The organism is Dryocola clanedunensis, from assembly GCF_038405435.1.
GTDB classification, from domain to species: Bacteria; Pseudomonadota; Gammaproteobacteria; order Enterobacterales; family Enterobacteriaceae; genus Dryocola; species Dryocola clanedunensis_A.
The window spans coordinates 215602-271935 of the sequence record NZ_JBBYHZ010000001.1; the positions used below are offsets into that span (position 1 = coordinate 215602).

Annotated in this window: 57 protein-coding genes, 1 tRNA gene, 1 other RNA gene and 3 pseudogenes (2 of these 62 cut by a window edge); 29 read left to right on the forward strand and 33 right to left on the reverse strand. The window is 54.3% G+C overall.

Annotated features, from left to right (window positions below; translation table 11 throughout):
- Positions 1-476: the start of an acetyl-CoA C-acetyltransferase gene (locus tag AAE045_RS00960; RefSeq protein ID WP_455546089.1), read on the reverse strand. The gene continues 706 nt to the left of window position 1, outside the view; the window shows 476 of its 1182 coding nt (coding positions 1-476); it begins with the start codon at positions 474-476; the stop codon falls past the left edge of the window.
- Between the two features lie 224 nt (positions 477-700).
- Between AAE045_RS00960 and AAE045_RS00965 the strand changes: the two genes are divergently transcribed.
- A complete protein-coding gene (locus AAE045_RS00965) occupies positions 701-1066 on the forward strand; it encodes a DUF4440 domain-containing protein (RefSeq protein ID WP_455546090.1) in 366 nt (121 codons plus the stop codon).
- 35 nt (positions 1067-1101) lie between these two features.
- On the opposite strand, the gene AAE045_RS00970 is transcribed toward AAE045_RS00965, so the two are convergent.
- Positions 1102-2109 (reverse strand): diguanylate cyclase domain-containing protein, encoded by a 1008-nt coding sequence (locus tag AAE045_RS00970; RefSeq protein ID WP_455546091.1) that lies wholly within the window; start codon positions 2107-2109, stop codon positions 1102-1104.
- A gap of 228 nt (positions 2110-2337) precedes the next feature.
- On the reverse strand, positions 2338-2865 hold the full coding sequence (gene cui / locus AAE045_RS00975) for a colicin immunity protein Cui (RefSeq protein ID WP_455546092.1): 528 nt from the start codon (positions 2863-2865) through the stop codon (positions 2338-2340).
- A 485-nt stretch (positions 2866-3350) separates the two neighbouring features.
- Between cui and AAE045_RS00980 the strand changes: the two genes are divergently transcribed.
- Both AAE045_RS00980 and AAE045_RS00985 read left to right on the forward strand, forming a co-directional pair.
- Complete coding sequence (locus AAE045_RS00980) at positions 3351-3608, forward strand: YjhX family toxin (RefSeq protein ID WP_455546093.1); 258 nt, start codon at positions 3351-3353, stop codon at positions 3606-3608.
- A gap of 11 nt (positions 3609-3619) precedes the next feature.
- Positions 3620-4366: an SAM-dependent methyltransferase gene (locus AAE045_RS00985; RefSeq protein ID WP_455546094.1), complete on the forward strand. Its 747-nt coding sequence runs from the start codon at positions 3620-3622 to the stop codon at positions 4364-4366.
- A gap of 64 nt (positions 4367-4430) precedes the next feature.
- On the opposite strand, the gene AAE045_RS00990 is transcribed toward AAE045_RS00985, so the two are convergent.
- Entirely contained in the window at positions 4431-5984 is a 1554-nt protein-coding gene (locus AAE045_RS00990) for a peptide MFS transporter (RefSeq protein ID WP_455546095.1), read from the reverse strand.
- A 462-nt stretch (positions 5985-6446) separates the two neighbouring features.
- Here AAE045_RS00990 and AAE045_RS00995 point away from each other — a divergent pair, with 462 nt between their 5' ends.
- On the forward strand, positions 6447-6776 hold the full coding sequence (locus tag AAE045_RS00995) for an NIPSNAP family protein (protein WP_455546096.1): 330 nt from the start codon (positions 6447-6449) through the stop codon (positions 6774-6776).
- Positions 6777-7069: 293 nt separating this feature from the next.
- On the forward strand, positions 7070-8290 hold the full coding sequence (locus tag AAE045_RS01000; RefSeq protein ID WP_455546097.1) for a multidrug effflux MFS transporter: 1221 nt from the start codon (positions 7070-7072) through the stop codon (positions 8288-8290).
- Between the two features lie 122 nt (positions 8291-8412).
- On the opposite strand, the gene AAE045_RS01005 is transcribed toward AAE045_RS01000, so the two are convergent.
- Positions 8413-9438, reverse strand: a complete 1026-nt coding sequence (locus tag AAE045_RS01005) for an alpha/beta hydrolase (protein WP_455546569.1) — start codon at positions 9436-9438, stop codon at positions 8413-8415.
- A gap of 313 nt (positions 9439-9751) precedes the next feature.
- Here AAE045_RS01005 and AAE045_RS01010 point away from each other — a divergent pair, with 313 nt between their 5' ends.
- The 6 genes from AAE045_RS01010 to AAE045_RS01035 all read left to right on the forward strand — a co-directional run bounded on the left by AAE045_RS01010 (position 9752) and on the right by AAE045_RS01035 (position 14951).
- Complete coding sequence (locus AAE045_RS01010) at positions 9752-10432, forward strand: heavy metal response regulator transcription factor (protein ID WP_021571249.1); 681 nt, start codon at positions 9752-9754, stop codon at positions 10430-10432.
- A gap of 15 nt (positions 10433-10447) precedes the next feature.
- A complete protein-coding gene (locus AAE045_RS01015) occupies positions 10448-11905 on the forward strand; it encodes a heavy metal sensor histidine kinase (protein ID WP_455546098.1) in 1458 nt (485 codons plus the stop codon).
- 64 nt (positions 11906-11969) lie between these two features.
- The gene (locus tag AAE045_RS01020) at positions 11970-12446 is read left to right on the forward strand and encodes a (R)-mandelonitrile lyase (RefSeq protein ID WP_455546099.1); all 477 of its coding nucleotides are present in this window, start codon (positions 11970-11972) and stop codon (positions 12444-12446) included.
- Positions 12424-13185 carry a carboxymuconolactone decarboxylase family protein gene (locus AAE045_RS01025; RefSeq protein WP_050881808.1) on the forward strand — a complete coding sequence of 254 codons (762 nt, stop codon included), beginning with the start codon at positions 12424-12426 and terminating at the stop codon, positions 13183-13185. Before AAE045_RS01020 ends, AAE045_RS01025 begins: the two co-directional genes overlap by 23 nt.
- 9 nt (positions 13186-13194) lie before the next feature.
- Positions 13195-13779 (forward strand): flavodoxin, encoded by a 585-nt coding sequence (locus AAE045_RS01030; RefSeq protein ID WP_455546100.1) that lies wholly within the window; start codon positions 13195-13197, stop codon positions 13777-13779.
- A 107-nt stretch (positions 13780-13886) separates the two neighbouring features.
- On the forward strand, positions 13887-14951 hold the full coding sequence (locus AAE045_RS01035; protein ID WP_455546101.1) for an alpha/beta hydrolase: 1065 nt from the start codon (positions 13887-13889) through the stop codon (positions 14949-14951).
- 96 nt (positions 14952-15047) lie between these two features.
- Here the strand turns inward: AAE045_RS01035 and AAE045_RS01040 are convergent, their stop codons facing one another.
- Positions 15048-15848 carry a M14 family metallopeptidase gene (locus tag AAE045_RS01040; RefSeq protein WP_455546102.1) on the reverse strand — a complete coding sequence of 267 codons (801 nt, stop codon included), beginning with the start codon at positions 15846-15848 and terminating at the stop codon, positions 15048-15050.
- Positions 15849-15940: 92 nt separating this feature from the next.
- Positions 15941-16050 (reverse strand): annotated as a pseudogene (locus AAE045_RS01045) (histidine ABC transporter substrate-binding protein HisJ); the annotation flags it as partial.
- A 95-nt stretch (positions 16051-16145) separates the two neighbouring features.
- Here AAE045_RS01045 and AAE045_RS01050 point away from each other — a divergent pair.
- The 3 genes and pseudogenes from AAE045_RS01050 to AAE045_RS01060 form a co-directional block, all read left to right on the forward strand.
- The gene (locus tag AAE045_RS01050) at positions 16146-16487 is read left to right on the forward strand and encodes a DUF1971 domain-containing protein (RefSeq protein ID WP_455546103.1); all 342 of its coding nucleotides are present in this window, start codon (positions 16146-16148) and stop codon (positions 16485-16487) included.
- A gap of 506 nt (positions 16488-16993) precedes the next feature.
- Complete coding sequence (locus AAE045_RS01055) at positions 16994-17845, forward strand: aldo/keto reductase (protein ID WP_455546104.1); 852 nt, start codon at positions 16994-16996, stop codon at positions 17843-17845.
- Positions 17846-17871: 26 nt separating this feature from the next.
- Positions 17872-17970 (forward strand): annotated as a pseudogene (locus AAE045_RS01060) (aldo/keto reductase); the annotation flags it as partial.
- A 66-nt stretch (positions 17971-18036) separates the two neighbouring features.
- Here AAE045_RS01060 and AAE045_RS01065 read toward each other — a convergent pair.
- Positions 18037-18930 (reverse strand): LysR family transcriptional regulator, encoded by an 894-nt coding sequence (locus AAE045_RS01065; RefSeq protein WP_064356296.1) that lies wholly within the window; start codon positions 18928-18930, stop codon positions 18037-18039.
- A gap of 148 nt (positions 18931-19078) precedes the next feature.
- Between AAE045_RS01065 and AAE045_RS01070 the strand changes: the two genes are divergently transcribed.
- Positions 19079-19870: an SDR family oxidoreductase gene (locus tag AAE045_RS01070; protein ID WP_455546105.1), complete on the forward strand. Its 792-nt coding sequence runs from the start codon at positions 19079-19081 to the stop codon at positions 19868-19870.
- A 124-nt stretch (positions 19871-19994) separates the two neighbouring features.
- Positions 19995-20246 carry a DUF1471 domain-containing protein gene (locus AAE045_RS01075; protein ID WP_455546106.1) on the forward strand — a complete coding sequence of 84 codons (252 nt, stop codon included), beginning with the start codon at positions 19995-19997 and terminating at the stop codon, positions 20244-20246.
- A gap of 62 nt (positions 20247-20308) precedes the next feature.
- Here the strand turns inward: AAE045_RS01075 and AAE045_RS01080 are convergent, their stop codons facing one another.
- The 8 genes from AAE045_RS01080 to xerD form a co-directional block, all read right to left on the reverse strand.
- Complete coding sequence (locus AAE045_RS01080) at positions 20309-20953, reverse strand: LysE family translocator (RefSeq protein WP_455546107.1); 645 nt, start codon at positions 20951-20953, stop codon at positions 20309-20311.
- A 546-nt stretch (positions 20954-21499) separates the two neighbouring features.
- A tRNA-Gly gene (locus AAE045_RS01085) sits at positions 21500-21573 on the reverse strand.
- 92 nt (positions 21574-21665) lie between these two features.
- Complete coding sequence (gene actS / locus AAE045_RS01090; RefSeq protein WP_455425637.1) at positions 21666-22430, reverse strand: amidase activator ActS; 765 nt, start codon at positions 22428-22430, stop codon at positions 21666-21668.
- 63 nt (positions 22431-22493) lie between these two features.
- Complete coding sequence (gene lysS / locus AAE045_RS01095) at positions 22494-24008, reverse strand: lysine--tRNA ligase (protein ID WP_455546108.1); 1515 nt, start codon at positions 24006-24008, stop codon at positions 22494-22496.
- Between the two features lie 9 nt (positions 24009-24017).
- Positions 24018-25116 (reverse strand): peptide chain release factor 2 gene (prfB, locus tag AAE045_RS01100; protein WP_455425639.1). Its coding sequence is split into 2 segments (ribosomal slippage): positions 24018-25040 and positions 25042-25116, totalling 1098 coding nucleotides; the frame shifts between segments, so codons are not numbered across the junction.
- A 116-nt stretch (positions 25117-25232) separates the two neighbouring features.
- The gene (gene recJ / locus AAE045_RS01105; RefSeq protein ID WP_455546109.1) at positions 25233-26966 is read right to left on the reverse strand and encodes a single-stranded-DNA-specific exonuclease RecJ; all 1734 of its coding nucleotides are present in this window, start codon (positions 26964-26966) and stop codon (positions 25233-25235) included.
- A 7-nt stretch (positions 26967-26973) separates the two neighbouring features.
- Positions 26974-27690: a bifunctional protein-disulfide isomerase/oxidoreductase DsbC gene (gene dsbC / locus AAE045_RS01110; protein WP_455546110.1), complete on the reverse strand. Its 717-nt coding sequence runs from the start codon at positions 27688-27690 to the stop codon at positions 26974-26976.
- A gap of 24 nt (positions 27691-27714) precedes the next feature.
- Positions 27715-28611, reverse strand: coding sequence for a site-specific tyrosine recombinase XerD (xerD, locus tag AAE045_RS01115; protein ID WP_455546111.1), 897 nt, complete (start codon positions 28609-28611; stop codon positions 27715-27717).
- Positions 28612-28712: 101 nt separating this feature from the next.
- On the opposite strand from xerD, the gene fldB reads away from it, so the two are divergent.
- Positions 28713-29234, forward strand: coding sequence for a flavodoxin FldB (fldB, locus tag AAE045_RS01120; protein WP_455546112.1), 522 nt, complete (start codon positions 28713-28715; stop codon positions 29232-29234).
- Between the two features lie 5 nt (positions 29235-29239).
- Here the strand turns inward: fldB and AAE045_RS01125 are convergent, their stop codons facing one another.
- Positions 29240-29662 carry a protein YgfX gene (locus AAE045_RS01125; RefSeq protein WP_455546113.1) on the reverse strand — a complete coding sequence of 141 codons (423 nt, stop codon included), beginning with the start codon at positions 29660-29662 and terminating at the stop codon, positions 29240-29242.
- Complete coding sequence (gene sdhE / locus AAE045_RS01130; protein ID WP_455425643.1) at positions 29643-29909, reverse strand: FAD assembly factor SdhE; 267 nt, start codon at positions 29907-29909, stop codon at positions 29643-29645. The genes AAE045_RS01125 and sdhE overlap by 20 nt, the downstream gene beginning before the upstream one ends.
- A 246-nt stretch (positions 29910-30155) precedes the next feature.
- Here sdhE and ygfZ point away from each other — a divergent pair, with 246 nt between their 5' ends.
- Positions 30156-31142: a tRNA-modifying protein YgfZ gene (ygfZ, locus tag AAE045_RS01135; RefSeq protein ID WP_455546114.1), complete on the forward strand. Its 987-nt coding sequence runs from the start codon at positions 30156-30158 to the stop codon at positions 31140-31142.
- 38 nt (positions 31143-31180) lie between these two features.
- Here the strand turns inward: ygfZ and trhA are convergent, their stop codons facing one another.
- Positions 31181-31834: a PAQR family membrane homeostasis protein TrhA gene (gene trhA, locus AAE045_RS01140; protein ID WP_455546115.1), complete on the reverse strand. Its 654-nt coding sequence runs from the start codon at positions 31832-31834 to the stop codon at positions 31181-31183.
- 157 nt (positions 31835-31991) lie between these two features.
- Between trhA and AAE045_RS01145 the strand changes: the two genes are divergently transcribed.
- From AAE045_RS01145 to AAE045_RS01160, 4 genes are all read left to right on the forward strand, one after another.
- Positions 31992-32588: an HD domain-containing protein gene (locus tag AAE045_RS01145; protein WP_455546116.1), complete on the forward strand. Its 597-nt coding sequence runs from the start codon at positions 31992-31994 to the stop codon at positions 32586-32588.
- A gap of 44 nt (positions 32589-32632) precedes the next feature.
- Positions 32633-33361 carry a MurR/RpiR family transcriptional regulator gene (locus AAE045_RS01150; protein WP_455546117.1) on the forward strand — a complete coding sequence of 243 codons (729 nt, stop codon included), beginning with the start codon at positions 32633-32635 and terminating at the stop codon, positions 33359-33361.
- Positions 33362-33526: 165 nt separating this feature from the next.
- Entirely contained in the window at positions 33527-34960 is a 1434-nt protein-coding gene (locus AAE045_RS01155; RefSeq protein ID WP_455546118.1) for a 6-phospho-beta-glucosidase, read from the forward strand.
- A gap of 192 nt (positions 34961-35152) precedes the next feature.
- On the forward strand, positions 35153-36544 hold the full coding sequence (locus AAE045_RS01160; RefSeq protein WP_455546119.1) for a cytochrome-c peroxidase: 1392 nt from the start codon (positions 35153-35155) through the stop codon (positions 36542-36544).
- 43 nt (positions 36545-36587) lie between these two features.
- Here the strand turns inward: AAE045_RS01160 and AAE045_RS01165 are convergent, their stop codons facing one another.
- A complete protein-coding gene (locus AAE045_RS01165) occupies positions 36588-38054 on the reverse strand; it encodes a sensor histidine kinase (protein ID WP_455546120.1) in 1467 nt (488 codons plus the stop codon).
- 3 nt (positions 38055-38057) lie between these two features.
- On the reverse strand, positions 38058-38771 hold the full coding sequence (locus AAE045_RS01170; protein WP_455546121.1) for a response regulator transcription factor: 714 nt from the start codon (positions 38769-38771) through the stop codon (positions 38058-38060).
- A 143-nt stretch (positions 38772-38914) separates the two neighbouring features.
- Here AAE045_RS01170 and AAE045_RS01175 point away from each other — a divergent pair, with 143 nt between their 5' ends.
- From AAE045_RS01175 to AAE045_RS01185, 3 genes are read left to right on the forward strand one after another with little or no spacing between them, the layout of a single operon-like run.
- Positions 38915-39526: a cytochrome b/b6 domain-containing protein gene (locus AAE045_RS01175; protein WP_455546122.1), complete on the forward strand. Its 612-nt coding sequence runs from the start codon at positions 38915-38917 to the stop codon at positions 39524-39526.
- Between the two features lie 10 nt (positions 39527-39536).
- Positions 39537-40298 carry a molybdopterin-dependent oxidoreductase gene (locus tag AAE045_RS01180; protein ID WP_455546123.1) on the forward strand — a complete coding sequence of 254 codons (762 nt, stop codon included), beginning with the start codon at positions 39537-39539 and terminating at the stop codon, positions 40296-40298.
- Positions 40299-40339: 41 nt separating this feature from the next.
- The gene (locus AAE045_RS01185; RefSeq protein WP_455546124.1) at positions 40340-40627 is read left to right on the forward strand and encodes a pentapeptide MXKDX repeat protein; all 288 of its coding nucleotides are present in this window, start codon (positions 40340-40342) and stop codon (positions 40625-40627) included.
- Between the two features lie 62 nt (positions 40628-40689).
- On the opposite strand, the pseudogene AAE045_RS01190 reads toward AAE045_RS01185, so the two are convergent.
- The 8 genes and pseudogenes from AAE045_RS01190 to AAE045_RS01225 all read right to left on the reverse strand — a co-directional run.
- Positions 40690-40845, reverse strand: a pseudogene (locus AAE045_RS01190) (SDR family NAD(P)-dependent oxidoreductase); the annotation flags it as partial.
- 81 nt (positions 40846-40926) lie between these two features.
- A complete protein-coding gene (gene gcvP, locus AAE045_RS01195) occupies positions 40927-43797 on the reverse strand; it encodes an aminomethyl-transferring glycine dehydrogenase (protein WP_455546125.1) in 2871 nt (956 codons plus the stop codon).
- A 124-nt stretch (positions 43798-43921) separates the two neighbouring features.
- Positions 43922-44308: a glycine cleavage system protein GcvH gene (gene gcvH / locus AAE045_RS01200; RefSeq protein WP_455546126.1), complete on the reverse strand. Its 387-nt coding sequence runs from the start codon at positions 44306-44308 to the stop codon at positions 43922-43924.
- A 22-nt stretch (positions 44309-44330) separates the two neighbouring features.
- On the reverse strand, positions 44331-45428 hold the full coding sequence (gene gcvT / locus AAE045_RS01205) for a glycine cleavage system aminomethyltransferase GcvT (protein WP_455546127.1): 1098 nt from the start codon (positions 45426-45428) through the stop codon (positions 44331-44333).
- A gap of 435 nt (positions 45429-45863) precedes the next feature.
- Complete coding sequence (gene ubiI / locus AAE045_RS01210) at positions 45864-47063, reverse strand: FAD-dependent 2-octaprenylphenol hydroxylase (protein ID WP_455546128.1); 1200 nt, start codon at positions 47061-47063, stop codon at positions 45864-45866.
- 12 nt (positions 47064-47075) lie between these two features.
- On the reverse strand, positions 47076-48254 hold the full coding sequence (gene ubiH, locus AAE045_RS01215; protein ID WP_455546129.1) for a 2-octaprenyl-6-methoxyphenyl hydroxylase: 1179 nt from the start codon (positions 48252-48254) through the stop codon (positions 47076-47078).
- Positions 48251-49567 (reverse strand): Xaa-Pro aminopeptidase, encoded by a 1317-nt coding sequence (gene pepP, locus AAE045_RS01220; RefSeq protein WP_455546130.1) that lies wholly within the window; start codon positions 49565-49567, stop codon positions 48251-48253. Before pepP ends, ubiH begins: the two co-directional genes overlap by 4 nt.
- Before the next feature lie 21 nt (positions 49568-49588).
- On the reverse strand, positions 49589-50167 hold the full coding sequence (locus AAE045_RS01225; RefSeq protein WP_455546131.1) for a YecA/YgfB family protein: 579 nt from the start codon (positions 50165-50167) through the stop codon (positions 49589-49591).
- Between the two features lie 168 nt (positions 50168-50335).
- Here AAE045_RS01225 and zapA point away from each other — a divergent pair, with 168 nt between their 5' ends.
- The 3 genes from zapA (at position 50336) to AAE045_RS01240 (ending at position 51528) form a co-directional block, all read left to right on the forward strand.
- Positions 50336-50665, forward strand: a complete 330-nt coding sequence (gene zapA / locus AAE045_RS01230) for a cell division protein ZapA (RefSeq protein ID WP_455425661.1) — start codon at positions 50336-50338, stop codon at positions 50663-50665.
- A gap of 41 nt (positions 50666-50706) precedes the next feature.
- Positions 50707-50890, forward strand: a non-coding RNA gene (ssrS, locus tag AAE045_RS01235) — 6S RNA.
- A 23-nt stretch (positions 50891-50913) separates the two neighbouring features.
- Positions 50914-51528 (forward strand): 5-formyltetrahydrofolate cyclo-ligase, encoded by a 615-nt coding sequence (locus tag AAE045_RS01240; protein ID WP_455546132.1) that lies wholly within the window; start codon positions 50914-50916, stop codon positions 51526-51528.
- A 91-nt stretch (positions 51529-51619) separates the two neighbouring features.
- On the opposite strand, the gene serA is transcribed toward AAE045_RS01240, so the two are convergent.
- Positions 51620-52858 (reverse strand): phosphoglycerate dehydrogenase, encoded by a 1239-nt coding sequence (gene serA, locus AAE045_RS01245; RefSeq protein ID WP_455546133.1) that lies wholly within the window; start codon positions 52856-52858, stop codon positions 51620-51622.
- A 280-nt stretch (positions 52859-53138) separates the two neighbouring features.
- Complete coding sequence (gene rpiA, locus AAE045_RS01250) at positions 53139-53798, reverse strand: ribose-5-phosphate isomerase RpiA (RefSeq protein WP_455546134.1); 660 nt, start codon at positions 53796-53798, stop codon at positions 53139-53141.
- Positions 53799-53963: 165 nt separating this feature from the next.
- Between rpiA and argP the strand changes: the two genes are divergently transcribed.
- Complete coding sequence (gene argP, locus AAE045_RS01255) at positions 53964-54863, forward strand: LysR family transcriptional regulator ArgP (protein ID WP_455425665.1); 900 nt, start codon at positions 53964-53966, stop codon at positions 54861-54863.
- A gap of 72 nt (positions 54864-54935) precedes the next feature.
- Here the strand turns inward: argP and AAE045_RS01260 are convergent, their stop codons facing one another.
- Positions 54936-55667: an oxidative stress defense protein gene (locus AAE045_RS01260; protein ID WP_455546135.1), complete on the reverse strand. Its 732-nt coding sequence runs from the start codon at positions 55665-55667 to the stop codon at positions 54936-54938.
- A gap of 108 nt (positions 55668-55775) precedes the next feature.
- Positions 55776-56334 carry the 3' portion of an arginine exporter ArgO gene (gene argO / locus AAE045_RS01265; RefSeq protein WP_455546136.1) on the reverse strand. Its footprint extends 77 nt past the window's final position, so 559 of the gene's 636 nt are visible here — the last part of the coding sequence; its start codon lies beyond the right edge, outside the window — the gene reads right to left on this strand; the stop codon is at positions 55776-55778.

The window sequence follows — 56334 nt, forward strand, 5'->3', positions numbered from 1 at the left end:
ACGCCCATGTGGTAATCGTTAAACGCATCCCACAGCCCGTCGTGAACCAGGCTGTCGATAAGCTGGCTGTTGCCCAGCCCCGCGCCGGTACGGCTGTTAGCAAGAACGTGCGGAGCGCGGCTCATATTTTCCTGTCCGCCCGCTATCACCACGTCCGCTTCCCCGCACTGGATCGCCTGGGTAGCAAGATGCAGCGCTTTCAGGCCGGAGCCGCAGACGTCGTTGATGGTAATCGCCGACACGGACCACGGCAGGCCGCTGTTGAGGGCAGTTTGTCGGGCAGGGTTTTGTCCCGCGCCAGCGGTTAGTACCTGCCCCAGAATAACCTCGTCAACCTCCTGCTCGCTTACGCCGCTGCGCTCAAGCAATGCCTTTACCACAGCGCTTCCCAGCTCCGCGGCGCTACGCGGAGAAAGCGCTCCCTGGAAGCAGCCAATGGGGGTGCGCGCCGCCCCAACAATCACCACATCTTTCATTGTCCGCTCCGCAAAACGCTAATAGGGTTTTAAGAGCGCATATCATGGGGCAACATTAATAAATTGTTAATGCCGGTTTTTGGGAATGGATAGATGTAAAGCCGGGTGTAAGATTCAAATAGTCAGCATATTCAATTCATTAAATTGTTTACCTGCCGTTTCGCTGGAGAATATTTCTTCACAACCAGTGAAGGGCATCACAAATAAATAACAAGGAAAGCCGGATGAACCAGTACGTTCAGGAAACGATCGACGCCCATATCGCCATTGAAAACTGGCTGGGTGCGGGTAAAGGGGATTTAAAAGCGCTGCTTAACCGCTTCTCTCCAGCATTTTCTATGGTGACGCCGGGTGGGGCAAAGCTGGACTATTCCACGCTTTGCGCCTTCTTTGAAGGGCAGCAAGGGGCCAGGCCCGGGCTAAAAATCGAGCTGGAAGAGATAAAAGTCGTGGCGGAGTGGCCTGCCGGGGCGGTGGTGAGCTACAGCGAACGGCACAGCCTGCCGGGAGCTGAGCCTACGCTGCGCCATTCAACGGTAGTCTTTACCCCAGGGCTGAGCTGGCTCCGGCTGCACGAGACGGCGGCTTAACCTGGTTCGATCCCCTCCTCGCGAAGGGATAGTTTTTATCTGCGGCGGGTTTTCTTGTCCTGATACATCGCCTCGTCGGCGGCGCGCAGCGCCATATCCGGGCTAACGTCGCCGGGGTTTACCGCCACCGCGCCGATACTCGGGCCGCCGTATTTGATCGTTAATGAATGCAGCTTATAGTCGCCGGTCAGCAGGGAGGCCAGCCGCGTTTTAAAAGCTCTGGCCGCATCCTGAGCGTCGGCGTAATCTGTCGGCCCGGCTCCGGCAACGATAAATTCATCACCGCCAACCCTCCCCAGAATTTCATCGTAGCGCACGCCTGCTTTTAGCCGCTCGCCAACCGCGCACAGGAACTCATCCCCCGCGTCGTGACCGTAAACGTCATTGATTTGCTTAAAATCATCCAGGTCGGCAAAGGCTACCAGCACGTAGCGGGCGTCGAGTTTCGCTCGGGTAAAGAGCTGCGGAAGCTGGTCAAACACCGCGCGGCGGTTTGGCAGGCCCGTCAGATCGTCGGTATAGCTGGAAGTGGTCAGCGCGGCGTTGGCCTGCTGCAGCTTTTTCATCAGCTGCTCATTCTGGATCTGCTGGGCGATAAGCTGGGCGAACAGCTGGAGCACCTGTTCGCTGCGCTCGGACAGCTCGCGCTGCTCGGAACTGGCGGCACAAAGCGTACCGTACAGCGAGCCATCGGCCAGCCTGACGGGCGTGCTGACATAGGTGGTTATTCCCAGCGCCTTCGCCGCCTCGGAATCGCCCCAGATACCCGCCACGTCGCAGGTATATCGCCGCCCTTCATCCAGCGCACGCTTGCACAGCGTGTCGCCCCAGGGTACGGACAGCCCCTCCGGGATCTGCATGTGCCTGCTGTTACGGGAAAAAAGGATATGCTGCTGGCTGCCGTCCGGCTCCACGCGGGTCAGGTAGGTGGACTCCATGTTGGTCACCAGCTCAAGCATTTCGAGCAGCTGGCGGACAAGCCCCTCAAGCGTGTATTCAGATTCTAACGCGCTTGAAATGCGCTCGATAAGATTGTCAGACATTAAACGGGAACACCTTCATCCGGTAGCACAGGCAGGCAACAAGCCTCAGAGCTACGCTTTTAACATATATTTAGCCTGAATTCTGCCCCCCAGCTATGGCGTTAATCTGGAAGATGGGTGTTTATGTAGGCAAGGCTGACAACACATGAAAAAGGAGTGGTGACTTCGACTATTCACCACAGAGAAGGAAAAGCATGACCTTCTTCTATTCCGGCAACGAAAAATTCACTATTTTTTTGTTTCCTTCCAGAGCGCAAGTACCAGTGACGGGAGATAACACATCATATAGGTCAGTAGAAACGAAACATAATATAAACACACGTAAAAAAACAATAAGCTGACGTTATTCCCAGACATCAATCTGGCAGGATTCCCTGCAGTTGTTAATTCAAAATCCTGAAGAAGAAAAAAATACAGGTATAAACAATATATTACCGGACTGAATATGCATGCTTTGATAAGTACACTACGCTCTATAATTACTTTTGGCTTTCGCTTATAGAGAATAAAGAAGGTAACGACCGCAAATAGAAGAGCACTCTTGCTATATATATCCATGACTTTAGTCAGCAGAGGACTGTAGGCAGAGGTAACAGAAGGGATATCTTTAGTAATTTCATAGATATAATACAGCAGGTAGCTATCTGGATCGTTAAGATAAAAGATAAAAATGAATATCAAGGGAGTCATCCCTACGAGCATCATGGAGAATAAAATCTTTCTAGTATATCTGCTTACCTGAGTATTATTGATCATAAAAAATCCTTTTTCTTTATGCAGATGTTGGCCGATACTGCTTTTCTAGTGATAAACGCTTAAGTATATAATTTAATTATGAGATTGTCTTTACGCCGTTTTAGTACCCTAACATCTGATAAGTATGTTCAATCAGTATTCATAAGTGTTGCTCTTCACCGTATCAACCAAAGACATATAATCGAAATAACCTGCCACCACAGGATAATATCAGTAGAGGCTTGATAGCCCTTCAGGCACCCGTTTCCTGAAGCAGATCACACTTTTTGAATCTGCAAATAGCCCTGTTAAAACTACGTGTTATCATTCACCGCGTAAATACTTTTCAACTCTATCCGAGGCTTTGATGCTGGAGAATGTAATCATCCGATAATCAGTTTCACGACCTTTTCAGGCCGGACTGATTATCAATGCGCCGAAATCGAATGTGGACACCGCTGTGTGTTTGCACGTTTTGCACATGATGATTAAACAGGTTTTCCAGTATGAATTTATCCCGTCAGGAACAACGTACCTTACACGTTCTCGCCAAAGGTGGACGTATTGCGCACGTCCGCGATACCTCCGGCCGCGTCACCGCCGTTGAATGCTACACCCGCGAAGGGCTGTTGCTGGCTGACTGCACGCTCGCCGTCTTCAAAAAACTCAAAACCAAAAAGCTGATCAAGTCCGTCAACGGTCAGCCCTACCGCATTAATACCACCGGGCTGAACAACGTTCGCGCCCAGTTTGACAATCAGTAAGGAGTACTGAAATGGATATCCCACGTATTTTTACCATCAGCGAAAGCGAACACCGCATTCATAATCCGTTCACACCGGAAAAGTACGCCACGCTTGGTCGCGTACTGCGTATGAAACCGGATACCCGCATCCTTGACCTCGGTAGCGGCTCGGGCGAGATGCTCTGCACCTGGGCCCGCGACCATGGAATCACGGGTACAGGCATTGACATGAGCCCGCTCTTTACTATGCAGGCAAAGCTGCGTGCAGAGGAACTCGGCGTCTGCGAACGCGTGCATTTTATGCATAACGACGCAGCAGGCTACGTCGCCGACGAAAAATGTGACGTGGCGGCCTGTATCGGGGCTACGTGGATTGCAGGTGGTTTTGCCGGGACGATAGAGCTGCTTGCAAAGAGCCTGAAGCCTGGAGGAATTGTGCTTATTGGTGAACCCTACTGGCGCCAGGTGCCCGCGACGGAAGAGATTGCACAGGCCTGCGGCGTCTCGTCTATTGCCGATTTCCTCACCCTTCCCGATCTTGTCGCCTCTTTTGACAAACTCGGTTATGACGTCGTGGAAATGGTACTGGCGGAGCAGGAAGGCTGGGACAGGTACGAAGCGGCTAAGTGGCTCACCATGCGCCGCTGGCTGGAGGAAAACCCTGACGATGACTTTGCGCAGGTGGTGCGGGCGGAGCTGACGATAGCGCCTGAACGCCATGTCACTTACACGCGGGAATATTTTGGCTGGGGAGTATTTGCACTAATGTCCCGCTGAAGGGGCAGATAAGTAAAAAGGCCGATCTGACGATCGGCCTTTTTGCTGGTTAGCTACCGCAAGACTAAGCGCTGGCCACCGGCTTTTGCTCCGTCTTAACCTGCGCGTTTTCCAGCATGCGACGCACCGGCACAATCAGAACTAACAGCACCGCCGCGCAGATCAGCAGCGCAACGGAACAGCGGGCGAAGAGATCCGGCAGCATGTCCAGCTGGTCGGCCTTAACGTGCCCGCCAATCAGGCCCGCCGCCAGGTTACCCAGCGCGCTGGCGCAGAACCACAGCCCCATCATCTGGCCGCGCATTCTTTCCGGGGCCAGCAGCGTCATGGTGGCAAGCCCAATCGGACTCAGGCAGAGTTCGCCGAGCGTCAGCATCAGGATGCTGCCCACCAGCCAGAACGGCGATACGCCTGCCCCGCCGCTGTTCAGCACGTTCTGCGCGGCCAGCATCATGATCCCAAAGCCCGCGGCGGCGCACAAAATGCCGATCACGAACTTGGTGATGCTGCTCAGACGCACGTTTTTCCGCGCCATTGCCGGCCATGCCCAGCTGAACACCGGCGCCAGCAGGATAATAAACAGGGCGTTGATTGACTGGAACCACACGGCAGGAATTTCAAAGTCGCCAATCATGCGGTTGGTGTAGTCGTTGGCAAACAGGTTAAAGGAGGTTGGCTTCTGTTCAAACGCGGACCAGAAGAAAGCGGCTGAGACCAGCAGGATAAAACACACCAGCAGCCTGGCGCGCTCTTTGCGGTTCAGCCCGGCAAACACAAACAGATAGATAAAGTAGAGGGCCACCGAGGCGGCAATCACATAGACCAGCACGCTGGCAACCGCCACGGGGTTAACCACGATCACGCCCTGCGCAATAAGCGTCACGATAACCGCCACGCCAACCGCCAGCGCCAGCAGCCAGGCACCGACCCCGTTCTTCTTCGCCACCGGGCTGTTCCAGGTTGAATCCAGGCCGACCTCAGCGTCGTAGCGTTTCATCGCCGGGACGGCAAAGAGGCGGAAGATGACCAGCGCCACCAGCATCCCAATGCCGCCGATGCCAAAGCCCCAGTGCCAGCCGTGGGTCTTTATCAGCCAGCCGGAAATCAGCGGCGCGATAAACGAGCCCATGTTAATGCCCATATAAAACAGCGAGAAGCCACCGTCGCGGCGCGCGTCGCCTTTTTTGTACAGCGTCCCTACCATCACAGAGATACAGGTTTTGAAGAGGCCGGATCCGAGGACGATAAACATCAGGCCGATGAAGAACAGGCTGTCGCCCAGCATGGCGGACAGCGCTATCGACAGATGGCCGAGGGCGATCAGTATCGAACCGTACCACACCGCGCGCTGCTGGCCGAGCCAGTTATCCGCCAGCCAGCCGCCGGGGAGCGCTGCCAGATACATGCTGCCAGCGAAGATCCCGACGATAGCGGAGGCGTTTTCACGCGCCAGCCCCATGCCGCCGTCGTAAACGGTCGCCGCCATAAACAGGATCAGCAGCGGTCGAATGCCGTAGAAAGAGAAACGCTCCCACATTTCGGTAAAGAACAGCGAGCCCAGAGGATAAGGATGACCGAAGAAAGTTCGGCCTTCGTTTTTATTAACAGAGGAATGCATAAAATCTCCAGCGAGGTATGTCGTCGTGTCTGTAAGCAATGAATTATCCGGCGGCTGGGGGAAGATGCCGCTCTCTAACATTCGCTCACGTATTATTTAACCATTTGATAACTGAACGATGGTTTTGTCTAGTGCCAACCCGACCACTTTAAGTTGAAAAGTCGACAATCGTCTCTTTTTATAGATTTTCTGTCGGCTGCGCGGGGATAGACTTTGACATTATGCAGGAGGATCGCATCATGTCCCAAAAGAACCTGCGTCGGCGGTGGCAGGCTCCCGTAAAACCGCCAAAGTTAAGCGGTACAGTAAAGCTGAAGCTCACCCAGATTTCTAAGTGATTGCTCGATCTCAGCTAACCATTTTTTTTTCAGGACAAGAGTAAACCCGGCTTTCGGTACCGATCCGGTTTAGTTTATCGCTACCTTCAGGGAAGCCCACAAAAACTTTGATGGAGCTAATCGTTTGAAAATAGTCGAAATACTGCAATACACCTTGCGCGAGGGCACCGGAACCTCTTTTCACGCCATCATGCAGAAAATCAGTGTTCCCCTACACCAACGACACGGGATCGATGTTGTTTCGTTTGGTAACTCTTTGCATGATCCAGACTGCTACTACCTGATTCGTGCATTTGATAGCCCTGAAAGCATGGTTATGCTTCTTGATGCATTTTATGCAAGTGTTGACTGGCGCAACGGCCCACGTGAAGACATTATTAGCAGCATCGAAACTAGCATAAAAACAGTGATTAGCCTGTCGCCTGAAAGCGTGGACGGATTGCGGGGAAATTAATGGCTTAATGCCGATCGAGTACAGGTTGCGCAGCTTCGAGGCGAACTTGGGGGCTAAAATTACGTCAGTTACGTCCGGTCATAATATCACCTGATTTTGACTATGAGGCGTAGATATCGCCTCTATTCAGGTAGCCAAATTCAGTGTGCACTTCTATTTAAGAAGACCATTACTCAGTAGGCAATTTCAGAAATTAATGAATACCATTCATAGTCCCTATCCTTCCCTCTGTGATTATCAACAAGCACAAACCCGTTAACATACTCCCATCTCTTCATGTCCAACGGATCCCCATGCTTAATCAACAGGCACGTAGGCAGCCGGTTACAGCTAACAAAACCGGTCTCTCGTTTTTACTCATTCTCAGCGCCCTGATGGCTGTTACCTCTTTATCAACCGACATCTATCTTCCTGCTATGCCGGTCATGGCGAAAGATTTACAGGGTGATGCTGAGCTGACGATCACAGGGTTCCTTATTGGCTTTTGCATTGCACAACTGATTTGGGGACCGATTAGCGATCGTTATGGACGTCGTCTGCCGCTGTTTATCGGTTTAGGCCTATTCATCATCGGCTCGGTGGGCTGCGCATTATCAACAGATATCGTGCAAATTATCTTCTGGCGTGTTTTTCAGGCGTTAGGTGCATGTACCGGGCCGATGTTGGCACGAGCAATGATCCGTGACCTGTTTAACCGCACTCGTGCAGCACAAATGCTTTCGACACTGATGATAATCATGGCCATCGCGCCGATTGCCGGGCCCCTGATCGGCGGGCAAATGATTAAAGTCACCTCGTGGCACGCCATTTTCTGGCTGCTGGCGATTATAGGAACATTAATGCTGATGTCTTTATTCTGGTTACCGGAGACATTACCTCCTGAAAAACGCTCGCAAGCCTCCGTAACCAGAGCCTTTCACAACTACTATGCCTTGCTCACCAACGCCAGATACATGCGGTTTACTTTGTGCCTGACGTTCTACTACGTTGCAGCCTACGCATTTATCACCGGCTCTCCGTTCGTGTACATCACGTACTTCGGTGTTGACCCGCAGCATTACGGTTGGCTGTTTGCAGTAAACATTGTTGGACTGATGGCGGTGAGCATTATCAACAGACGTCTGGTTCACCGCTATCCACTGGAAGCGTTGCTCAGGAATGCCGTATTCATCGCCGCTATTGCGGCAATAGTGCTGGCGGTCACCACCGGCCTGGGTGTCGGTGGAATTACCGTGATTGTCGGCGCTGTGTTCGTATTCTTCTCAATGAATGGCATCATCGCGGCGACATCCACGGCTTGCGCACTAGACGCAGTGCCTAATGTGGCTGGTTCCGCGTCAGCGCTGATGGGGGCATTACAATACGGAAGTGGCATTATCTCTTCACTGCTTCTTGCCCTGTTCAGTGACGGCACACCATGGACGATGGGCTGGATAATTGCGGTGTTTACGGCAGCCAGCGCCCTGATGGCATTGACTGTTCAGGTAAAAAACAACTATCCCCTGTCCGAATGATTTTATGAATTTCATTCATAGTGGCTATTAACCAGGCGTAATTATCTTTCATCCCGACTCCGTTAATCTGAACGATAAATTCTGGATAAGTCGATACCCGCCGGGGTATCGACAGATGCGGATTAAATATTCTGATCGAAGAAGACGTCTAATTTTTGCAAAGCCTGGTCGACGTATTTTGGCACCCAATACGTCTCGATATGGGTAGCGCCATCGATCAGGAAGAGTTCTTTGTCCTTCGTACCGGTGGCTTTCGCGAACGCATCTTCAGTCATATAGAGCGTATCCGCTTTTGTACCGGCAATCATCAGCAGCGGTTTATTGATGAGATTGATATGGTCCGTTACGTCAAAGCTCATCAAATCCAGAAGACTGCTGGTGGTGTATTTAAACGTGGAGTTCGGGTGGGCATGGGTTTTCCAGTAGTACTCGTAGCCCTGGCGATACAAGGCAAAGGGTAATTTAGCAATCTGTTCATCAGTCAGGTTGGCATCGCCGGAGTAAAGCACTTCTCCTCCGGCGGCTTCCTGAGCTCGTGCATCAGAAGCCTGCTGAAGACGCTGCTGGATAGTATCCAGCTGTGAATCCTGCATACCGTTGCGGCGCACAAGGCCTGAATTAAACATGCTGATGGTTGCTATCGATTTAAACCGCTTGTCAGTTTCAGCCGCAACAAGTGAATAACCGCCGCCACCGCAAATACCCAGCAGACCAAGGCGGGCGGTATCTACACCGGGATACTGGCTGATGTAGTCAGCCATGCCGTGGATATCCTCAATGCGATTAGCAGGTTTATCCACGCTGCGAGGCATCCCACCGCTGGCGCCCTGATAAGCCGCGTCGGCGGTAATCGTGATGTAGCCCTGCTCGGCGAGACGCTGGGCATACAACCCGGCAACCTGTTCTTTTACGCCGCCATTAGGATGCGCGACCACCACGGCAGGGTATTTTTTGGCCGGATCGTAGTTAGCAGGGGTATAGACATTCGCAGCAATCTGGATGCCATGCAGATCGTATTTCACCGGATGAATGTTGACCTTGCCTTTGACGTTCTCGGTGATGGCACCGTCATAGACGAGAGTGAATGGATTTTTTTTGTAATCAGCCGCATTGACTGAGCTCATCCCGGCCATTGCCGTAAGTAGCATTGCACTGATAAGCGTGAATTTCATGGTCTCTCCCGATGAGTGTCGGCCTGGTTATACAGGCTCGCAGAATCAAATTTGCAGGCTCAGATTAGGCAGAGAGGGCTGTCAGCATCGTGACAGGGAAATAACATTTTTGTCAGGAAACAGGCTGGGATAAGTAGGTGTTTCTGACAGCGCTGTCAGGTAGCCGTCAGCTTTATGTTGGCAAACACAACGCAGAATGGTCTCGCTTAAATGGTAAGCGTCTGCCGGATGCCGTGCAGATTTATTCCGATGTTGAAGCACCGTTGAAAAGTTAAGAGGAAGTCCCGTTATGCGCCTGTTGTTAGTCGAAGATGAAGAAAAAACGTCAACCTATCTCTCCCGTGCGCTGGGTGAGTCCGGGTTTACGGTAGATGTCTCTGCGGATGGCGCTGAAGGTCTTCATTACGCGCTGGAGTTCGACTACGACGCGATAATACTGGATGTAATGCTGCCGGGGATGGATGGTTACCGGGTACTTGAGGGTGTGCGAGCAGCCAAACAGACGCCGGTGCTGATGCTCTCGGCTCGGGGTTCGGTCGATGAACGCGTTAAAGGGCTTCGCCTTGGCGCGGATGATTATCTGCCCAAGCCCTTCTCGCTGATTGAGCTGGTGGCGCGTATTCAGGCACTGGTGCGCCGCCGCGCTACGGATGGCGCAGACATCACCCAGCTGCAAATTCACGATCTGCATCTCGACCTGCTGGCTCGTCGCGTATTTCGCGCCGGAACACGGCTGGAGCTGACCGCGAAAGAGTTTTCCCTGTTGAGCCTTTTGGCCCGGCATCAGGGAGAGATTCTGTCAAAAATGATGATTGCGGAGCAGATATGGGACATGAATTTCGACAGCGATGCCAACGTGGTTGAAGTGGCCATTAAACGACTTCGGGCCAAAGTGGATGCGCCGTTCGATATCAAGCTGTTACATACCGTTCGTGGCATGGGGTATGTCCTCGAAGTCCGGTCCGAATAAATGAAGGGGATAAGCATGCTTAAGCGTTCCATCTCCGTTCACCTGGCGCTGATGTTTGCCTTATCCGCGCTACTGATTGTTTCCGTTATCGGCATCCTGCTCAGAAGCTCCTTGCATGACTCTTTGCAAAAGCAGATGCACAACGAACTGCTGTTCCGCGAATCATTAATGAGTCCGTGGATCACCGCACGAACCTCTGCTGACGGCTGGTCACTGCTTGCCAATAAATTTACCGTATTAACTAATTCTGAAGGTGAACGCGTTCGCTACTGGATAGTGAGCGATAACCCACGCTTTAGCATGGGGGGAACACCACCGGTGGGTGTTCAGTGGTCTTCTTTACAGGAAGGCTTTAATAAAGTGCCCGGCGCATCAGAAGGTGCCTGCTCGCTGTTTCTGTTGGTGAAAACTATCCCCGCCAACGGTGAAAGGCCTGAGCTTCGCTATGTGGTTGCCATCGACTCCACGCCGTACATGGGCACACTCGATGCGTTCACGCGTACATTGCTGATCATTACCGCACTGGGCGTCGTGATTGTCGCCTTACTGGGATATGTCGTTTCAAGGATCGGTCTTCGTCCCGTTGGGGCGCTCAGTAAACAGGCCCGGCAACTCGCTCCCGGGGACCATGGTCAGCGCCTGAATACCGAAGCATTACCTGACGAATTACAGCAGTTAGCATCATCTTTTAATGGCGTGCTGGAACGGCAAGAGGTCGCCTGGCGACAGCTCGAAAGCTTTAATGCCGATGTTGCGCATGAACTCCGGACTCCACTGACTAATCTGATCGGCCAGACGCAGCTGGGGCTCTCACGCCGACGTTCGCAAGATGAACTGGAAGAGTTATTGGGTTCCAATCTGGAAGAGCTTGAACGTATGACATCTATCGTTAACGACATGCTGTTCCTGTCTCATGCGCACGCGGGTGAACATGCGTCCCAGCTTACGCAGGTGTCCCTGAGAGAAGAAACCCTGAAAACAGCGGAGTATGTTGAACCCTCTTTTGCTGAAAAACAGCTCTCTCTGGATGTTCAGGGCGACGTCACCGCGCACATCGACCGACGACTGTTCCACCGTTCACTGGCCAATTTACTGGAAAACAGCGCAAGACACTCCCCCTCCAACAGTACGGTTACGGTGCGGTTAGGCGAAACCGGTCATCAATCCTGTGTTGAAGTTTCAAACCCTGGCGATCCGATATCACCAGAGCACTTACACCGGCTTTTCGAGCGGTTCTATCGCGTTGATACCTCCCGAGCCAGGAGTGATACCCATCATGGGCTGGGCCTGTCGATCGTACGCGCCGTCGCCATTATGCACCGGGGAGATGTATTTGCCCGTAGTGAAGATGGCATCAATACATTTGGCCTCACCTTTGCGGTACAAGCGGATAAAGCGGCGGGCAATGCTCAATCCGGCGCTGAGCCGGGACCAGGATTAACTGACAGAATTGTCAGGGGGGCGTCAGCCTGACGTCATTACCCCCTCGATAAAATCATCGCAGGCAATCCCCTCTTCATTGATAAGGACGCTTTGCATGATCGGACATTTACGTTACCTCGGGCTATTACTGCCTATTACATTTTCATCCTGGGCAGCGGAACAAAATCCCGCTGTCCATATCGCCCCAGCAGGAAGTCAGAACGCGGTGTTCGGGCCAGCCGAGAACTTTACCGGTCGTGTCAGGGTTGATCCTCTCTTCAAACCGGATAACGACATCAGTGTTTCCGGGGCTTATGTCACCTTTGAACCCGGCGCTCGTTCCGCCTGGCATACGCATCCGGCAGGTCAGCGGCTGATTGTGACCTCTGGTGTTGGGCTCACCCAACAAGAAGGCCAGCCGGTGCAGGTTATCCGCGCCGGTGACGTTGTCTCTTGCCCGGCGGGCATCAAACACTGGCACGGGGCGGCTCCCGGCAGCGCGATGACGCATCTGGCGATAACCGGGATTGTAGATGGCAAAAGCGTTAACTGGATGGAGAAAGTGACAGATGAACAATACCACGCCCATTAAGGCATTAGCGGCAGCGGTGCTGCTGACCTTTGGTTTTGGTCTCGCGGCACTTGCTGCGCCCGTCAATAAAGGAGCCTCAGAAATGAACCACGAACAAACGGTCTCAGATACGCTGTCAGCCAGCCAACAGTCCATCCCGTTGATAGCGGCATCGATGGCCAGCAGTCAGATGGATAAGCTGAATGCAGCGCTGAATCAGGGTCTTGACGCAGGGCTCACGATAAACGAAACCAAAGAGATTCTCGTCCAGCTTTATGCCTATACGGGCTTCCCCCGTAGCCTGAATGCGCTTAGTGAACTGATGAAGGTCGTCGAAGCACGTAAACAACGTGGTATCAAAGACGTTGAGGGTAAAGAACCGGTTGCCCCGATCCCTGTCGGAGATGAACTTCGCCGTGTCGGTACCGCAAACCAGACAAAAATCTCAGGCGCTGCCGTCCAGGGACCGCTGTTTGATTTTGCCCCAGTGATTAACCAGTTCCTGCAAACGCATCTTTTCGGCGACATTTTCGCCCGCGATAACCTCGACTGGCAAAGCCGCGAGCTGGCAACGGTTGGCGCATTAGCGGCCACACCAGGCGTTGAAGCCCAGTTGCTATCGCATACACGAGCAAGCATGCGGGTCGGCCTGACGGCAGCGCAGCTGCGCCAGCTGGCACAGGTTCTGCGTGAACATGGCGAAAGTGATGCAGCAACGCGAGCTGAAAAGGCGCTGCAACAGGCGCTCGCAAACAATTAGGAGTGGGTTATGGAGCATGATCCCAACCGCAGAATGTTAATCACCGCACTTGCCGGGCTGACGCTGGCGAACGTTTCTTTTGCATCAGCTGCGACCGGAACCGCAAACGTGCAGGGTAAAAGCCGTGTTCTGGTGGCGTACTTTTCCCGCAGCGGAAATACACGGGTGATTGCGGGCGTCATTCACCGCAGCCTGAATACCGATCTGTTTGAAATCGAACCGGCTACGCCTTATCCGGAAGACTATTTTCAGACCGTAGAACAGGCGCAAAATGAGCGTGAGCGGGGAGTAAAACCCGCATTGAAAAATAGCGTCGCAGATATCTCACGCTACGAGACCCTGTATTTAGGCTTTCCGATCTGGGGGACCAGCGTGCCGCCTGTAGTGCAAACATTTCTCAGCAGCCACAACCTTGCTGGCAAGTTAATCATCCCCTTCATTACTCACGGTGGCTACGGTAAAGGAGACAGCGACGACATCCTTACCCGTCTTGCCCCGACTGCACGTCGGGAAAAACCGCTGGTCATTGAATGCGACCAGGAGCGAAGAACCACTGAAACGGTCACCAACTGGTTAGAGACAATACGCAGTTAATCGTCCGCATTCATGAGTCTGCCAAATAAGGGCAATCAGGGGTGCTAAATAATTAACGCGGACAACTCAGATATTATTGAACGGCAAACATAACAGAGGATGTAATCTTGAAGACAATCTTAAAAACGCTGGCCATCTGCGTAATGGCGGGTGGCCTGGTGGCTCAGTCGGTCTATGCCGAGCCGCTGGTCATTCAGGAACAAGGAAGCTTTTCTGCTGGTGGCACTATCATCACCGCACCAGGAACATTTGATGCGAAAAAGCCGCTGGACTCTGCTGGCCAAACCTACCATGGCGATCATGCTTCTGTGTTCTACCAAATCCCCGAGAATCCGCATAAATACCCTATCGTCATGCTGCACGGCGCAGGTCAGTTCTCCCGTACCTGGGAAAGTACCCCGGATGGTCGCGAAGGGTTCCAGAACATATTCCTGCGTCGCGGGTTCTCAACCTATCTTGTCGATCAGCCACGACGGGGCAGCGCCGGGCGCACGACTGTAGAAGGTACGGTTACGCCAAAACCGGATGAACAAATGTGGTTCAACCAGTTCCGCGTTGGCGTGTGGCCAGAGTATTTTAAAGGTGTTCAGTTTTCTCACGACAAAGAAGCGTTGAACCAGTATTTCCGTCAGATGACCCCGAACACCGGGCCGTTTGATATCAATGTGATCTCTGATGCGATGTCCGCTGTCGTGGATAAATCCGGCCCCGCTATCCTCTTCACCCACTCTCAGGGTGGCGGACCAGGCTGGTACACGGCGATGAAAAACGACAAGGTCAAAGCCATTGTCGCCTTTGAGCCTGGCAGCAGCTTTGTCTTCCCGGAAAAAGAACTCCCTGCCCCTATGCCAAGCGCGTTCGACACGCTGAAGGGTGAGCCAGTGCCAATGGCGCAGTTTATGGCTCTGACCAAAATCCCGATTCTGATTATTTACGGCGATAACATCCCGGATAAACCTGTCGCCATGCCCGCGCAGGACAGCTGGCGCGTACGACTGGCGATGGCTCGCGAGTGGCGTGACGTGGTGAACAAGCATGGCGGGGATGTGACGGTGACGCATCTGCCTGAAGTGGGAATCAAAGGGAATACCCACTTCCCGTTCTCTGATTTAAATAATGTGCAGATTGCTGATTTGGTGAGTAAATTTCTGAAGGAAAAAGATCTGCAATAGGAAGAGCCAGTATTGAGCCTTCATTAATGAAGGCTCAATATAAAAGAGGGGGCAGCATTTTTGATCCTGACGAGATGAGCACAGTATTCATTCCGATTACTGGCTGTGACGCGCTAGAATGGCTGATACGAATTCACCAATTACAGCACTGTTTGCAGCAATACGCTGCTCAAAACATTTTGTCCCCGGTGTTTCAGTTGTGGCTGCCACAGGTACACCGAGAGAGACCAACCAGCTTTCAAAGGATGAATCCCGTTGGTTATAAATAATTCCATCCCGACATTGGCAGCCATCAACTTCACCATCAGGATGAGTTGAAAAAAAAACTGCTAAAGAGTCTCGAAGCTTCAGGGAAAAATCGCCTGGCAGAGCACCCGCTTCAAATGTGTAGACATAGGACTGTGTTGCAGGAAGATCCTCATGGCAGCACAAAACACCATCTCTGGCTGACAAAAAAATAAGCTTTTGATTTTTTAGTAATATCTTACCTTCGGATGAGGGTAATTCCTTACCTGGAGTAAAGCCACGATTGGGATTTTCTCCTGCCAGATTCAGGCGCTGACCTAGACTTGTGCCACTGAAGTTAACAACGGGTAGAAAGCTCAGAGCAATTGTATCCAGCAATTGCGGTGAGTTATTTTGTAGAAAATCCAGGATACCCCATGGTCCGGCAGGCTCTTCCCCATGAAAGCCGGAAGCGATGAGTGCATGAGGTAAAGTGTGATCGTTTCCCTTTGCCTGAAGGAGAGTGATTTTAGCATCATCATTTTGCCCCAAAGATACCTCTTTAAAGCCCCAGCGCATGCTCTCTTCCTTCAGCAATTGCTGTAATAGCGCGATATCATTGCTCTGACTGTTCATCGATTTCAGAGGCCAGATATGTTGTTTTTTTATCATTTCATCCCCGTTTATCACGTTCTGAAAAACAGTCTGCTCCCACAGGGCAGTACCCGCCGCCGCCCCGCATAGAACAGTATTAACATTCGGTATTATTTGCCATAAACATCAAAATCAAAATATTTTTTGCTAATTCATTGTATGTACCCTCTGCGCGCATCACGACAAGTGCTTTATCAAAAGTGGCTTTGAGCTCAGTATCACTCCAATGGTAATGAGATTTATTATCACAAAAGGTTTGCAATATAAATCATAAGATGTATTTTAGATACATGTTTATAGTTATTGGAGTCATAAATGAGCCATCACAGAATCCCTAAAAACTGGACAATCAAACGTTCAACCCCCTTTTTTACAAAAGAAAATGTTCCTGCAGCACTCCTGAGCCATCACAACACCGCAGCCAGTGTTTTTGGCCAGCTTTGTGTGATGGAAGGTACAGTTACTTACTACGGCTTTGCGAATGAAGATGCGGCAGAACCAGAAGTAAAAGTAGTGATTAAAGCAGGTTGCTTTGCGACCAGTCCACCGCAGTACTGGCACAGAATCGAGCTAACTGAAGACGCACAGTTTAATATCAATTTCTGGGCCGAACCGTCATTCTCAGGTGAGGAAGTTTACAGCGCTAAAAAAGCATAAACACAATGCTCCCTTATAAGCAAATAAGGGAGCCCATCCAGGTAAGATAATAGAATCATGATGAATTTATTCAGGCAGCATTTAACAATGGTCGATTATGGCGAGCAGGAATTATGTGGAGAGAAACACTTACTGCATGTCGCTGAATATCAGGAATACATTTCCTGCAACGCACCGTTTTGCTCGGACATAATCAACGATCGGCTCGATGACCCTACATCGGTAAACTAATAGAGATCTTTCTATGAAAACACGTATCGAGTTAATTCGGGGTACGCGTGCCCGATAGAACTGACGAACGCGGTGGTGAATATTTTTGGGCGCTGATCAGAACTTCTCTGACCTCATCAGGAATGGGCTTACCCCCACCTTCTGGCAAAAAGCCGACGATTCGTCCCCTTCCAAATTAATGAACACATCTAATAAACCCTAGCTAATTACCCCATCTAATCGAATAAATCACTTTGCGTTATGCTTTTCCTACACAACAGCTGAAGGATAATGTCATGCAAACTGTAAAACTGAACAACGGTATAGAAATGCCCCTGCTGGGCTTTGGTGTCTTCCAGATGACGGATGCCGCGGAATGCGAAAGAGCCGTTATTGATGCCATCGATACGGGATATCGCCTGATCGATACCGCTGCGTCTTATCAGAATGAAACCCAGGTCGGGAACGCACTGAAACAAAGCGGTATCGCCCGTGACGAACTGTTTGTAACTACCAAACTGTGGTTGCAGGATACAAATTATGAAGGCGCGAAAGCACAGTTCGAACGCTCCCTGAATCGACTGCAACTTGATTACGTTGACCTGTATCTGATTCACCAGCCTTACGGCGATGTCCATGGGGCATGGCGTGCTATGGAAGAACTGCAACAGGCAGGCAAAATTCGCGCCATTGGCGTCAGCAACTTCCATCCAGACCGACTGGCCGACCTTATCGCCTTCAACAAGGTTGCCCCTGCGGTAAACCAGATTGAAGTTAACCCCTTCAATCAGCAGCTGCATGCCGTTCCATGGAATCAAAGCCGTGGCATTCAGCCGGAAGCCTGGGCACCGTTTGCTGAAGGTAGAAATGGCCTGTTCCAGCATCCCGTGTTAACGACAATTGGCCAGAAATACGGCAAAAGCGTAGGTCAGATTGTGCTGCGTTGGATCTTCCAGCGAGGCATCGTTTCACTGGCGAAATCGGTGCGCAAAGAACGCATGGAAGAGAACATCAACATTCTCGATTTTGAACTCAGCCCTGAAGATATGCTGCAGATTGCCGCCCTCGACACCGCAACCAGCGCCTTCTTCTCTCACCGCGACCCGGCGATGGTGGAATGGCTGACTGGCCGCAAACTTGATGTTTAAGTCGCGATAAAAGAGGTATTCATTCAATGCAAAAACGTTATCTGGGTCAATCCCGACTCGAAGTCTCCGCGCCTGGGCTCGGCTGCATGGGCTTAAGCCACGGCTATGGCCCGGCGACCGATACTCTCCTGAGCACCAGGCTCGAGTAGGCCGTTAATACCCGGACGGGTCCGCAGCGAATGGCGGGCCCGTTATTCCTGATAGCGAAGTGCATCGATCATCAGCGCAAAAGCGGGCGGATGCTGCTTACGGCTCGGGTAGTAGAGGTAATATCCGGGGAAAGATGGGCACCAGTCCTGCAAAACCTGAATAAGCTCTCCTGACTTTATATAATCCTGCACCCTGTCTTCAGGTATACAGGCAATGCCAAAACCGGATAACGCCGCATCAATTCTTTCCGCCTGCAGATTAAACGTTACCTGCCCTTCCACTCTGACCCGTAACGGTTTCCCATCCTTCTCAAACTCCCAGTGGTAAAGTCCACCGGCAGTCGGCAGGCGCATATTGATACACCGATGATTTTGTAGCTCGTGGGGCGTTTCGGGCGCGGTGTTCGCAGCGAAATAAGACGGTGCACCCACCACTGCCATTCTCATATCCGGCCCAATTCTTACCGCAATCATGTCCTTATCCACGCTTTCGCCCAGGCGGATCCCGGCATCAAAACGCCCCTCAACAATATCGACAAAGCCGTTATCAACCACCAGTTCGAGATTAATTTCCGGATATTCCCTGAGGAAAGGTTTTAGCTTCGGCCATACCAGACTTCGCGCGGCATGCTCCCCGGCAGATAAACGGATATTGCCGGAGGCGGTGCCGTTCAGTTGAACAAGCGATTCCAGCTCCTGCTCAAGATCGGCAATACGCGGTTCAAGGCAGGCAATAATTCTCTCACCGGCTTCTGTAGGGGCAACGCTTCGGGTCGTGCGGGTCAGAAGGCGGATATTCAGCCTTTCCTCCAGGGCCTTCATCGCGTGGCTGAGTGCAGACTGAGAAACGCCCAGTTTACCCGCTGCTTTGGTAAAACTTCGCTCCCTCGCTACCACAAGAAATATTTGCAGTTCGTTGAAGTTTTCTTTGAGCATCGGTGATTTCCTTATAGAGGCATTCCCTTCATCGCACACTCATGAAGGGTGTTCATAGGCACAATCATTTTAGCCCTATTACTGACAATAATGATAATTGATATTCTGACCGTATCGAAAATAAGTCCGAATTATCAGAAGATTTATCATGAAAATACTCGTTGCAGGAGCGACAGGAAGTATTGGTCTTCATGTCGTGAATACCGCTATAGAAATGGGCCATCATCCCGTCGCGCTGGTCAGAAATAAACGCAAAGTAAAATATCTTCCTCGTGGAACGGATGTTTTTTACGGCGATGTTTCAGTGCCTGAAACACTTACCGATTTGCCGAAAGATATTGATGCCATCATCTTCACTCTCGGTTCCGATGGCCAGGGGCGTATTGGGGCCAGAGCGATAGATTACGGCGGTGTACGTAACATTTTACGACTATTCAGGGATACGCCTGTACGCATCGGCTTAATGACCACGATTGGCGTGACTGAACGGCTCAGCACCTGGAATCAACGCACTGAGGTTCATGACTGGAAAAGACGTGCCGAACGTCTGGTCAGGGCCAGTGGTCATCCCTATACCATCGTCAGGCCCGGCTGGTTCGATTACAACAATGATGATGAACACAGAATCGTTATGCTTCAGGGAGATCGTCGCCATGCCGGAACACCGGAAGATGGTGTGATATCCCGAGAGCAAATCGCCCAAGTTTTGGTCAGTGCCCTGACCAACGACGAGGCAAAAAATAAAACGTTCGAGCTGGTGGCTGAGCGAGGCGAAGCACAGCAGGATCTTACCCTACTGTTTGCAGACCTGCAGACTGATGATCCACAAAAAAATGAAGGAGTTCTGGACATAGACAATATGCCTCTGCGTGAAGAACCTGAGTGCATTATTAACGAGCTGAACCTGTATTCAAAAAAATTAACCAATCTACAACCCTGACAATTTTGTCATATAGCGGTCAGCCTCATGAAAGCTTAGGTCTGTATATTCAGATATACAGAGGGGGATAGTTCCCCTGATACGTGTCCAGCTTCAAACATATATTTTAAAAGAGGTATTAGATATGAAAGCACTACTTATTACTGCATTGGTCATGGGATTTATTTCAATGAATACCGCATCTGCCGCTCAGGAAATTAACCATGCAGATGGGAAAGAAAAGATGGGTGTAGTCTCAGCCAGCAATGCCTATACGCTTGATGAATTATCTAATGCGCTCTCTCGTAAGGCTGATCAGCAAGGAGCAACGTCATTTAAAATCCTGTCGACAACGGGGGATAACAGACTACACGGGGTGGCTGAAATCTATAAGTAAATCAAAATCATCTTGAACAGGTAACCAAATTCACTATGCCACTTCATAATGCCCCCTTATTTTTAACGACGTGTAAGAGCCAACCTTAATCCTAATCCAAAAAATGTAACACCCACAATCCGATCTAAGATTTTCTGCAATCCTCTATTTTGTGAGACAGCACCAGCGGCGCTACCTGCAAGTGTGGCGAACGTTAAATCAGTCAAGAAAGCGATCAACGCGTAAGTCATCCCTAGGATCAAAAAAGAGGCTGTGTGGTGCTCGCCTCCAGGTGAAACGAATTGAGGAAAGAAGGAGATAAAGAACAAGAGTACCTTCGGATTGGTTAAAGTTGTGATGAAGCCTTTAGAAAGAAGATTCGTAAGATTAGCTTTTGTCTTAACTGGTTCAGCTTCGCTGTGAATCGTGGTTTGTTTGGCGAACGTTCCCAAAACCATCTTTCCTCCCAGATACATCAAATAAGCAGCCCCAGCATATTTAATCAATGTAAACATCAGCGGAGATGCAGTTATCAGAGCAGTTAAGCCCACAGCACTTGCCACCGCGTGAGTACAACTACCTAAAGCAACGCCTGTAGCCGAAAGAATCCCGGCCCGACGACCATTAGCCACACTTTGACCTATCACGTAGGCCATATCAGGCCCTGGTGTTACTGAAAGAAGAAAAACAGACAGGGCAAAAAGCCCAAAGTTTGTTCTGTCCAACATCGCCATCTCCATGAAATACAAGATACAGCCCGCCATGCTAGCATTGAATTATTATGCGTTAAATGAAGATTTCCATTCAAGCAACAATAGCAGCCATAAAGCCCCGTTAGTGGTAAGGAGACAAGCGGAGCCGTTAGGCGACTACATCAGTGTTCAGAGGGATCACACCTTATCAGGGTGCTCGTGTACCGTTAGGAGCGTGAGCGAAGCGCAGGCAGAGCCGGATCTGTAGCTACCGGGGCATTACCACTATTCACCTGTTTACACTGCCACAAGGCCCCACATCGGGCTTAAATGCGTGTGATCAATCTGGTGTAAGAGCCAATGCCAGGATCAGGATTTGCCTTGACGTTGTGCTATCGCGGTATGAAGGCTGCAACTGCCGCCGAAGAAGAGACATATTCTCAATTCCGTCGTCATTGTCTGTGTTAATTAACAGAGTCCCCCGTTGGTTACTTTGTCGTTCAATGGTGAACGCACGAGGCAACATATCTTGAATAAGATCTTGATAACTAAATCTAAGGAAGTTTTGCAACAAGGGGAGATTGGAGCGGGTGAAGGGAATCGAACCCTCGTATGCAGCTTGGGAAGCTGCCGTTCTACCATTGAACTACACCCGCTTTTTGGGAAGCCCCGGCATTATAACCCTCCGGGGCCTGGTAGCAAGGGGCTGAGTTGCTAAGTGATGGTATTTTATACGTTTGCGCTGCCGTTAACAGGAAGGCTTGCTGCCCTGCGGTGGCAGATAGCGCTGCGGATCGATAGCCGTGGCGCGGTAGCGGATCTGGAAGTGCAGATTCACCGTGTTCGACCCGGTGCTGCCCATGGTGGCAATCTTCTGTCCGGCACTGACCTTCTGCCCGTTGTTCACGAGCGTCGTATCGTTGTGCGCATACGCCGTGATGTAATCTTCGCTGTGCTTGATCATCACGAGATTACCGTAGCCCCTGAGCTGATCCCCGACGTAAACCACCGTCCCCGCTGCCGAAGCGTAGATGGGCTGTCCGCGAGATCCCGCAATATCAATACCTTTGTTGCCGCCTTCGCTGTTGGAAAACGGTTCAATAATTTTGCCCGTGGTAGGCCAGCGCCAGCATTTTGATCCCACCGGTGGCGGTGCAACTTTCGCAACGCTGGTACCCGCTGATGAGCGAGTTTTGGAGCTTTTTGCGACGGCTGTTTTTTTCGATGAGGAGGAGCCGGAGCTGCTTTTCACGCGGATCTTCTGCCCGACTTCGAGGGTATAAGGTGCGGAAATGCCGTTCATGCGTGCAAGCGTGCCGACGCTTGAGCCGGTCATGCGTGAGATGCGATAGAGTGTGTCACCACGTTTGACGGTATACACCGAGCCGCTGTAGCTGCCTGCGGAGGCTTTAGAGCTGCCTGCTTTATCAGATGAGCAGGCGATTAAAGACAGGCTGAGTAGCGCGACGATGGCATTAAGTAACCCTATGCGGATGATGCTTTCCTTGCGCAAACTAACCCTCTGAAAATTATCCAAGAAAAAGAACTTCCTCCCCGAAGGGAGGAATAATACTGCTTACTTAACCGGACGCAGAGCCGGGAACAGGATCACGTCACGGATGGTGTGGCTGTTGGTGAACAGCATAACCATACGGTCGATACCAATACCCAGACCCGCCGTTGGCGGCAGGCCGTGCTCCAGTGCGGTAACGTAGTCTTCGTCGAAGAACATCGCTTCGTCATCGCCCGCATCTTTCGCGGCTACCTGGTCTGCGAAGCGCTGCGCCTGATCTTCCGCATCGTTAAGCTCAGAGAAGCCGTTACCGATTTCACGGCCGCCGATGAAGAACTCGAAGCGGTCGGTGATTTCCGGATTCTCGTCGTTACGACGCGCCAGCGGGGAAACCTCTGCCGGGTACTCAGTAATGAAGGTCGGCTGAATCAGATGGCTTTCCGCCACTTCTTCGAAGATCTCGGTCACAACGCGGCCCAGACCCCAGCTCTTCTCAACTTTGATACCGATAGCGGCGGCGATTTCCAGCGCTTTAGCCATATCGTCAAGATCCGCAATGTTGGTTTCCGGACGGTATTTTTTGATCGCTTCACGCATGGTCAGCTTGGCGAACGGCTGGTCGAAGTCAAACACCTGCTCACCGTAGGTGACCTGCGCGGTGCCCAGCACTTCATGCGCCAGGGTACGGAACAGGGATTCGGTCAGTTCGATCAGGTCTTTGTAATCCGCGTACGCCATATAGAGTTCCATCATGGTGAACTCTGGGTTGTGACGCGGAGAGATGCCTTCGTTACGGAAGTTGCGGTTAATTTCGAAGACGCGCTCGAAGCCGCCCACTACCAGACGCTTAAGATACAGCTCTGGCGCAATACGCAGGTACATATCGATGTCCAGCGCGTTGTGGTGGGTGATGAACGGACGAGCAGACGCGCCGCCTGGGATAACCTGCATCATTGGCGTTTCGACTTCCATGAAGCCACGGCCAACCATGAAGTTACGAATGCCGGACATGATCTGCGAACGCACTTTAAAGGTATTGCGGGATTCGTCGTTGGAGATCAGATCCAGATAGCGCTGACGGTAACGCGCTTCCTGATCCTGCAGGCCGTGGAACTTGTCCGGCAGCGGGCGCAGCGCTTTGGTCAGCAGGCGCAGTTCGCTACAGTGGATGGACAGCTCGCCGGTTTTGGTTTTAAAAAGCTTGCCGCGCGCGCCGAGGATATCGCCCAGATCCCACTTCTTGAACTGCTCGTTATAGACGCCTTCTGCCAGGTCGTCGCGGGCCACGTACAGCTGAATGCGGCCGCCAACGTCCTGTAAGGTCACGAAGGAGGCTTTACCCATGATACGGCGGGTCATCATGCGGCCTGCAACGGTCACTTCGATGTTCAGGTCTTCGAGCTCTTCGTTCTCTTTACCGTCAAAGTCTGCGTGCAGCTGGTCTGAGGTATGTTCACGGCGGAAGTCATTCGGGAAGGGAATGCCCTGCTCACGCAGGCCAGCCAGCTTCTCGCGGCGAGCTTTCAGTTCATTATTTAAATCGACCGCTTCGGTGCCCGGTGCTTGTTGTTCAGACATGTTGGTTCCTCATAACCCTGCTTTCAAACTTGCTTCGATAAATTTGTCCAGATCGCCATCCAGTACCGCCTGCGTATTACGGGTTTCAACCCCGGTGCGCAGGTCTTTGATACGGGAGTCGTCCAGCACGTAAGAGCGAATCTGGCTGCCCCAGCCGATATCCGATTTGTTATCTTCCAGCGCCTGCTTTTCAGCATTCTTCTTCTGCATTTCCAGCTCGTACAGCTTCGCCTTCATCTGCTTCATGGCCTGATCTTTGTTTTTATGCTGCGAACGGTCGTTCTGGCACTGGGTGACGGTGTTGGTCGGAATGTGGGTAATACGCACCGCAGATTCCGTACGGTTAACGTGCTGACCGCCCGCGCCTGAGGCACGGTACACGTCGATACGCAGGTCCGCCGGGTTGATTTCGATATCAATGTCGTCATCCACTTCCGGATAGACGAACGCCGAGCTGAAGGAGGTATGGCGACGGCCGCCGGAGTCAAACGGACTCTTACGCACCAGGCGATGAACGCCCGTTTCGGTACGCAGCCAGCCGAAAGCATATTCGCCCTGAATGCGGATGGTCACGGATTTGATGCCCGCGACTTCGCCTTCAGACTCTTCGATAATTTCGGTCTTGAACCCGCGGGATTCCGCCCAGCGCAGGTACATACGCATCAGCATGCTTGCCCAGTCCTGCGCCTCGGTGCCGCCGGAGCCTGCCTGAATGTCGATATAGCAGTCGGCGCTGTCGTAATCACCGGAGAACATACGGCGGAATTCCAGCTGCTCGAGCTTGGTTTCCAGCACGTCTAACTCAGCAACGGCTTCGTTGAAGGTCTCTTCGTCGTCCGCTTCTACGGCCAGCTCCAGCAGGCCGGAAACATCTTCCAGGCCCTGGGTCATCTGATCCAGCGTCTCGACAATCGCTTCCAGCGTGGAACGTTCTTTACCCAGCGCCTGCGCGCGTTCAGGTTCGTTCCACACGTCAGGCTGTTCCAGCTCTGCGTTTACTTCTTCCAGGCGCTCTTTCTTGGCATCGTAGTCAAAGATACCCCCTAAGAACGTCGCTGCGCTCTGTCAGGTCCTGGATGCGGTTTTTTACCGGGTTAATTTCAAACATGCTTAATTTCTTATGTTGATGTCAGAAGACGAAAATGCGGTCGTAAACCGGAAAGTTTACCGGAATTACGCCGCATTTTATAGCGTTGGTTGCTGCTTTTAAGCCGGGCTTAACGGCTAGAGAGGCCAGATATGATCGATTAAAAGCTGCACGCTGCGGTTGCCGCGAAACTCGTTGACGTCCAGCTTGAAGGCCAGCTCCACCTCACGCACGCCGTTATCAGGCCAGCAGGTGGTATCAACGTTAAACGCAATGCCGTCAATCAGCGGGCCGCCGCCCAGCGGTTCGACCATCACCTTAAGATGACGCTCGCCCACCAGCCTTTGTTGCAGGAGGCGAAATTTGCCGTCGAACAGCGGTTCCGGGAACATTTGCCCCCACGGCCCCGCGTCGCGCAGCATCTCGGCGACTTCCAGCGTCAGCTCCTGGGTTGATAACGCGCCGTCGGACCAGATTTCACCCTGCAGCAGGGCCGGATCGAGCCATTCGCCAACCAAATCGCCAAAGCGCTGGCGAAACTCATCAAAACGAGGTTCTTCCAGTGACAAGCCAGCTGCCATGGCGTGCCCGCCAAACTTCAGCATCAGACCGGGGTGCAGGGTGTCCAGACGCTCAAGCGCATCGCGCATATGCAGTCCCTGTATCGACCGGCCGGAGCCTTTAAGCGTGCCGTCACCCGCCGGGGCAAAAGCGATAACCGGGCGGTTAAAACGTTCTTTAATGCGTGAAGCAAGGATACCTACTACGCCCTGATGCCACTCCGGGTGGTACATTGCCAGGCCGTACGGCAGCGCGTCGTTGCTGCGCTCCAGCGCATCGCACAGCGATAACGCCTCAACCTGCATCCCCTGCTCAATCTCTTTTCGCGTCTGGTTCAGCGCATCAAGCTCGTTGGCGAGCATGCGGGCTTCGCCAATGTTTTCGCTCAGCAAAAGCGCCACGCCGACGGACATATCGTCCAGACGGCCTGCGGCGTTCAGGCGCGGGCCAAGTGCAAAGCCCAGGTCGCTGGCCGCCAGCTTTTGCGGCTCACGATTGGCAACTTCAAGCAGGGCCAGAATACCCGGACGGCATTTACGCGCGCGTATGCGGCTTAACCCCTGCCAGGTAAGAATGCGGTTATTCGTGTCCAGCGGAACGACGTCCGCCACCGTGCCTAAAGCCACCAGATCCAGCAGCTCCGCCAGATTAGGGACTGCCAGCCCCTGCTGTTCGAACCAGCCAACGTCGCGCAGGTGCGCGCGCAGAGCCAGCATTAGATAGAACGCCACGCCCACGCCAGCAAGCGCCTTGGACGGGAATTCGCAGTCCACCAGGTTAGGGTTGATGATGGCCTCTGCCGCTGGCAGCTCCGGTCCGGGCAGGTGGTGATCGGTGACCACCACGGGAATGCCCAGCTCATGCGCGCGTTCGACGCCGCTATGGGAGGAAATGCCGTTATCCACGGTGAGGATCAGCTGTGCGCCGCGCGCATGCGCCTGATCCACCACTTCCGGGCTTAAGCCATAGCCGTCTTCAAAACGGTTCGGCACCAGATAGCCGATATTCGAGCCGCCCAGGCTACGCAGCGCAAGCACGCTCAGAGCGGTGCTGGTTGCGCCATCGGCGTCGAAATCACCGACCACAATGATGCGCAGCCCTTCGCGGAGCGCGTTATGCAGGATAGTCACGGCCTCTTTCATGCCGTTGAGCTGCTGCCATGGCAACATACCTTTAACGCTACGCTCGAGATCCTGCTCACCGCGCACGCCACGGCTGGCGTAGAGGCGCTTTAACAGCGGGGATAACCCCGCCGGGAGCACCACCGAATCATCCACGACCCGACGGCGAAGTTGCGTTTGCTTTTTCACCCGCTAACTACCCACCTACTTTGCTGAGCTGCTGATGCGCATCCAGCATTTCCTTCATCTCTTTCGGCCCCTGATAGCCCGGGATCACGGTCCCGTTGCTCAGGACAATAGCCGGAGTCCCCTGCACGCCAAACTGCACGCCCAGGTTGTAATGGTTAGCGATGTTGGTATCGCAGGTTGCCGAGGCCACGGCACCGCCCTTCATAGCGGCATCAAAGGCTTTATTGCGGTCTTTTGCACACCAGATGGATTTCATGTCGCTTTCGGTCTGGCTTTGCAGACCCTGACGAGGGAAGGCCAGATAACGCACGGTGATCCCCAGCGCGTTATAGTCTTTCATCTCTTCGTGCAGCTTATGGCAGTAGCCGCAGGTGATATCGGTAAACACGGTAATGACATGTTTTTCCTGCGGCGCCTTGTAGACGATCATCTCTTTCTCAAGCGCGTTGAGTTTCCCCATCAGCAGCTTGTTGGTGACGTTGATCGGCTGCGCGCCGCTGACGTCGTAAAGCGGGCCCTGAATGATGTGCTTGCCGTCTTCGGTGACGTACAGCACGCCGCTTTCCGTCAGCACGGTTTTCATACCCGTAACGGGCGCAGACTGGATGTTCGCATTTTGTATGCCCAGCTTCGCCAGGGATTGTTTAATGGCCGCGTCGTCAGCGTGAGCAAAACCTGTTACGGACGCCGCTAATAACGAGAGCAGCACAATACCTTTTTTCATCATAATTCCTTTGTCTTCTGGCACTCACGCCCGTGGGTGGTGCTGTTGATGCAGCTGACGCAAACGTTCGGTCGCTACATGTGTATAAATTTGTGTGGTGGATAAATCGCTGTGCCCTAACAGCATCTGTACGACACGTAAATCTGCACCGTGGTTCAGCAGATGCGTGGCGAAAGCGTGTCGCAGAACGTGCGGGGACAATTTTTCACTGTCGATACCCGCTATCACGGCGTAGTGCTTTATGCGATGCCAGAAAGTTTGTCTGGTCATCTGCTGCGCCCGCTGGCTCGGAAAAACAACGTCCAGCGACTGCCCGTTAAGCAGCCACGGGCGGCCATGTTCGAGATAATTTTCCAGCCAGTAAACCGCCTCTTCACCCAGCGGTACCAGACGCTCTTTATTACCTTTACCGATGACGCGCACCACGCCCTGGCGCAGGCTGATATCACTCATTACCAGGCCAACCAGTTCGGAGACGCGTAGGCCGGTAGCATACAGCAATTCGAGCATCGCTTTGTCACGTAACTCAATCGGCTGATCCAGACAGGGAGCCTGCAATAGCCGTTCAACCTGTGCCTCACTGAGATCCTTAGGCAAGCGCTGCGGCAGTTTGGGGGATGAAAGCAGCGCGCTCGGGTCGTCGTCACGCGCTTTTTCGCGGTACAAATACTGGAACAGACGGCGAATGGCGCTGAGCATTCTTGCCGAACTGGTGGCTTTATAACCGCCCTCCAGCCGTTCGGCAAACAGCGACTGCAAATCACCGGGCTGCGCGTCCAGCAGCGTCAACTCCTTGCGATGTAACCACTCGACCACGGTTTTCAGGTCCCGGCGATAAGAAGTCAGGGTGTTTTCCGCCAGATTTTTCTCCAGCCAGAGTGCGTCGAGAAATTGTTCTATTCGGGCCAGATCCTGTTCCACTGGAGCCTCACTTAAGCTTGATTTACCGCCATTATGCATGATGCGTAATGGGATCTGGTACACTTGCCAGCCTGCACGTTATTACATGAGTTGTTATCGCTATGAACATTGGCCTTTTTTATGGCTCCAGCACCTGTTACACCGAAATGGCAGCCGAAAAGATTCGTGACATCATCGGCCCGGAGCTGGTAACGCTCCATAACCTGAAGGATGACGCTCCCACGCTGATGGAACAGTACGACGTCCTGATCCTCGGTATCCCCACCTGGGACTTCGGTGAGCTGCAGGAAGACTGGGAGGCAAACTGGGACCAGCTGGATAACCTGAATCTGGAAGGCAAGCTGGTGGCGCTGTACGGCATGGGCGACCAGCTCGGCTACGGCGAATGGTTCCTCGACGCACTCGGCATGCTGCACGACAAGCTGGCACCCCGCGGCGCGCAGTTTATCGGTTACTGGCCAACCGAAGGCTACGAGTTTACCAGCCCGAAACCTGTTATCGCAGACGGCGAGCTGTTTGTTGGCCTGGCGCTGGATGAAACCAACCAGTATGACCTGAGCGATGAACGCATTCAGAACTGGTGTGAACAGATTCTGGGTGAAATGGCTGAGAAGTTCGCCTGAGGCGCTTAAGCCTGGCCGCTCCCGCTCGCCTGCTGTTGTAACATCAGGCGGCGTAAATCACGCCACTCTCCGCTGTCCATGCTGTCCGACAGCAGCCATAAATGCTGGCTGCGCGTTTTGTGCGGCTGGCGAATGCGTAACATCAGTCCGCTGCGCAGCATCCAGGGCGCACCAACAATTTCCCACTCTTTGCCCTGCCATTTCAGACGGTAGTCCGTCAGCAGTTTAATCTCCCCCTGGCTGGCATGAATACGGCGCTGGCTGCGCACGCTGTCGAAGACAACCAGAGAAAGCAAAAACATCCAGATAAGCGTGTAGCTCATGGGCCAGGGTAAAAGCAAAACGAACAGCGCCAGCAGGCCGTGCGCCAACAGGGAAAGCCACTGCGCTCGCCAGGAGACGCGAAGATCAGATTGCCACAGGACCACGTTCTCTATTCCGTGTTTGGATCAGCTTCACCATACGCTGCAACGCCTTGTCTTCCGGTTCACCGTGATTCATCAGCCAGTTAAAAAGGTCCGGATCGTCACATTCCAGAAGACGGATAAACAGCTGCTTATCCTCGTCGCTTAGCGTGTCATATTCATATTCAAAGAACGGCATAATCGAAATATCGAGCTCGCGCATTCCACGGCGACAGGCCCAGTGAATTCGGGCTTTATTATTGATATCCATCTGCTCTTTCCTGCTTTGTAAATGTGTCAGGTACGCGGTTAGTGTAACGTGTTTTCGCCGCTCGTATTATCTGAATGTTTCTATATGCGTACTTTCTCTGGATAAATTTGTGCAAAGCGACATTGCTGCATAGAAAGTGCGAGACTGCTCGAAACGGCACGATTCGCGATATCAAACTGCTTGCATTGCCGGGTGGCTCTTTTACCATTACCTTCATTCATCCGTTGGATTATCCAGGACACTATTATGGCTTTCACACCGTTTCCTCCTCGCCTGCCAACCTCTTCCGCTCGTCTGCCGCTTACCCTGATGACGCTAAACGACTGGGCGCTGGTCAACGTTACGGGCGCGGACGCAGAGAAATACCTGCAGGGCCAGGTCACCGCAGACGTAGCACAGATGGGCAGCAATCAGCATCTGCTCTGCGCCCATTGTGATGCGAAAGGAAAGATGTGGAGCAACCTGCGCCTGTTTCATCGTGGCGAAGGCTTCGCGTTTATTGAGCGCCGCAGCCTGGCGGAAGCGCAACTGACTGAACTGAAAAAGTATGCCGTGTTTTCGAAAGTGACCTTTACGCCGGATGAAGAAACCGTGCTGCTGGGCCTCGCCGGTTTCCAGGCTCGCGGGGCGCTGGCGAATATTTTCGCAACGCTGCCGGATGCAGAAAACCCCGTCGTTCAGGATGGTGAAACTACGCTGCTCTGGTTCGGCTTGCCCGCTGAACGCTTCATGGTGGTAACGGATGCCACCGGCGCGCAAAATCTTGCGGATAAGCTGCAGGGTGAAGCCCAGCGCAACGACAGCCAGCAGTGGCTGGCGCTGGATATCGAAGGCGGCCTGCCGGTCATTGATAGCGCCAACAGCGCACAGTTTATCCCTCAGGCGACAAACCTGCAGGCGCTGGGCGGCATCAGCTTTAAAAAAGGGTGCTACACCGGTCAGGAGATGGTCGCTCGCGCTAAGTTCCGCGGGGCCAACAAACGCGCCCTGTGGTATCTGGCAGGCACAGCCAGCCGCCAGCCAGAAGCCGGTGAAGATCTCGAGATGAAAATGGGTGAAAACTGGCGTCGTACCGGCACCGTTCTGGCGGCAAGCCTGCTGGAGGATGGCCGTTTGCTGGTGCAGGCGGTGATGAATAACGATCTTGAAGCGGACAGCGTTTTCCGCGTCAGGGAAGATAACGGCAGCGAGCTGAAAATTGAGCCGCTGCCTTATTCACTCGAAGAAATCTGACCGGTTGCGGGTGCCCCGGTAACACGGGGCATACCGGATTAGCGGATGTAGAGATAAATCGCAAGGAAGTGGCAAACGCTGCCGCCGAGCACAAAGCCGTGCCAGATTGCATGGTTGTAAGGGATGCGTTTACTGACGTAGAAAATCACCCCGAGCGAATAGATAACGCCCCCTATCGCCAGCAGCGTCACGCTTTCCGGCGCCAGTTTCAACACCATCTGATAAATAACCACCAGCGACAGCCAGCCCATCATCAGGTAGGTCACCAGCGACAGTATTTTGAAGCGGTGCGCGATGGTCAGCTTAAACAGGATCCCCGCCAGCGCCAGGCCCCAGATAACAATCATCAGCCCGCGCGAAAGCGGTGAATCCAGCCCAACCAGCAGGAAGGGGGTATAGGTACCGGCAATCAGCAGGTAGATGGCGCAATGGTCGAATTTCTTAAGCCAGCGTTTTGCCCGGGCGTCAGGAATGGCGTGGTACAGCGTGGAGGCCAGGAACAGCAGAATCATGCTGCTGCCGTACAGAGTGTAGCTGGTAATTGCGGTTGCGCTGGCGTTGGCTTCCACCGCCTGCACCAGCAGCAGAACCAGCCCGACAATGCCGAAGACCAATCCGATGCCGTGGCTTATGCTGTTGGCGATTTCCTCCGCCAGTGAATATCCCGGTGCTTTAATTGGTTTGTCAGCCATACGGCTACTCCCGGTGAGACTTATGATAAAAATTGAGCAGGTCCAGCATAGCTGAGAATGATTCCAGCGAACACATGTACGCTAAAATAAATCTGTCAGGGCCGGGATGCACACTTGTAAAATTGACAGAACAGCCTGAAACCAAAGGAGAACAACCATGTCACAACATGCATTCGGCGCGATGAGCGAAGTCGTTGCCTTTCTGATGGAGATCGACAAGCTCAAGCTGGTTGAGCGCCGGACGAAGATTATCGGCCATGGTCGCCAGGAGAACTCCGCTGAGCATAGCTGGCATTTTGCCGTTGCGGCGATGAGCCTCGCCCCTTTCGCACCCGCGGAGGTTGATATTTCGCGAGTCGTACAAATGGCATTGTTGCACGACATCGTGGAGATCGATGTCGGCGATGTCCTGGTTTACGATTTGGCGGCGCGGGAGGCGATTGCCGAAAAAGAAGCCGTGGCCGCAGCGCGCCTGTTCGGCCTGTTGCCAGAGCCGCAGCGCGGTGAGTTACTGAGCCTGTGGCTGGAGTACGAAGCGGGAATATCAGCGGATGCCCGCTTTGCTGGCGCGCTGGATCGTATTCTGCCGATTCTGCAAAATCTGCATAATGAAGGGCAAAGCTGGCGTGAAAATAATATCTCTCTCGAGCAGGTACTGACCCGCAATGCGCTGGTGGGCGAAAGCTGGCCGGAATTATGGCAACATGTGCAAAGCCATTTATATACCGCACAGGAAAAAGGCTGGCTGCGTTAAACGCCTCCGGTTGGTTCACGATCCTAATCTCAGGAAGATGTACGATGTTTACTCATGCAGCAATCGCCGCGCTTAACGGCCTGGAAATGATGGTCTACAACTATGTCATTAAAAATCGTGACAAAGTGATGTACATGACCATCCGCGAACTGGCCGACGGCGCGGGCGTTTCCACGACCACCGTGCTGCGCTTTTGCCGCAAGCTCAACTGCGAAGGTTATTCCGAGTTTCGCGTGCGCTTTAAATTATATCTTGAGCAAAATGATGAGCAGCTGGTTAATTTTGGCCCCAGCGAAATTATCAGCTTTTTTAAAAGCACCAACAATGAAGAATTTGATAAGTTAATCGACAGCGCCGTTGATATTATCTGTTCATCCGAACGAATTATATTTGTTGGCGCAGGAACATCCGGTGCATTAGCAAAATATGGCGCACGCTTTTTCTCCAACGTCGGTAAATTCAGTAACCACATTGACGATCCTTATTTCCCGGTCACCAACGATATGGCGAAAAATGCCCTGGCGATCGTGCTGTCCGTTTCCGGTGAAACGGAGGAGATCCTGCGTTTTGCCAGCCAGTTCAGCCTGCACAACTGCAAGGTGCTCTCCATCACCAGCCACGAGAACTCATCCCTGGCTAAGCTTGCGGATTTTAATCTCTCCTGGCATATCCCCCTGACCCGCGTGGGCGGCGTTTACGACATTACAACGCAAATCCCCGTCATTTATATTTTAGAAACCATTGGCCGCAAGCTGGCGAAAAAAATGGTGTAAAAAAACAGCCTGTTTTTTCGATGTGACAAATCACAAAAGCCGTGATTTGTTATATCGTGACAATTAAATCTCGTTTGCTAGACTCCAGAGCAGAACTTATTAACGCCCTGCCATTTTGTGATGCATCGCACAATATTTGCGGCACCGACAGCGAGATTAAAAAACATGAAAAAACTGACCTTACCAAAAGACTTTTTATGGGGCGGCGCGGTTGCGGCTCACCAGGTTGAAGGCGGCTGGAACAAAGGCGGCAAAGGGCCAAGCATCTGCGACGTACTCACCGGCGGCGCCCATGGCGTTCCGCGTGAAATCACCCAGGAAGTGGTGCCGGGCAAGTATTATCCAAATCACGAGGCTATCGATTTCCACGGCCGCTATAAAGAAGATATTGCCCTGTTTGCCGAGATGGGCTTCAAATGCTTCCGTACCTCCATTGCCTGGACGCGCATTTTCCCGAACGGTGACGAACAGCAGCCAAACGAAGAGGGGCTGAAGTTCTACGACGATATGTTCGACGAGCTGCTGAAGTACAATATCGAGCCGGTGATCACCCTCTCCCACTTCGAAATGCCTCACCATCTGGTCACCGAATACGGCGGCTGGACCAGCCGTAAAGTCGTGGATTTCTTCGTGCGCTTCGCTGAAGTAGTGTTTGAACGCTACAAAAACAAAGTGAAGTACTGGATGACCTTCAACGAGATCAACAACCAGCGTAACTGGCGCGCGCCGCTGTTCGGCTACTGCTGCTCCGGCGTGGTTTATACCGAACACGACAACCCGGAAGAGGTCATGTACCAGGTGCTGCACCACCAGTTTGTTGCCAGCGCGATGGCGGTAAAAATTGGTCACCGCATCAACCCGCAGATGCAAATCGGCTGCATGCTGGCGATGGTGCCGCTCTATCCGTTCTCCTGTAAGCCGGAAGACCAGATGTTTGCCCAGGAATCAATGCGCGAGCGCTATGTCTTTACCGACGTGCAGCTACGCGGCTACTACCCGTCCTACGTGCTGAACGAGTGGGAGCGCCGCGAGTTCAATATCAGGATGGAACCTGGCGACGAAGAGATCCTGCGTGAAGGCGTGTGTGATTACCTCGGCTTCAGCTACTACATGACCAACGCCGTGAAGGCGGAAGGCGGCACGGGCGACGCGCTCTCCGGCTTCCAGGGCAGCGTCCCTAACCCACACGTCAAAGCCTCCGACTGGGGCTGGCAGATTGACCCGGTTGGCCTGCGCTACGCCCTGTGCGAGCTGTACGAACGTTATCAGAAGCCGCTGTTTATCGTTGAAAATGGCTTCGGCGCGTACGACAAAGTGGAAGAAGACGGTTCAATCAATGACGATTACCGCATCGATTACCTGAAGGCGCACGTGGCTGAGCTGATGAAAGCAGTGACCTACGACGGCGTGGATCTAATGGGCTACACCCCGTGGGGCTGCATTGACTGCGTCTCTTTCACCACCGGACAGTACAGCAAGCGCTACGGTTTTATCTACGTGAACAAGCATGACGACGGTACCGGGGATATGTCCCGCTCCCGTAAGAAAAGCTTCAACTGGTACAAAGAAGTTATCGCCAGCAACGGCGAAAACCTCTGATTTAAAGGGCGCTTCGGCGCCCTTCGTATTTTCTGCATCGGCAAAACCTATCTTAACGATAGGCGCCCCCGCGCTTTCTCTTTGATTAGACGCAACTAACCCAGCTCCATCCTTACCCATGATAAAGCCACAAAAATGCTGTGGCTTACGGGTCGCCCCGACTCGTTTTTTATCTCTGGAAAGGATGACGTAATGAGAACAACAACGAAGCTGCTTGCGGCTGCCGCCTGTGTCGGCATCGTCGGCTATTTTGCTCTGGTGGGCTACGTGCATCACCACGATACGGAGCGCTCCGCCCTCCCCGCAACGGCAAAAAATCTTTCGCCCCTGAACGCCAGCATGCTTGGCATCCTCAATGAAAAAGGCTGTGACTACTGCCATACTCCTGCGGCTAAACTGCCCTTTTACGCCACTTTCCCCATAGCGAAACAGCTGATGGAGTATGACATCCAGCACGGCTATAAATCCTTCAATCTGACCGGCGTTCGCGAAAGTCTGCTTGATAACAGCGCCGCGCCGCAAAGCGATCTCAATAAAATCGAATGGGTGATGGAGCACCAGACGATGCCGCCTACACGCTATACCGCGCTGCACTGGTCGGGCCATATGAGCGAGCAGGAACGCGGTAAGGTGCTCGAATGGATTAAAGCCCAGCGCCTGGAACATTATGCCTCTGAGGATATGGCAGAGAATCGCCGTAACGAGCCGGTTCAGCCGATTCCGCGCTCGCTGCCGGTGGACGGTAAGAAGGTCGCGCTGGGGATGCGCCTCTACCACGATCCGCGTCTGTCCGGGGATAACTCAATTTCCTGCGCGCACTGCCACCAGCTCGGCGCGGGCGGCGTGGACGGACGCAAAACCTCGCAGGGCGTGGGAGGGGCGACTGGACCAATCAATGCCCCAACCGTTTATAACGCGACCTTTAACATTGTGCAGTTCTGGGATGGACGTGCCGCCGATCTTCAGGCTCAGGCCGGTGGCCCACCGCTTAACCCAATTGAGATGGCCTCAAAGTCCTGGGACGAAATCACGGATAAGCTGAAGCAGGATCCGATTCTGACCCGCGACTTCACCGCAGTTTATCCGCAGGGATTCTCCGGCTCTTCAATTACCGACGCGATTGCCGAGTTTGAAAAAACGCTGATCACTCCCGATGCCCCGTTCGATAAGTATCTGCGCGGCGATGACAGCGCGCTGACCGGGCAGCAGAAGCATGGCTATGCGCTGTTTAAAGAGAATAAATGCGCTACCTGCCACGGCGGAAAAATTCTGGGCGGTCGCTCCTTCGAGCCGCTGGGGCTGAAAAAAGACTTTGGCTTTGGGGAGATCACCGCCGCCGATATCGGCCGCATGAACGTCACCAATGACGTCCGTGACCGCCTGCGCCAGAAAGTGCCGACGCTGCGCAACGTTGCGTTGACCGCGCCGTACTTCCACCGTGGGGATATCAAAACGCTCGATGAGGCGGTCAAAGAGATGCTGAAATATCAGGTTGGTACGTCGCTGCCGCAGCAGGATGTGGATGATATCGTGGCATTTTTACATACCCTGAACGGGGTTTATACGCCGTATTCAGACAAGTAAACTTAACGCGTCCCGTTTGCTCTGCCTGAACAAACGGGATTTTTTAAACCGGCAGAGCGAAGCGGAAGCAGGCACCGCGCTCTGCTTGTTCCACCAGCGTGATGTCCGTGCCGTGAAGCTGCAGCATCTGGCGGACGATCATCAGCCCTAATCCTCCGACCCGCAGCCGCGACTGGCTGGCAATGGAAGGCCGGACGAACAGCCCCTCTTTCAGCTCCTGCGGCACGCCCGGCCCGTCGTCGCTGACCTGCACCATCACTCTGTCGTCTTCTTTCCACAGTCGGACAGCAACCGTGCCGTGCTCCGGCGCATGGCGGATGGCGTTATCAAGAAGATTAGTCAGCACCCGTTCGATCATCCCCAGATCGGCGTCGATCAGCGGCAATCCCGGCTGAATATCTGCCAGCAGCTGCTGATGGCGGGTTTGCGCCGCCAGCTCAAATTTCTGAAAGACATCCTGCAACAGCTCGCACAAAGAGAAGTGCTCTTTCTGCGGTTTCACCACGCCATACTCCAGACGCGCCAGTTCAAACAGCGACTGCGCCAGGGTTCCCACCTTCTGGCTCTGCGCGAGGGCTATTTCCAGATAGTGCTTTTTATCCGCTTCGGAGAGCGTGGCGGACATGACGGAGAGGCTTTCCAGGTAGCCGTGCAGCGAGGTCAGCGGGGTGCGAAGGTCGTGGGAAATATTGGCGATAAACTCCCGGCGCAGCTGATCCTGGTGGGACAGGCGGTGCCACTGTTCGGCGATACGCCTCGCCATGCCAATGACCCCCTGACGCAGCAGGTTAATTTCGTCCCCCTCTTTTTCTTTGTGTAAAGGAAGAGCCGCCATGGCCTGCATCTCTTTCATGCCGCCCATTTCCAGGGCATGCACCTGACGGGATAGATCGCGCAGCGGACGGGTTATCCAACGGAACGCCAGCCCACCAACAATCAGCCCGAGAAGCGCAACCAGGCTTATGGAAATCAGTACGATTTTGAGCAGCGTGTTATAGCGGGCGTCATCGATCAGGGCGCTGTAATTTTCACCCAGCAGCACCACATAGAGGTAGCCTTTAAGGTGCCCGTCCTGGCGCATCGGGGCCACGCTGAATACTTTCCTGCCATCAGCGCTGCGCGGATCGTCCCCAAAAACGGGAAACTTATGTCCGGCCAACGCGGCCTCAATGGGAGCCAGATCGACTCGCTGACGCTTTATATGACCTTCCGGAGCGGCATCGCCAATAATATGGCCTTCTTTATCAAGAACGTATACCTCAACGCTTGGGTTTACCGCCATCAGATGTTCGAACAGCGTCCGCACCGAGTCATTGTTCAGCCCGTCGTCGTTGAGCAGCGGGTAGCTGTCATTGATGTGCTGCGCCAGGTTGCTGGAAAGCTGCTGGATAACGGCCTGGCTGTATTGCGTGCTGGTTCGCACCTGCATCCAGCCCAGCAGCGCGCAGGAGCTGAGGAGCAACAGGGCAAAAACCAGCGTCAGACGCCGGGAAAGGGAAAGTTTTCGCATGGTTTACTCGCGTGGCTGAGCGGTGAATTTGTAGCCTTTACCCCAGACGGTGCGGATAAAATTCGGTTCCGCCGGGTTTTCTTCAATCTTGATGCGCAGGCGGTTGATGTGCGTGTTAACGGTGTGCTCGTAGCCTTCATGTTCGTAGCCCCAGACCTGATTGAGCAGGTTAAGGCGTGAGAACACCTGGTCCGGGTGTCTGGCAAAGAAATACAGCAGGTCGAATTCCCGTGGCGTCAGCTCCAGCGACTGGTGGTTTAGCTGCACGTCGCGGGCCAGCGGATCGATAGTTAATGGGCCAAAAGCGAGGGTTCCGGCATCCAGCCGCAGGTTCTGGCTCATCGCTTCCTGACGGCGAAAGAGTGCCTTAACGCGCGCCACCAGCTCAAGCATGGAAAACGGCTTGGCGAGATAGTCATCCGCCCCCAGCTCCAGCCCCAGCACCCGGTGCGTTTCACTGGAGCGGGCGCTGATCATGATGATTGGCGTATAGCGGGTCATGGTTCTGGCGAAGCGGCAAATCTCGAGGCCGTCGACGCCCGGCAGCATCAGGTCCAGAATTAACGCATCCCACCCGCCCTGCTTGAGTTTTTCCATGCCTATATTCCCGTCTGCGGCGTGGGTTATCGCAAACCCCTCCTCCCGCAGGTGTAACTGCAAAAGCTCGGCAATATTTTCATCGTCTTCCACGATAAGCAGCTTTTTTTCCTGACTCACTTCTTTACCCCCACACGCGCACATTGTGAAAGTTTACACAACTTGCAGCAGAGAAGTTGTCACATTTTATTTAACTTTGCGTGAGGCATTGGGGAATAAATTTGGCCAATACTGGCTTCATCGAATCAACAGGAAGCAGCGCGATGAACAGGAAAATATTTCACCACACGTCGAAAGTTGTTCATCCCCTGTGGCTGCGGCTGTGCCACTGGCTGAATGCCCTGGCTATGCTGATTATGGTCACCAGCGGCTGGCGAATATATAACGCCTCTCCGCTTTTTAATTTTCATTTTATGAATGAGTTAACGTTAGGCGGCTGGCTGGGAGGCGCGCTGCAATGGCATTTCGCCGGTATGTGGCTGTTTGGCATTAACGGCTTATTTTATCTTTTAATGAATTCGTTCAGCGGCCGCTTCAAACGGAAATACTGGCCGCTGTCGCCAAAAGAATTTATTAAAGATTTGCTGGCGGCCCTGCGTGGAAAATTATCCCATGCGGATCTCAGCCATTACAACATGGTGCAAAAAGCCGCTTATTTATTCGTGATGATAGATAGCATCGTCCTGGTATTGTCAGGCCTGGTTATCTGGAAATCCGTTCAGTTTCCACTTTTAAGAGAATTATTGGGTGGCTATGACACCGCGCGCTTTATTCACTTCTATGCAATGAGCGCCATGGTCGGCTTTGTTGTCATCCACATCGTGATGGTTGCGTTAGTCCCGCGCACATTACTTGCCATGATTCGCGGACGTTAAGGAAACGATCATGAGTGATGAAAAAGAGATCCTGAAAGAGGCGCAGCAGCAGATTAATAAACAGCTCTCAACGGAAGGCCGACGCCGTTTTTTAAAGCAGGGGCTGACGCTGGGTGGGCTGGTGATGCTTACGGGCTGCGACATTAGCGACAGCCAGCAGGTCGAAACAACGCTGGGTTCGATTTCTCGTTTTAACGACCGCGTGCAGGCCTGGCTGTTTAACAGCAACGACCTGGCACCCGTCTATCCGGAATCGATGATGACCAGGCCCTTCCCGTTTAACGCCTTTTATAGCGAAGACGAGGCGCCGGATATCAACGGGGACGATTACCGCCTGGAAATTGCCGGGATGGTGGCGGACAAACGCCCATGGACGCTGCCACAGCTGTATCAGATGGCGCAGGTCAGCCAGGTGACACGACACATCTGCGTGGAAGGCTGGAGCGCGATTGGCAAATGGGGCGGCGTACCGTTTTCTTTATTCCTGAAGGGGATTGGCGCTGACCTGAATGCAAAATATGTCAGTTTTAAATGTGCGGATAATTATTACACCAGCATTGATATGGCTACGGCACTGCATCCACAAACGATTATCGCTTTAACCTACGACGGCAAAATTCTGCCGCGTAAATATGGCTATCCGATGAAATTAAGGATGCCCACAAAGTTAGGCTACAAGAACCCGAAGCATATTCAGGTTATTGAAGTCACTAATCGCTACCCCGGCGGTTACTGGGAAGACCAGGGCTATAACTGGTTCGGCGGTAGCTAATGTAATCTCTCGACCCTCACGTAAGAAATAAGGAAATACCGATGAAAAAATTCTATGCAATGATGATGTGTTCCGCTCTGGCATTAGGTATGGCTGGCGCAAGCGCCGCGGATAGCATGACCAAAGACAGTATGTCGAAGGACAATATGGGCATGTCCCACGACTGCGGAAAAGACGGCATGAAAAAAGACTGCATGTCGAAGGATTCAATGTCGAAAGACGGTATGCACAAAGACGGCATGAGCAAAGATTCCATGTCGAAAGACGGTATGAGCAAGGACTCAATGTCTAAAGACTCTATGTCGAAAGACGATATGAAGAAGAACTAACAGTTTTGCAGTCTGGATAACTCCCCGTAGGCTCTGACATGGTTATCCAGGCTGCTTTTTTATTTCCCGCCCGCCTCGCGAATGGTATTCACCACCTCGTCTGCGGCCTGCTTATTGCGCTGGTAATTAACGACAACCTTATAGCCTGTTTCTGCCAGCAGGATGGCGGTGGCTCTGCCAATCCCCCGGCTGCCGCCGGTGACTAATGCTACTGCCATATCCCCTCCCCGCTAAACAATTTTGTTGGATGACGCTCTGCTTCTCCAATCTACAAAACCTCGCGTCATCCCATAAGGCTACTAATATTCGCTCATCGGCACGCAGGAGCAGAACAGGTTACGGTCGCCGTAAACGTCATCGAGACGCTTCACGGTCGGCCAGTACTTGTTGCTGTGGCCTGCCGGGAAGACGGCCAGCTCGCGGGTGTACGGATGCGCCCAGTCAGCAACGATTTCGTCCTGCGTGTGCGGTGCGTTAACCAGCGGGTTATCTTCCAGCGGCCATTCCCCACGCGCTACGCGGTCGATTTCGGTGCGGATGGTCAGCATCGCGTCGATGAAGCGGTCCAGCTCCAGCTTGCTCTCTGATTCCGTTGGTTCAACCATCAGCGTACCCGCGACCGGGAAGGACATGGTCGGCGCGTGGAAGCCAAAGTCGATCAGACGCTTGGCGATATCCAGCTCGCTGATGCCGGTCTCTTCTTTCAGCGGACGGATATCCAGAATACATTCGTGCGCCACGCGGCCGTTCGCCCCGGTATAAAGCACCGGGAAGGCAGACTGCAGGCGGCTGGCAATGTAGTTGGCGTTCAGGATTGCGACCTGGCTCGCCTTCTTCAGCCCTTCTGCACCCATCATGCGGATGTACATCCAGCTGATCGGCAGAATCGAGGCGCTGCCGAACGGTGCCGCAGAAACCGCGCCCTGCTGGGTCAGCATCTCTTCGATCTGCACCACGCTGTGGCCCGGTACAAACGGTGCCAGGTGCGCTTTCACGCCGATTGGCCCCATGCCCGGACCGCCGCCGCCGTGTGGGATACAGAAGGTTTTGTGCAGGTTGAGGTGCGAAACGTCCGCGCCGATAAAGCCCGGCGAGGTGATGCCCACCTGCGCATTCATGTTCGCGCCGTCCAGATAAACCTGGCCGCCGTACTGATGAACGATCTGGCAGACTTCGCGGATCGTCTCTTCATATACGCCGTGGGTGGACGGGTAGGTCACCATGATACAGGAGAGCGCATCGCCCGCCTGCTCTGCCTTCGCGCGCAGATCCTGCAGATCGATGTTGCCCTGCCTGTCGCAGGCCACGACGATAACATCCATGCCAGCCATTTGCGCTGACGCCGGGTTGGTGCCGTGCGCAGAGCTCGGGATCAGGCAAAGGTTACGGCCCGCTTCGTTGCGGCTTTCGTGATAACGACGGATAGCCAACAGGCCCGCGTATTCGCCTTGTGCGCCAGAGTTTGGCTGCATGCAGAGCGCGTCATAGCCGGTCAGCTTCACCAGCCAGTCGGACAGCTGGGCGATCATCTGGTGGTAGCCTTCCGCCTGGTTTGCCGGGCAGAACGGGTGCAGTTCAGCGAATTCAGGCCAGGTGATAGGGATCATTTCCGCCGCGGCGTTCAGCTTCATGGTGCAGGAGCCGAGGGGGATCATCGCCTGGTTCAGCGCCAGATCTTTGCGCTCCAGGGAGTGCATATAGCGCATCATCTCGGTTTCGCTGTGGTAGCGATTAAACACCGGATGGGTCAGGATTTCGTCCTCGCGCAGCATCGCTGCCGGGATCGAGAGGCTGTCGCCCGCAACGTCCTGGTCCAGCTTGTCGATATCCAGACCATGGTTATCGCCCAGCAGCACGGTGAACAGCGCCTGCACGTCTTCACGGGTGGTCGCTTCATCGAGCGTAATGCCTACCGCGTTCAGGATATCGCTGCGCAGGTTAATCTCGTGCGCTTCAGCACGCGCCAGCACCGCAGCTTTGTCAGCCACTTCCACGCACAGCGTGTCGAACCAGTGCTTATGGCGCAGCGTGAGCCCGCCTTTTTGCAGGCCTGCGGCCAGAATATCGGTCAGACGGTGGATGCGGCCAGCAATGCGTTTCAGGCCAGCCGGACCGTGGAAGACGGCATACAGGCTGGCAATGTTCGCCAGCAGGACCTGAGAAGTACAAATGTTGGAGTTCGCTTTCTCACGGCGGATGTGCTGCTCGCGAGTCTGCATCGCCATGCGCAGCGCGGTGCGGCCCGCAGCATCGCGGGATACGCCGATAATACGGCCAGGCATGGAACGTTTGAATTCATCGCGGGCGGCGAAGAAGGCTGCATGTGGGCCACCGTAGCCCATCGGCACGCCGAAGCGTTGTGCGGAGCCAAACACGATGTCCGCGCCCTGCTTGCCCGGGGCGGTTAGCAGCACCAGCGACATAAAGTCTGCGGCTACGCTCACCACAACCTTGCGCTGTTTCAGTTCCAGGATCAGCGCGCTGTAGTCATGCACTTCGCCAGTGGTGCCAACCTGCTGCAGCAGCACGCCGAAGACGTCCTGATGATCCAGCACTTTTGCCGCATCATCGACAATGACTTCAAAGCCGAACGTTTCCGCGCGGGTGCGAACCACGTCCAGCGTCTGCGGATGGATATCGGCCGCGACAAAGAAACGGTTGGCATTCTTTAACTTGCTGACGCGCTTTGCCATCGCCATGGCTTCTGCGGCGGCGGTAGCTTCATCCAGCAGGGAGGCGGAGGCGATGTCCAGCCCGGTCAGGTCCAGCGTCACCTGCTGGTAGTTCAGCAGTGCTTCCAGACGGCCCTGAGAGACTTCCGGCTGGTACGGCGTGTAGGCGGTGTACCAGCCTGGGTTTTCAAGCATGTTACGCAGGATCACCGGCGGCGTTTGCACCGCGGTATAACCCATTCCGATATACGTTTTGAAGCGCTTATTGCGGCTGGCAATGGCTTTCAGCTCCGCCAGCGCGGCGTATTCAGTGGCGGCTTCGCCAACCTGCGGCGGCTGGGCGAGCTGAATATCGGCCGGAACAATTGTGGAGATAAGATCGTTTAACGAGCTCGCGCCCACGGCTTCCAGCATCTCGTGCTGTTGCTGCGCGGAGGGGCCAATGTGACGGTCGATAAACGCTTCGTGATTCTCTAGGCTACGTAAGGACTGGGTCATGAGCGGTGATTCCTGAAACATGCGGAACTTTAGCGGTGGATGGCGCTGCGCTTATCCACCCTACAAAACCAGATTGGGTGATAAATCGTAGGGCGGGTAAGCTTTGCGTCACCCGCCGAATTTTTTACTCGTCTAACAGCGCTTCGTACGCCGCAGCGTCCAGCAGGCCGTCCAGCTCGGACTCGTCGCTGGCTTTGATTTTGAAGATCCAGCCGCCTGCGTACGGCTCGCTGTTCACCAGCTCCGGGGTCCCTTCCAGCTCGCTGTTCACGGCGATGATTTCACCGCTGATTGGCGCGTAGATGTCGGACGCAGCTTTTACGGATTCAGCCACGGCGCAGTCGTCGCCGGTGCTGACCGTAGAGCCCACTTCCGGCAGGTCCACGAAAACCATATCGCCCAGCAGTTCCTGCGCGTGTTCGGTAATCCCGACGGTGTAAGAGCCATCGGCTTCTTTACGCAGCCATTCATGTTCTTTGCTGTATTTCAGTTCGTTAGGCACATTGCTCATTATTCTTACCCTCTATCAAGATTTACTGCGCGACGGGTTTTCCGGCGCGAACAAAAACAGGTTTAGTGACTTTTACCGGCATTTCACGGTTGCGGATCTGCACGATGGCCGTATCGCCAATGCCCGCCGGAACGCGCGCCAGCGCAATGCTGTAGCCAAGCGTCGGCGAAAATGTCCCGCTGGTGATGATCCCTTCGCAAACGTTGCCGGACTCGTCGGTAAAATGAACCGGCAGCTCATTACGCAGCACGCCCTTTTCGGTCATGATCAGGCCAACCAGCTTGTCGGTGCCTTTTTCGCGCTGCGCTTCAAGGGCTTCACGGCCAATGAAATCACGGTCGGCAGGCTCCCAGGCAATGGTCCAGCCCATGTTTGCTTCAAGCGGGGAGATCCCCTCGTCCATCTCCTGGCCGTACAGGTTCATACCCGCTTCCAGACGCAGCGTATCGCGCGCGCCCAGGCCGCATGGCTTGACGCCCGCTTCCACCAGGTGCGCCCAGAACTCTGCGGCCTTCTCGTTTGGCATCGCAATTTCATAGCCCGCTTCACCGGTATAGCCGGTGGTGGCGATAAACAAATCGCCCGTCTGCACGCCAAAGAACGGCTTCATTCCCTCCACCGCTTTGCGCTGCTCTTCGCTGAAGAGCTTTGCCGCTTTAGCCTGGGCGTTTGGCCCCTGCACGGCAATCAGGGAAAGGTCGTCTCGCACGGTGACTTCAACGGCGTACGGCTCGGCATGCTGGGTGATCCACTCAAGGTCTTTTTCGCGGGTCGCGGAGTTCACCACCAGGCGGAAATAGTCTTCGGTGAGAAAATAGATAATCAGATCGTCGATAACGCCACCGGAGGCGGTCAGCATCCCGGTGTAGAGGGCTTTGCCCGGCTGGGTCAGTTTGGCGACGTCGTTGGCGACTAAATAGCGCAGGAATTCGCGGGTGCGGCTGCCGTGTAAATCGACGATGGTCATATGGGAAACATCGAACATGCCCGCATCGGTACGTACCGCGTGGTGCTCGTCAATCTGCGAGCCGTAGTGCAGCGGCATCATCCAGCCATGGAAGTCCACCATGCGCGCGCCGCAGAGATTGTGCTGTTCAAATAAAGGGGTCTGTTGAGCCATCTTTTCCTCTTTAACCATCTGGTTTGCACGGCGCTTTTACGCCCTGCCGTCCGTCAGACGTAACCCGGCATCACCGCCGTTAAAGGCGCGACGCAAACGTTACCTTATCGCCTGAACTTACCACTGATATGCCCCGTAAACCATAAGGGGAAACCGGTCATTGCATTAGCTTATGACCAAAACAGGCGAAGCAGCATGCAGAGTATTCAACTGGAAAAATGCGAGGCAGTACGCATAAACCGGAAGTGTTTTCGAAGGAATTTAGAGTTAGCTAACATTTACGACCATTACAGAAACAAATTCACTACATGAATAAAAACATGTCATTAAAAAAAGTAATCCGAAATTTGGCCTGAGATTAGAATTTTTCAAACGAGAGGCGGGGTTCCCTTCCCGGTGTCGGGAAGGAAAATGTGACTGGGTTAACGCTATTGTTTAACGAAGCCAGGCGGGCAGATCCTGCAGCCCCATCGCCTGACGAACGAGCTGCGGCTTAACGCCGGGCAGGGTATCGGCAAGCTTCAGGCCGATATCACGCAGCAGCTTTTTGGCCGGATTGCTGCCCGCGAACAGATCGCGGAAGCCCTGCATGCTTGCCAGCATCATAGCGGCACTGTGCTTACGGCTGCGTTCGTAGCGGCGCAGATACAGATACTGGCCGATGTCTTTGCCTTCACGGTGCAGGCGACGAACTTCATCAATCAGCTCGGCGGCATCCATAAAGCCGAGGTTCACTCCCTGCCCGGCCAGCGGATGAATGGTATGGGCAGCGTCGCCCACCAGCGCAAGGCGGTGCGCCGCGAAGCTGCGGGCGTAGCGCCCCGTCAGCGGGAAGACCTGCCGTTCGCTCTCAACGCGGCACAACCCAAGATGCATATCAAAGGCTACGCTCAGCGCCTGATTAAACTCCTCATCCGTTGCCTGCTGCATACGCTCCGCTTCCTGCGGCGGCAGCGACCAGACAATCGAGCACAGATGCGGATCGGACAGCGGCAGGAAGGCCAGAATGCCCTCGCCGTGGAAGACCTGGCGCGCCACGGCCTGATGCGGCTCGGCGGTACGGATAGTGGCCACCAGCCCGTGGTGACGGTAATCCCAGAATGTCAGCGGAATATCCGCCTGCTTGCGCAGCCATGAGTTGGCACCGTCGGCCCCGATAACCAGGCGTGCGGTCAGCATCGCCCCATCTTTCAGGGTGATGAACGCTTCGTTTTCACCCCAGGCAACCTGCTGTAGCTCAGCGGGAGCCATCAGCGTGACGTCCGCGCACTGTTCGGCGCGCTGCCACAAAGCCTGATGAATAACTGCGTTTTCAATAATGTGGCCCAGGTGGCTGAAACCGTAGGTTTTATCGTCGAAATCGATTTTTCCGAAGCTGTCCTGGTCCCAGACCGCCATGCCGTGATACGGCGCTGCGCGGCGGGCAATCTGCGGCCACGCACCCAGGTGGGCCAGCAGCTTTTCGCTGGCAGCGTTTATGGCCGACACTCGCAGGGCGGGAGGTGCATCTGGTGCAGGAGGCTGCGGTAGATGATTCTCCAGCACGGCCATGCGCAGGCCGCTGCCCTGCAAACCACAGGCAACCGCCAGACCCACCATGCCGCCACCAACAATCGCCACATCAACGCTTTGCAAATTGATTCTCCTTTAACGCGCAACCCAACCGAGGGTCCGCTGTGCCAGCACGTCTCGTGCCGGAGTAAAATGTTCCATCGCCATCAGGCCCAGATTACGGCCAACGACCAGCGGCGCCCAGTGGTTAGCAAACAGCTGCACCAGGCCATCGGTGACGCCGATGGTTGCCGCTTTATCTGCGCTTCGGCGCTGCTGATAATCAGCCAGCACGGGATAGCTGCCGGGATCGAGCTGCGCCTGATGTGCGGCGCTCAGGGTTTCTGCGAGCGACATGACATCGCGCAGGCCGAGGTTAAAGCCCTGCCCGGCAATGGGATGCAGAGTTTGTGCGGCGTTGCCGACCAGCGCCACGCGATGCGAAACAGATTGCGTGGCGGTGGTCAGCGCCAGCGGGTAAATATTGCGCGCGCCCGCATGGGTGATTCGCCCCAGGCGCCAGCCGAAGGCGCGCTGTAGCTCGTTGCAGAAACGCTCGTCGCTCCAGCTTTTTACTTCTTCCAGCGCATCCTGAGGATGGCACCAGACCAGCGAGCAGCGCCCGTCGGACATCGGCAACATGGCCAACGGACCATGCCCGGTAAAGCGTTCAAAGGCCCGGCCGTTGTGCGGCAGAGCGGTAGTGACGTTGGCGATAGCCGCAATCTGCTGATAATCCTGCTGCTGCCAGACGATGCCGCACTGCGCCGCAAGCGCGGAACGGGAGCCGTCTGCTGCGACGAGCAGTTTGCCTTCCAGCACCGTTCCGCTGTCCAGCGTTACGCTTACCCCGCGTTCATCACGCGTAAAGGAGGATACTCGCTCCGGGCAGTGTAATGTCACGCCCGGCGCTTTACGCAGCAGGGCAAACAGACGCTGGCCGACATCGTGCAGCTCAACCACCTGGCCTAAAGCGCCAATCTGATAATCTTCCGCTTCGAGCGTCACAAACCCTGCGTGCCCGCGATCGCTCACGTGCACGGTGGTAATTGCCGTGGCGCAGTCAGAAATCGCAGGCCAGACGCCGATGCGGGTCAACTGCTGACAGGTACCCTGAGCGAGAGCAATTGCCCGGGCGTCAAAACCCGGATGGGCTACAGAGTCTGGTTCAGTGGCTTCGACAAGGTGCACCGGGAGCTTTCCCCCGGTCATCTTTGAGATAGCCAGCGCGAGGGTTGCGCCGGTCATGCCCCCGCCGACGATAATCACGCTCATAGCTGACGTGCCGTCGCCATCAGCGCTTCAATATCATCCGCAGATTTCACCACGCTCGCCGTCAGGTTTTCGTTGCCGTCTTCGGTGATGAGAATGTCATCTTCAATACGAATGCCGATGCCGCGATACTCCGCAGGCACATCCGCATCCGGTGCGATATACAGCCCCGGCTCAACGGTGATAACCATGCCGGGTTCCAGCACGCGGGAACGATCCGGGCCGTAAGCCCCCACGTCGTGAACGTCCAGGCCAAGCCAGTGGCTGAGGCCGTGCATGAAGAACTGGCGGTGAGCGTTATCAGCTATCAGCTGTTCGACTTCACCTTTCAGAATGCCAAGCTTCACCAGTCCCTGGACCATAATGCGGATAACCTCGCCGGTCACTTCCTGCATGGAAGTCCCCGGGCGGTAGAGCTTAAGCGCCGTCTCAAGGGATTCAAGAACGATGTTATAGATAGCGCGCTGTGGCGCACTGAACTTGCCGTTCACCGGGAAGGTGCGGGTGATATCCCCCGCGTACCCTTTGTATTCGCATCCGGCGTCAATCAGCACCAGCTCGCCGTCGCGCATTTCACATTCGTTTTCGGTGTAGTGCAGAATACAGCCGTTCTCACCGCTGCCAACGATAGTGTTATAGGATGGGAAGCGCGCGCCGTGGCGGCTGAATTCATGAAGAATTTCCCCTTCCAGCTGATATTCGAACATGCCCGGGCGGCACTTTTCCATCGCACGGGTATGGGCCAGCGCGGTGATCTCACCGGCCCGGCGCATCACGGCAATTTCTTCATCGGATTTAAACAGGCGCTGCTCGTGGACCCACGGGCGCCAGTCGGTCAGCGTGGCGGGAGCACTCAGGTTTTGCCGAGAGCCACGGCGCAGCTTATCGAGCGCGGTAAAGACGATGGCATCCGCATACGCATGTTCGCCCTGAGCGTGATAAACCACGTCCAGGCCGTTGAGCAACTGATGCAGCTGCTCGTCAATTTCAGAAAATGCCAGCGCACGATCCACTGCCAGTTTTTCCGGCGCGGCTTCCTGACCAAGACGACGACCAAACCAGATTTCCGCGGTCTTATCGCGCAGCCGGTTGAACAGCACGCTGTGGTTGTGGGTCTCATCGCTTTTGATAAGCACCAGTACCGCTTCGGGTTCGTTAAACCCGGTGAAGTACCAGAAATCGCTGTTCTGGCGGTACGGATATTCACTGTCCGCACTGCGCGTCGCCTCGGGAGCCGCAAAAATTAGCGCGGCGCTGGCCGGAGCCATTTTCGCCAGTAGCGCCTGGCGGCGACGGAGAAATTCCTGCTGATTCATCACACCTCCTGAGACAAAATTTTAGTGGAGCGTCGGCTTGCGCACTTCTGGTGCCGTTGGCATCGGACGGGTAAAGGTGTCGTGGCACAGCAGTGCGGCAACCCGCACGTACTCGACGATCTCTTCGAGGGACATTTCCAGCTCTTCCTGATCTTCGTCTTCGTCATAGCCGAGCTGGGCGATGTTGCGCAGATCGTCGATGGCTTCACCTGTTTCGCCGGTCACCTTATCAAGTTTAGGCTGGGTGACGCCCAGGCCAAGCAGGAAATGGTTAACCCAGCCGGCCAGCGCGTCAGCACGGTCAAAAACCGTGGTTTCGTCGCCGTCCGGCAGGTAAAGCTGAAACATAAAACCGTCGTCTTCCAGCGCATCGCCAGTCGCGCCGTGCATCTGGCGCAGGCTGTCGGCAAGGTTCTGGCTGAAGGCCAGGCCTTCGTTGGTCAGGTCGTGGAGCAGCGTTTGCCAACTGGTGTCTTTGTTGCCGCCACACAGCATTCCGCTGATCAGGCCGTGCATTTCTGCAGGCGTCAGGCCCACACCTTGTTGGTTCAAAAGTTGGCTTACGGCGTCGTAGCCAGGCATTGCGTTCTGTATAGACATGCGCATTCGTCATCGTTGGCAGAGAGAGTTCATGTTATGCTACCACCAGGGACCTCGAGGCACCAGAAAAGGGCTTGTATCTTCATAACGGGGTAGCTATAGTGACGCCCCTTTCGTGGCCTGGCACAGGTTGGCGGAAGGCAGGCGAGTTAACAGCAGGAAGGTGGCATGTCTGCACAACCAGTCGATATCCAAATTTTCGGTCGTTCATTGCGCGTGAATTGTCCGCCTGAACAACAGGATGCGTTGAATCAGGCCGCAGATGAGCTGAATCAGCGGTTGCAAGATTTAAAAGTTCGCACTAGAGTCACAAATACTGAGCAGTTAGTTTTCATCGCGGCACTGAACATTTGCTACGAGCTGACTCAGGAAAAATCGAAAACCCGTGACTACGCTGCCAACATGGAGCAGCGTATCAAAATGTTACAGCAGACCATTGAACAAGCCTTACTTGAACAGGGTCGCATAACAGAAAGACAGGGTCCAAATTTTGAATAACGCTTCGCAGTTGTCTATGGTAGAGTAACTGTGAAGTACAAAATTCTCTGAGATGTTTGCAAGCGGGCCAGTCCCCTGAGCCGATATTTCATACCACAAGAATGTGGTGCTCCACCGTCGGTGAGCATGCTCGGTCCGTCCGAGAAGCCTGATGACAGTGACGCTGCATTCACCTTGAACCAAGGGTTCAAGGGTTACAGCCTGCGGCGGCATCTCGGAGATTCCCTCTTTCTACCTGGTCATTTCATATGACACAACGTTCCTTAAGTTCTACACCCCATTTTGCCTCACAGCTTCGCGCTGAAATTCGCCAGACCATACGGCAAAGACGCCGCTCCATTACGGATTCCGAACAGCATATTTTCGCCCAACGGGCCGCTTCACGCATGCTGGCATACCCACCGGTAATAAAGGCAAAAAGCGTCGCGGTGTTTTTGTCGTTCGACGGCGAGCTGGATACAGATCCCTTGATTCGTGCTCTGTGGCAGGCCGGTAAGTCCGTATATCTCCCCGTTCTGCACCCTTTCAGCAAAAGCAGCCTGCTGTTTTTACGCTATGACAAAGACAGCCATCTGGTTATGAACAGGCTGAAAATCCTTGAGCCAAAGCTCGACGTGCGCAACGTGCTGCCGCTGGACAGGCTGGACGTGCTGGTAACGCCGCTGGTCGCGTTTGACGAACAGGGGCAACGGTTGGGCATGGGCGGAGGATTTTACGACAGGACGCTACAGAACTGGCAGCGGCATGGCCTGTGGCCGGTTGGTCTGGCACATGATTGCCAGCAGGTTCCGGCTTTACCAGCGGAGGAGTGGGATATTCCGTTACCGGCGGTTGTCACGCCCTCCCGGCTGTGGGAATGGTAAAAAAGAGGGTGGTGCATTCGCTTATCCGCCCTACGAACAGCAACGAATGCAGGGCGGAAAAGCGCCAGCGTCATCCACCGGCAGAGTTAAATCAGTAAAGCAGACGGGCGCGGATTGTCCCCGGAATCGCCTTCATAGACTTCAGCGCGGCTTCGGCAACATCTTCAGCAGCATCAATATCGATGACCACGTAACCCATATGCGGCGTGGTTTGCAGGAACTGGGCGGCAATGTTGATGCCCTGCTCGGCAAAGATCTGGTTGAGCGCGGTCAGAATCCCCGGGCGGTTCTCGTGGATGTGCAGCAGGCGGCTTGTTGTCCCGCTATGCAGCGGCAGGGAAACCTCCGGGAAATTCACCGCAGACAGCGTTGAGCCGTTGTCAGAATACTTCGCAAGTTTACCCGCCACTTCCAGACCGATATTCTCCTGCGCTTCCTGAGTTGAGCCGCCAATGTGCGGCGTCAGGATCACGTTATCGAACTCGCACAGCGGCGACACAAACGGATCGCTGTTGGTTGCCGGTTCGGTCGGGAAAACGTCGATTGCGGCACCGGCCAGATGCTTACGCGCCAGCGCATCGCAAAGCGCCGGGATATCGACAACCGTACCGCGAGCGCAGTTGATCAGCAGCGCACCCGGCTTCATCAGCGCCAGTTCGTCGGCACCAATCATATTCTTAGTGGATGCGTTCTCAGGCACGTGCAGGCTGACCACGTCGCTCATGTTGAGCAGGTCGGACAGATGCTGCACCTGCGTGGCGTTACCCAGCGGCAGCTTGTTTTCAATATCGTAGAAGAAGACGTTCATCCCCAGCGATTCGGCCAGAATGCCAAGCTGGGTGCCGATGTGGCCGTAACCGATAATCCCCAGCTTCTTGCCACGGGCTTCATAAGAGCCGACCGCAACTTTATTCCACACGCCACGGTGCGCTTTCGCGTTGGCTTCCGGTACGCCGCGCAGTAAAAGCAGCAGCTGGCCAAGCACCAGTTCAGCAACAGAGCGCGTGTTGGAGAATGGCGCGTTGAATACCGGCACGCCGCGTTTAGCCGCCGCATCCAGGTCAACCTGGTTAGTGCCGATACAGAAGCAGCCGACCGCAACCAGCTTTTCAGCCGCCGCAAGAATGTCTTCAGTCAGGTTGGTACGGGAACGTAAGCCGATGAAATGGGCATCACGGATGGCTTCTTTAAGCGCATCGCTGTCCAGCGCGCCTTTGTGATACTCGATGTTGGTGTAGCCTGCCGCGCGAAGATTATCGACCGCCTTCTGGTGTACACCTTCCACCAGCAGGAATTTAATTCTGTCTTTTTCGAGTGATACTTTTGCCATTTCCCGACCCTATTTAGCTAGCTGTGTTGTACTGCCTGTAAGTTACCCTTCTGTCAAAATATCAAAATCTACGCTATGGGCAATATGAACGATTGCGTCAGCGGGCAGGCGGGAGAGAAATAAGCGGCAGGAGTTAGCACAAAATGCTGGCGGCGTGGGAGAACCAGGAATGAAGCACAGGTGGTTTACAGGAATGTGACATATGTCACCAAATTTGCCGTTAAAATAAATTGTCAGAATTTAAACGGATTTTTGGGGCGCAGCGTGCGCCCCGGTCAGATCATTTTACGATGGTTTTCACGCCGTCCGCCGTGCCGATCAGCGCAACGTCCGCGCCTCGGTTAGCAAACAGGCCGACGGTCACCACGCCCGGCAGGCCGTTAATCGCATTTTCCAGCGCGATCGGGTCGATGATGCTCAGGCCATAGACGTCAAGAATGATGTTGCCGTTGTCGGTTACCACGCCCTGACGGTACTCCGGGCGGCCGCCCAGCTTGACCAGCTCGCGAGCGACGCAGCTGCGGGCCATGGGAATCACTTCTACAGGCAGCGGGAAGTTGCCGAGGACATCAACCTGCTTGGAGGCGTCGGCGATGCAGATGAACCTCTCGGCAACGGAAGCGATGATCTTTTCACGGGTCAGCGCTGCACCACCGCCTTTAATCATCTGCATCTGGCCGTTAATTTCGTCCGCGCCGTCCACATAGATGCCCAGAGAATCAACTTCGTTAAGGTCGAAGACGGTAATGCCCAGGCTCTTCAGCTTAGCGGTGGAGGCATCGGAGCTGGATACCGCGCCATCAATCTGGTGTTTGATGGTGCCCAGAGCGTCAATAAAGTGTGCGGCGGTTGAGCCTGTGCCCACGCCAACGATGGTGCCCGGCTGCACGTACTGGAGCGCTGCCCAACCCACTGCTTTTTTCAGTTCATCCTGCGTCATGGTTATTTGCCTGTGCTGTGAAAACTGACGCGCATTATAGAGCAACCGCCGTGGGATTGTCCCCGACGATGGGAGAACTCATCCGATCTTTGTGGATTTGGTCTGGATTGAGGGCAAATTTATGTCATAGTGCTGGCAAAGCAAAAACAGAGGTCAGCAACAACAATGAAACGCCCGGACTACAGAACGCTACAGGCGCTGGATGCGGTTATTCGTGAACGAGGGTTTGAGCGCGCGGCGCAGAAGCTGTGCATCACACAATCCGCGGTGTCACAGCGCATCAAGCAACTGGAAAATATGTTCGGCCAGCCATTGTTAGTGCGCACCGTTCCGCCACGCCCGACCGAGCAGGGACAGAAACTGCTGGCGTTACTGCGTCAGGTGGAGCTGCTGGAAGAAGAGTGGCTTGGCGATGAGCAAACCGGTTCCACGCCTCTGCTGCTGTCGCTGGCGGTGAACGCCGACAGCCTGGCAACCTGGCTGCTGCCCGCGCTGGCGCCGGTGCTGGCCGACTCCCCTATCCGCCTGAATCTGCAGGTTGAAGATGAAACCCGTACCCAGGAACGCCTGCGTCGCGGCGAAGTGGTCGGGGCCGTATCCATTCAACCCCAGCCGCTACCGAGCTGCCTGGTTGATAAATTAGGCGCGCTTGATTATCTGTTCGTTGGCTCGAAAGATTTTGCCGCTCGCTACTTCCCGAACGGCGTCACGCGTTCCGCCCTGCTCAAAGCGCCAGCCGTCGCCTTTGACCATCTTGACGATATGCACCAGGCCTTTTTACAACAGAACTTCGATCTGTCGCCGGGCAGCGTGCCTTGCCACATCGTGAACTCGTCGGAAGCCTTTGTGCAGCTGGCTCGCCAGGGCACCACCTGCTGCATGATCCCGCATCTGCAAATCGAAAGGGAGCTGAACAGCGGCGAGCTGATTGACCTGACGCCGGGCCTGATGCAGCGGCGTATGCTGTACTGGCACCGGTTTGCGCCGGAAAGCAGAATGATGCGCAACGTCACGGACGCGCTGCTGGAGTACGGACACCGGGTGCTGCGCCAGGACGCTGAATAGAAAAAGGCCGCTTATATTAGCGGCCTTTTTTATTGGATGGCGCTTACGCTTATCCAACCTACTCTTTATTAATTACTTCGCAGCTTCGTTCTGAGCGCGGTCCAGCTCAAACACCACGTCTACCTGATCGTCAAACTGAATGGTCTGCTGATCGTAAGTATCCTGCGCGGATACAGGCGCTGCGGCATCGGCCTTCATCATCCGTACCATTGGCGCGGGCTGATAGTTAGAAACGTGATAGCGCACGCTGTAGACCTGACCCAGCTTGCTGTTAAAGCCTTCGGCCAACAGTTTTGCCTGACGGGTCGCGTCGCTAATCGCTTCTTTACGCGCCTTGTCTTTGTACTGCTCAGGATCCGCAACGCCCAGTGAGACGGAGCGGATTTCGTTCAGGCCAGCCTTCAGGGCACCGTCCAGCAGCTCGTTCATTTTGTCGAGCTTGCGCAGGGTCACTTCCACCTGGCGCACGGCACGGTAGCCTTTCAGCTGCGTTTTGCCGTCTTTCAGGTATTCGTATTCCGGCTGGGTGCGCAGGTTAGCCGCATTGATATCCTTCTTCTCAACGCCGCTCTGCTGCAGGAATGTCAGGTACTGCGCAACGCGGTCATCAGCCTGTTTTTTTGCTGAGGCCGCATCTTTGGCGGAGACGTTTACTTCGATAGCGAGCGTGGCAATATCAGGAACGGCATCGACGCTGGCGGTGCCGGACGTGACGATATGCGGACCGTTTGGCAGCTCGTCGGCCAGCGCCGGTAGCGTACCAAATCCTACTAAAGCGGCTAATGCCAGGGTTTTAAACTTCACTGTAATTCCTCCATGCTACGTTCCACTGTCATTGCGCCCGACAGGGTCGCGGGCGTATGGCAGCAAGCTTAGCCTGGAATGGTAACTTGTCTATCGGATAAAGGCCAATTAACCCATCAGCGAGCGGATGTGCTGAACCCCATCCCACGCCAGCTGGGAAGCGATAAACCACATCACCACGCCCACTACGCCGTTGATAATACGCTGCGCTTTGGCCGTCCGCAGGCGCGGCGCAAGCCACGCGGCGAGGATCGCCAGTCCATAGAACCACAGAATCGACGCGCTGATCGTTCCCAGTGCAAACCAGCGTTTTGGCTCGGCGGCCAGCTGCCCGCCAAGGCTGCCCAGCACGACGAAGGTGTCGAGATAGACGTGCGGATTAAGCCAGGTGACGGCGAGCATGGTGGCGATGATTTTCCAGCGCCCCTGCTTCATGACCTCCGCCGTTGCCAGCTCTACGCTGCTGCTCATCGCCGTGCGCAGCGCGCCCCAGCCGTACCAGAGCAGGAAAGCAACGCCGCCCCAGGTGACCAGCGCCAGCAGCCACGGCGACTTCATCAGGATGGCGCTGCCGCCAAAGATACCGCCGCAGATAAGCACCAGGTCGCTTAACGCGCTGAGCGTGGCAATCATCAGGTGGTACTGTCGGCGGATACCCTGGTTCATC

What these genes read in the sequence shown, in the direction of transcription:
- AAE045_RS01025 (WP_050881808.1), top strand. Translation starts at nt 12,424, where the DNA reads ATGAACAATACCACGCCCATTAAGGCATTAGCGGCAGCGGTGCTGCTG.
- AAE045_RS01020 (WP_455546099.1), top strand. Translation starts at nt 11,970, where the DNA reads ATGATCGGACATTTACGTTACCTCGGGCTATTACTGCCTATTACATTT.
- lysS (WP_455546108.1), bottom strand. Translation starts at nt 24,008, where the DNA reads ATGTCTGAACAACAAGCACCGGGCACCGAAGCGGTCGATTTAAATAAT.
- AAE045_RS01080 (WP_455546107.1), bottom strand. Translation starts at nt 20,953, where the DNA reads ATGTTGGACAGAACAAACTTTGGGCTTTTTGCCCTGTCTGTTTTTCTT.
- dsbC (WP_455546110.1), bottom strand. Translation starts at nt 27,690, where the DNA reads ATGAAAAAAGGTATTGTGCTGCTCTCGTTATTAGCGGCGTCCGTAACA.
- gcvP (WP_455546125.1), bottom strand. Translation starts at nt 43,797, where the DNA reads ATGACCCAGTCCTTACGTAGCCTAGAGAATCACGAAGCGTTTATCGAC.
- AAE045_RS01050 (WP_455546103.1), top strand. Translation starts at nt 16,146, where the DNA reads ATGAGCCATCACAGAATCCCTAAAAACTGGACAATCAAACGTTCAACC.
- sdhE (WP_455425643.1), bottom strand. Translation starts at nt 29,909, where the DNA reads ATGGATATCAATAATAAAGCCCGAATTCACTGGGCCTGTCGCCGTGGA.
- AAE045_RS01165 (WP_455546120.1), bottom strand. Translation starts at nt 38,054, where the DNA reads ATGCGAAAACTTTCCCTTTCCCGGCGTCTGACGCTGGTTTTTGCCCTG.
- AAE045_RS00970 (WP_455546091.1), bottom strand. Translation starts at nt 2,109, where the DNA reads ATGTCTGACAATCTTATCGAGCGCATTTCAAGCGCGTTAGAATCTGAA.
- pepP (WP_455546130.1), bottom strand. Translation starts at nt 49,567, where the DNA reads ATGAATCAGCAGGAATTTCTCCGTCGCCGCCAGGCGCTACTGGCGAAA.
- AAE045_RS00990 (WP_455546095.1), bottom strand. Translation starts at nt 5,984, where the DNA reads ATGCATTCCTCTGTTAATAAAAACGAAGGCCGAACTTTCTTCGGTCAT.
- AAE045_RS01010 (WP_021571249.1), top strand. Translation starts at nt 9,752, where the DNA reads ATGCGCCTGTTGTTAGTCGAAGATGAAGAAAAAACGTCAACCTATCTC.
- AAE045_RS01145 (WP_455546116.1), top strand. Translation starts at nt 31,992, where the DNA reads ATGTCACAACATGCATTCGGCGCGATGAGCGAAGTCGTTGCCTTTCTG.
- argP (WP_455425665.1), top strand. Translation starts at nt 53,964, where the DNA reads ATGAAACGCCCGGACTACAGAACGCTACAGGCGCTGGATGCGGTTATT.
- gcvT (WP_455546127.1), bottom strand. Translation starts at nt 45,428, where the DNA reads ATGGCTCAACAGACCCCTTTATTTGAACAGCACAATCTCTGCGGCGCG.
- AAE045_RS01225 (WP_455546131.1), bottom strand. Translation starts at nt 50,167, where the DNA reads ATGTCTATACAGAACGCAATGCCTGGCTACGACGCCGTAAGCCAACTT.
- AAE045_RS01180 (WP_455546123.1), top strand. Translation starts at nt 39,537, where the DNA reads ATGAGTGATGAAAAAGAGATCCTGAAAGAGGCGCAGCAGCAGATTAAT.
- ygfZ (WP_455546114.1), top strand. Translation starts at nt 30,156, where the DNA reads ATGGCTTTCACACCGTTTCCTCCTCGCCTGCCAACCTCTTCCGCTCGT.
- AAE045_RS01015 (WP_455546098.1), top strand. Translation starts at nt 10,448, where the DNA reads ATGCTTAAGCGTTCCATCTCCGTTCACCTGGCGCTGATGTTTGCCTTA.
- AAE045_RS01005 (WP_455546569.1), bottom strand. Translation starts at nt 9,438, where the DNA reads ATGCTACTTACGGCAATGGCCGGGATGAGCTCAGTCAATGCGGCTGAT.
- AAE045_RS01185 (WP_455546124.1), top strand. Translation starts at nt 40,340, where the DNA reads ATGAAAAAATTCTATGCAATGATGATGTGTTCCGCTCTGGCATTAGGT.
- trhA (WP_455546115.1), bottom strand. Translation starts at nt 31,834, where the DNA reads ATGGCTGACAAACCAATTAAAGCACCGGGATATTCACTGGCGGAGGAA.
- AAE045_RS01070 (WP_455546105.1), top strand. Translation starts at nt 19,079, where the DNA reads ATGAAAATACTCGTTGCAGGAGCGACAGGAAGTATTGGTCTTCATGTC.
- AAE045_RS00980 (WP_455546093.1), top strand. Translation starts at nt 3,351, where the DNA reads ATGAATTTATCCCGTCAGGAACAACGTACCTTACACGTTCTCGCCAAA.
- serA (WP_455546133.1), bottom strand. Translation starts at nt 52,858, where the DNA reads ATGGCAAAAGTATCACTCGAAAAAGACAGAATTAAATTCCTGCTGGTG.
- zapA (WP_455425661.1), top strand. Translation starts at nt 50,336, where the DNA reads ATGTCTGCACAACCAGTCGATATCCAAATTTTCGGTCGTTCATTGCGC.
- AAE045_RS01055 (WP_455546104.1), top strand. Translation starts at nt 16,994, where the DNA reads ATGCAAACTGTAAAACTGAACAACGGTATAGAAATGCCCCTGCTGGGC.
- AAE045_RS01155 (WP_455546118.1), top strand. Translation starts at nt 33,527, where the DNA reads ATGAAAAAACTGACCTTACCAAAAGACTTTTTATGGGGCGGCGCGGTT.
- AAE045_RS01240 (WP_455546132.1), top strand. Translation starts at nt 50,914, where the DNA reads ATGACACAACGTTCCTTAAGTTCTACACCCCATTTTGCCTCACAGCTT.
- AAE045_RS01175 (WP_455546122.1), top strand. Translation starts at nt 38,915, where the DNA reads ATGAACAGGAAAATATTTCACCACACGTCGAAAGTTGTTCATCCCCTG.
- gcvH (WP_455546126.1), bottom strand. Translation starts at nt 44,308, where the DNA reads ATGAGCAATGTGCCTAACGAACTGAAATACAGCAAAGAACATGAATGG.
- AAE045_RS01040 (WP_455546102.1), bottom strand. Translation starts at nt 15,848, where the DNA reads ATGATAAAAAAACAACATATCTGGCCTCTGAAATCGATGAACAGTCAG.
- AAE045_RS01075 (WP_455546106.1), top strand. Translation starts at nt 19,995, where the DNA reads ATGAAAGCACTACTTATTACTGCATTGGTCATGGGATTTATTTCAATG.
- fldB (WP_455546112.1), top strand. Translation starts at nt 28,713, where the DNA reads ATGAACATTGGCCTTTTTTATGGCTCCAGCACCTGTTACACCGAAATG.
- cui (WP_455546092.1), bottom strand. Translation starts at nt 2,865, where the DNA reads ATGATCAATAATACTCAGGTAAGCAGATATACTAGAAAGATTTTATTC.
- AAE045_RS00985 (WP_455546094.1), top strand. Translation starts at nt 3,620, where the DNA reads ATGGATATCCCACGTATTTTTACCATCAGCGAAAGCGAACACCGCATT.
- AAE045_RS01030 (WP_455546100.1), top strand. Translation starts at nt 13,195, where the DNA reads ATGGAGCATGATCCCAACCGCAGAATGTTAATCACCGCACTTGCCGGG.
- ubiH (WP_455546129.1), bottom strand. Translation starts at nt 48,254, where the DNA reads ATGAGCGTGATTATCGTCGGCGGGGGCATGACCGGCGCAACCCTCGCG.
- AAE045_RS01065 (WP_064356296.1), bottom strand. Translation starts at nt 18,930, where the DNA reads ATGCTCAAAGAAAACTTCAACGAACTGCAAATATTTCTTGTGGTAGCG.
- rpiA (WP_455546134.1), bottom strand. Translation starts at nt 53,798, where the DNA reads ATGACGCAGGATGAACTGAAAAAAGCAGTGGGTTGGGCAGCGCTCCAG.
- AAE045_RS01150 (WP_455546117.1), top strand. Translation starts at nt 32,633, where the DNA reads ATGTTTACTCATGCAGCAATCGCCGCGCTTAACGGCCTGGAAATGATG.
- AAE045_RS01000 (WP_455546097.1), top strand. Translation starts at nt 7,070, where the DNA reads ATGCTTAATCAACAGGCACGTAGGCAGCCGGTTACAGCTAACAAAACC.
- AAE045_RS01160 (WP_455546119.1), top strand. Translation starts at nt 35,153, where the DNA reads ATGAGAACAACAACGAAGCTGCTTGCGGCTGCCGCCTGTGTCGGCATC.
- AAE045_RS00965 (WP_455546090.1), top strand. Translation starts at nt 701, where the DNA reads ATGAACCAGTACGTTCAGGAAACGATCGACGCCCATATCGCCATTGAA.